At 58.2% G+C, this 57,671-nt stretch carries 49 protein-coding genes (2 of these 49 cut by a window edge); 17 read left to right on the forward strand and 32 right to left on the reverse strand.

The features are described from left to right. Together acs and rocF are read right to left on the reverse strand one after the other, a co-directional pair. Positions 1 to 591, reverse strand: partial view of an acetate--CoA ligase gene (acs, locus tag GOX45_RS04850; RefSeq protein ID WP_171098563.1) — the start only. 1,374 nt of this gene lie to the left of the window's left edge; 591 of the gene's 1,965 nt are visible here — the first part of the coding sequence; the start codon lies at positions 589 to 591; the stop codon falls past the left edge of the window. A 498-nt stretch (positions 592 to 1,089) separates the two neighbouring features. Then, a complete protein-coding gene (rocF, locus tag GOX45_RS04855; protein ID WP_171098565.1) occupies positions 1,090 to 2,010 on the reverse strand; it encodes an arginase in 921 nt (306 codons plus the stop codon). A gap of 86 nt (positions 2,011 to 2,096) precedes the next feature. Between rocF and GOX45_RS04860 the strand changes: the two genes are divergently transcribed. Continuing rightward, positions 2,097 to 2,525 carry an Lrp/AsnC family transcriptional regulator gene (locus GOX45_RS04860; RefSeq protein WP_171098567.1) on the forward strand — a complete coding sequence of 143 codons (429 nt, stop codon included), beginning with the start codon at positions 2,097 to 2,099 and terminating at the stop codon, positions 2,523 to 2,525. A gap of 123 nt (positions 2,526 to 2,648) precedes the next feature. Beyond that, on the forward strand, positions 2,649 to 5,255 hold the full coding sequence (gene mprF, locus GOX45_RS04865) for a bifunctional lysylphosphatidylglycerol flippase/synthetase MprF (RefSeq protein ID WP_171098569.1): 2,607 nt from the start codon (positions 2,649 to 2,651) through the stop codon (positions 5,253 to 5,255). A 3-nt stretch (positions 5,256 to 5,258) separates the two neighbouring features. Here the strand turns inward: mprF and GOX45_RS04870 are convergent, their stop codons facing one another. The 6 genes from GOX45_RS04870 to metG all read right to left on the reverse strand — a co-directional run bounded on the left by GOX45_RS04870 (position 5,259) and on the right by metG (position 14,757). Next, complete coding sequence (locus GOX45_RS04870) at positions 5,259 to 6,809, reverse strand: efflux transporter outer membrane subunit (RefSeq protein WP_171098570.1); 1,551 nt, start codon at positions 6,807 to 6,809, stop codon at positions 5,259 to 5,261. An 11-nt stretch (positions 6,810 to 6,820) separates the two neighbouring features. Next, a complete protein-coding gene (locus GOX45_RS04875) occupies positions 6,821 to 7,966 on the reverse strand; it encodes an HlyD family secretion protein (protein ID WP_171098572.1) in 1,146 nt (381 codons plus the stop codon). Positions 7,967 to 7,987: 21 nt separating this feature from the next. Continuing rightward, positions 7,988 to 8,365 (reverse strand): DUF3302 domain-containing protein, encoded by a 378-nt coding sequence (locus tag GOX45_RS04880; RefSeq protein ID WP_171098573.1) that lies wholly within the window; start codon positions 8,363 to 8,365, stop codon positions 7,988 to 7,990. A 127-nt stretch (positions 8,366 to 8,492) separates the two neighbouring features. After that, positions 8,493 to 11,630 carry an efflux RND transporter permease subunit gene (locus tag GOX45_RS04885; RefSeq protein ID WP_171098575.1) on the reverse strand — a complete coding sequence of 1,046 codons (3,138 nt, stop codon included), beginning with the start codon at positions 11,628 to 11,630 and terminating at the stop codon, positions 8,493 to 8,495. Positions 11,631 to 11,633: 3 nt separating this feature from the next. Beyond that, positions 11,634 to 12,791: an efflux RND transporter periplasmic adaptor subunit gene (locus GOX45_RS04890; RefSeq protein ID WP_254445934.1), complete on the reverse strand. Its 1,158-nt coding sequence runs from the start codon at positions 12,789 to 12,791 to the stop codon at positions 11,634 to 11,636. A 247-nt stretch (positions 12,792 to 13,038) separates the two neighbouring features. Continuing rightward, positions 13,039 to 14,757 carry a methionine--tRNA ligase gene (metG, locus tag GOX45_RS04895; protein WP_171098579.1) on the reverse strand — a complete coding sequence of 573 codons (1,719 nt, stop codon included), beginning with the start codon at positions 14,755 to 14,757 and terminating at the stop codon, positions 13,039 to 13,041. Between the two features lie 256 nt (positions 14,758 to 15,013). Between metG and GOX45_RS04900 the strand changes: the two genes are divergently transcribed. Together GOX45_RS04900 and GOX45_RS04905 are read left to right on the forward strand one after the other, a co-directional pair. Next, on the forward strand, positions 15,014 to 15,730 hold the full coding sequence (locus GOX45_RS04900; protein ID WP_171098581.1) for an OB-fold-containig protein: 717 nt from the start codon (positions 15,014 to 15,016) through the stop codon (positions 15,728 to 15,730). Between the two features lie 30 nt (positions 15,731 to 15,760). After that, complete coding sequence (locus GOX45_RS04905; protein WP_171098582.1) at positions 15,761 to 17,431, forward strand: flotillin family protein; 1,671 nt, start codon at positions 15,761 to 15,763, stop codon at positions 17,429 to 17,431. A 31-nt stretch (positions 17,432 to 17,462) separates the two neighbouring features. On the opposite strand, the gene GOX45_RS04910 is transcribed toward GOX45_RS04905, so the two are convergent. The 7 genes from GOX45_RS04910 to GOX45_RS04940 form a co-directional block, all read right to left on the reverse strand. After that, positions 17,463 to 18,683 carry an MFS transporter gene (locus GOX45_RS04910; protein ID WP_171098584.1) on the reverse strand — a complete coding sequence of 407 codons (1,221 nt, stop codon included), beginning with the start codon at positions 18,681 to 18,683 and terminating at the stop codon, positions 17,463 to 17,465. Between the two features lie 79 nt (positions 18,684 to 18,762). After that, positions 18,763 to 19,365: a YceI family protein gene (locus tag GOX45_RS04915; protein WP_254445935.1), complete on the reverse strand. Its 603-nt coding sequence runs from the start codon at positions 19,363 to 19,365 to the stop codon at positions 18,763 to 18,765. Positions 19,366 to 19,584: 219 nt separating this feature from the next. Next, entirely contained in the window at positions 19,585 to 20,205 is a 621-nt protein-coding gene (locus GOX45_RS04920; RefSeq protein ID WP_171098586.1) for an ImuA family protein, read from the reverse strand. A gap of 58 nt (positions 20,206 to 20,263) precedes the next feature. Further along, positions 20,264 to 20,845: a TIGR02281 family clan AA aspartic protease gene (locus tag GOX45_RS04925; protein ID WP_171098588.1), complete on the reverse strand. Its 582-nt coding sequence runs from the start codon at positions 20,843 to 20,845 to the stop codon at positions 20,264 to 20,266. 41 nt (positions 20,846 to 20,886) lie between these two features. Beyond that, a complete protein-coding gene (locus tag GOX45_RS04930; protein WP_171098590.1) occupies positions 20,887 to 21,507 on the reverse strand; it encodes a MarC family protein in 621 nt (206 codons plus the stop codon). After that, positions 21,504 to 21,896, reverse strand: a complete 393-nt coding sequence (locus GOX45_RS04935; protein WP_171098591.1) for an ACT domain-containing protein — start codon at positions 21,894 to 21,896, stop codon at positions 21,504 to 21,506. Before GOX45_RS04935 ends, GOX45_RS04930 begins: the two co-directional genes overlap by 4 nt. After that, on the reverse strand, positions 21,893 to 23,743 hold the full coding sequence (locus GOX45_RS04940) for an ABC-F family ATP-binding cassette domain-containing protein (RefSeq protein WP_171098593.1): 1,851 nt from the start codon (positions 23,741 to 23,743) through the stop codon (positions 21,893 to 21,895). Before GOX45_RS04940 ends, GOX45_RS04935 begins: the two co-directional genes overlap by 4 nt. Before the next feature lie 107 nt (positions 23,744 to 23,850). On the opposite strand from GOX45_RS04940, the gene GOX45_RS04945 reads away from it, so the two are divergent. Further along, positions 23,851 to 25,053 carry a multidrug effflux MFS transporter gene (locus tag GOX45_RS04945; protein WP_171098595.1) on the forward strand — a complete coding sequence of 401 codons (1,203 nt, stop codon included), beginning with the start codon at positions 23,851 to 23,853 and terminating at the stop codon, positions 25,051 to 25,053. A 103-nt stretch (positions 25,054 to 25,156) separates the two neighbouring features. Continuing rightward, positions 25,157 to 25,579 carry a nucleoside-diphosphate kinase gene (gene ndk / locus GOX45_RS04950; RefSeq protein ID WP_171098598.1) on the forward strand — a complete coding sequence of 141 codons (423 nt, stop codon included), beginning with the start codon at positions 25,157 to 25,159 and terminating at the stop codon, positions 25,577 to 25,579. Between the two features lie 58 nt (positions 25,580 to 25,637). Here ndk and GOX45_RS04955 read toward each other — a convergent pair whose 3' ends face one another. Beyond that, entirely contained in the window at positions 25,638 to 25,985 is a 348-nt protein-coding gene (locus GOX45_RS04955; RefSeq protein ID WP_171098600.1) for a TfoX/Sxy family protein, read from the reverse strand. A 307-nt stretch (positions 25,986 to 26,292) separates the two neighbouring features. Here GOX45_RS04955 and GOX45_RS04960 point away from each other — a divergent pair, with 307 nt between their 5' ends. Together GOX45_RS04960 and GOX45_RS04965 are read left to right on the forward strand one after the other, a co-directional pair. Then, positions 26,293 to 27,789 (forward strand): CHAD domain-containing protein, encoded by a 1,497-nt coding sequence (locus GOX45_RS04960; protein WP_171098602.1) that lies wholly within the window; start codon positions 26,293 to 26,295, stop codon positions 27,787 to 27,789. Between the two features lie 125 nt (positions 27,790 to 27,914). Then, positions 27,915 to 28,382 carry a CYTH domain-containing protein gene (locus GOX45_RS04965; protein WP_171098604.1) on the forward strand — a complete coding sequence of 156 codons (468 nt, stop codon included), beginning with the start codon at positions 27,915 to 27,917 and terminating at the stop codon, positions 28,380 to 28,382. Here GOX45_RS04965 and GOX45_RS04970 read toward each other — a convergent pair. The 9 genes from GOX45_RS04970 to GOX45_RS05010 all read right to left on the reverse strand — a co-directional run bounded on the left by GOX45_RS04970 (position 28,379) and on the right by GOX45_RS05010 (position 39,971). Further along, entirely contained in the window at positions 28,379 to 29,749 is a 1,371-nt protein-coding gene (locus GOX45_RS04970; protein ID WP_171098606.1) for an ATP-binding protein, read from the reverse strand. The two genes, GOX45_RS04965 and GOX45_RS04970, sit on opposite strands and share 4 nt — an antisense overlap. Then, a complete protein-coding gene (locus GOX45_RS04975; protein WP_171098608.1) occupies positions 29,742 to 30,422 on the reverse strand; it encodes a response regulator transcription factor in 681 nt (226 codons plus the stop codon). The genes GOX45_RS04970 and GOX45_RS04975 overlap by 8 nt, the downstream gene beginning before the upstream one ends. Positions 30,423 to 30,585: 163 nt before the next feature. Then, positions 30,586 to 32,022 carry a DegQ family serine endoprotease gene (locus tag GOX45_RS04980; protein ID WP_171098610.1) on the reverse strand — a complete coding sequence of 479 codons (1,437 nt, stop codon included), beginning with the start codon at positions 32,020 to 32,022 and terminating at the stop codon, positions 30,586 to 30,588. Positions 32,023 to 32,779: 757 nt separating this feature from the next. Then, complete coding sequence (locus GOX45_RS04985) at positions 32,780 to 33,373, reverse strand: NTP transferase domain-containing protein (RefSeq protein WP_171098612.1); 594 nt, start codon at positions 33,371 to 33,373, stop codon at positions 32,780 to 32,782. 31 nt (positions 33,374 to 33,404) lie between these two features. Then, a complete protein-coding gene (locus GOX45_RS04990; protein WP_171098613.1) occupies positions 33,405 to 35,822 on the reverse strand; it encodes an FAD-dependent oxidoreductase in 2,418 nt (805 codons plus the stop codon). A 162-nt stretch (positions 35,823 to 35,984) separates the two neighbouring features. Next, positions 35,985 to 37,292 carry an HlyC/CorC family transporter gene (locus GOX45_RS04995; RefSeq protein WP_171098616.1) on the reverse strand — a complete coding sequence of 436 codons (1,308 nt, stop codon included), beginning with the start codon at positions 37,290 to 37,292 and terminating at the stop codon, positions 35,985 to 35,987. A 63-nt stretch (positions 37,293 to 37,355) separates the two neighbouring features. After that, positions 37,356 to 38,309: a tyrosine recombinase gene (locus GOX45_RS05000; RefSeq protein WP_171098617.1), complete on the reverse strand. Its 954-nt coding sequence runs from the start codon at positions 38,307 to 38,309 to the stop codon at positions 37,356 to 37,358. 2 nt (positions 38,310 to 38,311) lie between these two features. Then, positions 38,312 to 39,832 carry a hypothetical protein gene (locus tag GOX45_RS05005; RefSeq protein ID WP_171098619.1) on the reverse strand — a complete coding sequence of 507 codons (1,521 nt, stop codon included), beginning with the start codon at positions 39,830 to 39,832 and terminating at the stop codon, positions 38,312 to 38,314. Then, entirely contained in the window at positions 39,822 to 39,971 is a 150-nt protein-coding gene (locus GOX45_RS05010; protein WP_171098621.1) for a hypothetical protein, read from the reverse strand. The genes GOX45_RS05005 and GOX45_RS05010 overlap by 11 nt, the downstream gene beginning before the upstream one ends. 79 nt (positions 39,972 to 40,050) lie before the next feature. Here GOX45_RS05010 and GOX45_RS05015 point away from each other — a divergent pair, with 79 nt between their 5' ends. Next, the gene (locus GOX45_RS05015) at positions 40,051 to 40,638 is read left to right on the forward strand and encodes a shikimate kinase (RefSeq protein ID WP_171098623.1); all 588 of its coding nucleotides are present in this window, start codon (positions 40,051 to 40,053) and stop codon (positions 40,636 to 40,638) included. Then, positions 40,639 to 41,751, forward strand: coding sequence for a 3-dehydroquinate synthase (aroB, locus tag GOX45_RS05020; protein WP_171098625.1), 1,113 nt, complete (start codon positions 40,639 to 40,641; stop codon positions 41,749 to 41,751). It begins immediately after the preceding gene. Between the two features lie 9 nt (positions 41,752 to 41,760). Here the strand turns inward: aroB and GOX45_RS05025 are convergent, their stop codons facing one another. Together GOX45_RS05025 and ssb are read right to left on the reverse strand one after the other, a co-directional pair. Then, complete coding sequence (locus GOX45_RS05025; RefSeq protein ID WP_171098627.1) at positions 41,761 to 42,831, reverse strand: site-2 protease family protein; 1,071 nt, start codon at positions 42,829 to 42,831, stop codon at positions 41,761 to 41,763. Positions 42,832 to 42,849: 18 nt separating this feature from the next. Continuing rightward, positions 42,850 to 43,341 (reverse strand): single-stranded DNA-binding protein, encoded by a 492-nt coding sequence (ssb, locus tag GOX45_RS05030; RefSeq protein ID WP_171098629.1) that lies wholly within the window; start codon positions 43,339 to 43,341, stop codon positions 42,850 to 42,852. A gap of 206 nt (positions 43,342 to 43,547) precedes the next feature. On the opposite strand from ssb, the gene GOX45_RS05035 reads away from it, so the two are divergent. Then, positions 43,548 to 44,126, forward strand: a complete 579-nt coding sequence (locus GOX45_RS05035; protein WP_171098630.1) for a lytic transglycosylase domain-containing protein — start codon at positions 43,548 to 43,550, stop codon at positions 44,124 to 44,126. An 81-nt stretch (positions 44,127 to 44,207) separates the two neighbouring features. Here GOX45_RS05035 and GOX45_RS05040 read toward each other — a convergent pair whose 3' ends face one another. From GOX45_RS05040 to miaA, 5 genes are all read right to left on the reverse strand, one after another. Then, the gene (locus tag GOX45_RS05040) at positions 44,208 to 46,295 is read right to left on the reverse strand and encodes an ABC transporter ATP-binding protein (RefSeq protein ID WP_171098633.1); all 2,088 of its coding nucleotides are present in this window, start codon (positions 46,293 to 46,295) and stop codon (positions 44,208 to 44,210) included. Positions 46,296 to 46,385: 90 nt separating this feature from the next. Beyond that, the gene (locus GOX45_RS05045; protein WP_171098635.1) at positions 46,386 to 47,849 is read right to left on the reverse strand and encodes an ABC transporter permease; all 1,464 of its coding nucleotides are present in this window, start codon (positions 47,847 to 47,849) and stop codon (positions 46,386 to 46,388) included. A gap of 13 nt (positions 47,850 to 47,862) precedes the next feature. Beyond that, complete coding sequence (locus GOX45_RS05050; RefSeq protein ID WP_171098637.1) at positions 47,863 to 48,909, reverse strand: ABC transporter permease; 1,047 nt, start codon at positions 48,907 to 48,909, stop codon at positions 47,863 to 47,865. A gap of 125 nt (positions 48,910 to 49,034) precedes the next feature. Continuing rightward, complete coding sequence (locus tag GOX45_RS05055; RefSeq protein WP_171098639.1) at positions 49,035 to 50,705, reverse strand: ABC transporter substrate-binding protein; 1,671 nt, start codon at positions 50,703 to 50,705, stop codon at positions 49,035 to 49,037. Between the two features lie 330 nt (positions 50,706 to 51,035). Next, entirely contained in the window at positions 51,036 to 51,929 is an 894-nt protein-coding gene (miaA, locus tag GOX45_RS05060; RefSeq protein WP_171099249.1) for a tRNA (adenosine(37)-N6)-dimethylallyltransferase MiaA, read from the reverse strand. 97 nt (positions 51,930 to 52,026) lie between these two features. Between miaA and pyrH the strand changes: the two genes are divergently transcribed. The 6 genes from pyrH to GOX45_RS05090 all read left to right on the forward strand — a co-directional run. Further along, the gene (pyrH, locus tag GOX45_RS05065; protein WP_171098640.1) at positions 52,027 to 52,776 is read left to right on the forward strand and encodes a UMP kinase; all 750 of its coding nucleotides are present in this window, start codon (positions 52,027 to 52,029) and stop codon (positions 52,774 to 52,776) included. 194 nt (positions 52,777 to 52,970) lie between these two features. Beyond that, positions 52,971 to 54,197 (forward strand): aminotransferase class V-fold PLP-dependent enzyme, encoded by a 1,227-nt coding sequence (locus GOX45_RS05070; protein WP_171098641.1) that lies wholly within the window; start codon positions 52,971 to 52,973, stop codon positions 54,195 to 54,197. Positions 54,198 to 54,248: 51 nt separating this feature from the next. Further along, complete coding sequence (locus GOX45_RS05075; RefSeq protein WP_371808953.1) at positions 54,249 to 55,670, forward strand: deoxyribodipyrimidine photo-lyase; 1,422 nt, start codon at positions 54,249 to 54,251, stop codon at positions 55,668 to 55,670. A gap of 69 nt (positions 55,671 to 55,739) precedes the next feature. Next, positions 55,740 to 56,948 carry a cyclopropane-fatty-acyl-phospholipid synthase family protein gene (locus GOX45_RS05080; protein ID WP_171098642.1) on the forward strand — a complete coding sequence of 403 codons (1,209 nt, stop codon included), beginning with the start codon at positions 55,740 to 55,742 and terminating at the stop codon, positions 56,946 to 56,948. Positions 56,949 to 56,965: 17 nt separating this feature from the next. Then, entirely contained in the window at positions 56,966 to 57,406 is a 441-nt protein-coding gene (locus GOX45_RS05085; protein ID WP_171098644.1) for a TrgA family protein, read from the forward strand. Between the two features lie 30 nt (positions 57,407 to 57,436). Next, positions 57,437 to 57,671, forward strand: partial view of an NUDIX domain-containing protein gene (locus tag GOX45_RS05090; RefSeq protein WP_171098646.1) — the 5' portion only. It continues 884 nt past the right edge of the window; only the first 235 of its 1,119 coding nucleotides appear in the window; its start codon is at positions 57,437 to 57,439; the stop codon falls past the right edge of the window.

Raw genomic sequence — 57,671 nt, forward strand, 5'->3', positions numbered from 1 at the left:
GCGCGGTGCCTCATCCGCCGTAATGACAACCTTGGCATCACAGCCATTGACCCGCGCTGCCAGAGCGTCTGGCGAGAAACCGGCGAAGACAATGGAATGGATTGCACCGATCCGTGCACAGGCCAGCATTGCATAGGCGGCCTCGGGGATCATTGGCAGGTAAATGACAACACGATCGCTTTTGCGCACACCCATGGATTCCAGAATGTTGGCCATGCGGCAGGTGCGGCGGTGAAGCTCGGCATAGGTAATGTGCTGTGCGGCATCCGCTGGATCATCCGGCTCCCAGATGATCGCTGTCTGATCGCCGCGCGTCTCAAGATGGCGGTCCAGGCAATTGGCCGAGACGTTCAGCGTGCCGTCCGCATACCAGTTGATCTTGACCGAGCCGAAATCATAGTTGACGTCCTTGACCTGGCTGAACGGCTTGATCCAGTCGATCCGCTTGGCCTGCTCGGCCCAGAATGTATCAGGATCACTGATCGACGCCGCATACATATCGGCATATTTGTCCGCATCCACATGCGCACGCGCGACGGTTTCTGCAGATGGCGGATAGGTCTTGGCATCTGCCGGGGCAGCGGTAGTCATTGTTGAGGCTCCTCCCTCTCGGATTGGACTATGTCGGACCGATAATGCCTGCCGATCTGGCAATGTCGATCCCGTTCCTCCCACTTTGCATCATAGCCGGGATGGAAAATTATGGAATAAATTGCTGTAAAGCTTGGATTTGTTTGTAAAGAAGTTTTTAGATTTCACTGGATTTTGTAAACAAAGCTCAGCGCGACATAAAAATATCGTTATCAAACAATTAATAAACTGTAATTCGTCCGGGATCGAAAGCCAGCGCGCCAAAAAACTGTGATCGCTAACGTGTTTGGCCGGGTTTCATTCCCTGACGCGATCTGCGTGCCCGACCACATGAGAGGATTGGCGGGAAAGCGGATTCCGCTCTTCTTCGGTACAAAATAACCTTGGGGGAGTCGCGGCTTGCTTCGGCTGCGGCTGGGGCTTCTCTAAATTAACGGTTTTTCTTCGCTGGTCCCTAGCAGGGAGCACATACCAGCACAGTATTCGGTGCAAGTTGGTTTAGAAGCTTCGCGTCGGCCGGTCAAAGATCCGCCGCCCCATAAGAGACGCTGCCAAGTCGACCATCAGTTTCGCGGTGCGCCCGCGTTCATCCAGGAACGGGTTCAACTCGACCAGATCCAAAGAGCAGACGAGTCTGCTTTCGTGCAGCAATTCCATCACCAGATGTGCCTCGCGCTCGGTGGCGCCTCCGGGCACCGTTGTACCGACCGCGGGCGCGATGGAAGGATCCAGAAAATCCACATCCAAGGACACGTGCAAAACCCCATTTGCAGCGCGAACCTTTTCGAGGAATGCCAGCAAAGGTGCCTTGATGCCATGTTCGTCAATGCTGCGCATATCGGCCAGCATCGCGTGATCTTTCTCAAGTGCTGCGCGTTCTTCGGGGTCGACAGAGCGCAAGCCGATCATTCCGACGCGGCTTGTTGGAACCGGGCTTGCTAGGGACGGGAAAGCATCAAACCCGTCTTGGCCGGTCACGTAGGCCACAGGTGTCCCGTGCAAATTGCCGCTGCCAGAACTGGAGGGCGTGTGGAAATCGCTATGCGCGTCGAGCCACAATACAAACAGGGGGCGCCCAATCCTGTCGGCGTGCTGCGCCATGCCGGACACCGTTCCCATAGAAAGGGCATGATCGCCCCCCAGAAATATGGGTACGCTCTGTTGCGCCGCGTCACAGGCCGTGCGGCAGAGCGCCTGGGTCCAGCCAACGCATTCCGGCAAAGCGAACAGATGATCGCTTTCTTCGATATCCACTTGGTCTGGCTGCGTGTCCCCCAGATCCGTGACGTTGTGCCCAAGATCAGCGAGGGCCTCAGCCAGGCCTGCCACGCGATACGCGTCGGGCCCCATGCGGCACCCCTGACGGCGTTTCCCGGCATCCATCGGTGCGCCGACCAGAATGATGTTCTGCTTGTCCATACGTCCTTTTAGCCGCACAGGCCGGATTGCCAAAAGGGGGCAAAGTGAACAATAAGAAACTCAGCTTATCATTTTGGGAATACAGAGTGGACGAATTGGACAACAGGCTGCTGGCGGCTTTGCAACGGGATGCTCGGGCGTCGCTGTCAGAACTGGCCCAGTCATTGGGGGTGACGCGCACCACCATACGCAGCCGGTTGCAGCGCTTGAAACAGTCGGGTGAGATTGTGGGCTTTACGGTCCTGACCCGTCAAGGCGTTACAGAGAGCCCCGTGCGCGGACTGATGATGCTGGGGATCGAAGGGCGCGGCACGGAAAGGATCATGTCTCGCATCGCTGCGATGCAAGAAGTACGGGCCGTGCATTCAACCAACGGCAGTTGGGATCTGATCGCCGAGATCGGCACCGAGACTTTGGCCGAGTTGGACAAGATTCTGTTTCAAATTCGTCGCATGGAAGGCGTGACGCGATCGGAAACCAACCTGTTGCTGTCAACGCGGACCGGACGGTCATGATCGACTGGGCACAGGCCTTTGATCTGCATAGGAACTGTGCCAATCTGCCCCAGAGGAACCGGCAAAACAGCGGTTTGTCAGTGTTGGATTGGCAAGATCGTTTGACAATAAAGGGCAGGGGCAATGGCTGAGGAAAGCGGCAAGCAGAACGCGACAGTCGCGCTCTGGATCGAACGGGTGACAGGGCTTTTGGAAAAACCCTGGGTCCGTATCGTCATACCGGTTCTTGTCACTGGCATAGCCCTGGCGGTGTTGCACGACCTTTCGGCGCATGTGAAATGGTCGGATGTGACGGCAGATATTCGGGCCAAGCCTTGGACGGTCATGGCCTTTGCCGTGTTCTGGACGGCGTTCAGCTTTTTCTCGCTCTCGTTTTACGATGTCTTCGCTGTCAGAAGTGTGGCCAAGGGAACGGTGCCTGCACCTGTCGCCGGTTTGGCGGGGGCAAGTGGTTATGCCGTGTCCAACTGCCTAGGGTTTTCCTACATCACTGGAACAGCCATCCGGTATCGGATCTATGCGTCGCTGGGTCTTGATCTGGGGCGGGTCGCGGGTGTGATCGCCACCTCGTGGGTGGCGTTCTGGATGGGGCTGACCCTGATCATGGGCATATTGCTGACCTTGCATCCAGACGGGATTTCCAAGGTTTTACCGATCAGTGAAACGGCTGAGACTGTGATCGGGCTGGCTCTGCTTGCTGCGCTTCTGTGCCTTTTCGTCTGGCTATCCAAAGGCGGGCGAAGGTTGGGTGTTGCTGGATTCGGCTTCAACCTTCCCGGCGGCAAGCTGGCCGGGATGTTGACAATCGCGGCAGTGGGCGACGTCTTTGGCGCCTCGATGGTGCTTTATGTGTTGATGCCGGACGATCTTGGCGTTGGTTTCCCGTATTTCTTCGCCATCTACGTGGCCGCAATTGCCGTGGGTATCGTCAGCCATGCGCCCGGTGGCATTGGCGTTTTCGAAGCGACACTTATTGCAGGTCTTGGTGCGTCTGGACGATCAGACGTGGTTGCAGCGCTGTTGCTCTACCGGCTGGTCTATACGTTCTTACCGTTTGCCGTGGCAACTCTGGGCATCGCACTGGCATCAGCTTTGACCCATAGGCAAAGGATCGGTGGCGCAGCAACATGGGTCTATCGCGCGATCCGGCCCATCGTACCGATGGTGGCCGCAGGCGTGGCAGCGGTGGCTGGGGTGATCCTGTTGGTTTCAGGTGCGTTGCCCGCAGATTCCCAAAAACTTGGCGTGTTGCGCGACGTCCTGCCCTTGTCATTCGTCGAGGCGTCGCATCTGGCCGGAAGCGCGATTGGCGTGTTGCTGCTGCTGGTCTCTCGCGGCTTGTTCCGAAAGCTCTATCGCGCCTGGGTGGTGGCGATGCTGTTGATGGTTGCAGGGTTCTGCGCTTCGCTTACCAAGGGGTTGGACACGCACGAAGCCATATCAATGCTGGTTACAATCGGCTTGCTGGCGATGTTTCGTGACGCCTTTTACCGTGTCAGCGGAGCGTCGATCTTTCGGCTCAACATCCCCTGGTTGGTCAGTGTCGTGGCTTTGCTGGCGGTGATCTTCTGGATTGGGCTCTTTGCCTATTCTCATGTCCAGTATCAGAATGCCTTGTGGTGGGATTTCGCCTGGAACGCGGATGCCTCGCGGTTCTTGCGATCGAGCCTTGTGGTGGCGGTGATCCTTGGCGTCGTGGCGGTGAACTCTCTGTTCGGTCGTGAAATCCCAGCGCCCAAGCGCACTGAGATCCCACCCGTTGTTGAACGGCTGGTGATGGAGAGCGAAGATACCGAAGCCCAGATCTCGTTGACCGGCGACAAGCAGTTCCTGATCTCGGATGATGACAGCGCGTTTCTGGCCTATGCGGATACCGGCAATGCGCTGATCACCAAGGGAGAACCGGTTGGCGATGAGAAAGCAGGCCAGCAACTGATCTGGCAACTGCGCGAAATGGCGGATCGGGAAGGCAAGCTTTGTGCTTTCTACAGCGTGTCGACCAAATACCTGCCAACTTTCCTGGATCTTGGACTGTCGATCCTCAAGATTGGAGAGGTTGCCCGGGTGCCGCTGACCGATTTCTCATTGGATGGCAAGTCGCGTAAACGCTTCCGCCAAGCCAAGAACCGGGCCGAGCGAGAAGGGTACACGTTCGAGATCATCCCGAAAGAGGAGCTGGCACCGGTCTTGCCGGAACTACGCGCCATTTCCGATCATTGGCTGGCGAAGAAAGCCGGGGAAGAGAAAGGCTTTGCCCTCGGCGGGTTTGATGACGCTTATCTGTCTTACTTCGACCACGCGGTGTTGCGGGACGAGACAGGTAAGATCATGGCCTTTGCCAACCTGTTTCAAGGTGGCAACAAATCGGAATTGTCACTGGATCTGATGCGGTACGAGCCCGACAGCCCCAGCTTTGTCATGGACGCTCTGTTTGCCGAAATGATGACATGGGGGGCCGAGCAAGGGTTCCACTGGTTCTCATTGGGGGCTGCGCCGTTTTCGGGGATCGAGAACCGGCAACTGGCCTCACTGTGGAACCGGATCGGCGGGTTTGTGTATGAGCATGGCGAGCAGTTCTATCACTTCGAAGGCCTGCGCAGTTTCAAGCAGAAGTTCGACCCGGAATGGAGCCCGAACTATCTGGCCAGCCCCGGTGGTCTGGCGGCGCCGCGCATCCTTTATGAGGTGAACATCCTCATTTCAGGAGGGTTGCGGGGCCTGACGAAATAGCGATCAGTTCAGACTGGCGCGGGTCGGATCCTGCTCCAACAGATCCCCCCAATCGGTGCGATAGGCCATTTCGGCCAGAACAGTCTCGGGCAGGAATTCCTGGCTTTGACGAATTTGCCACCCACCGCCCAGACCTTTGTAAATAGCCACCAGGTTGGACGACACCTGCTGTCGCGCCTCGATCAAGTTGGACTCAGATTGCAGCAGGGCGGTTTGGGTATTCAGAACACGAGAATAGCTGGCAATCCCGTCGCGATACTGGTCGACTGCGATCTGCGAGGCGCGGCGCGAGGCTTCGACGCTGCGCTGATAGAACGTGACCTGCTTGCGCGCCTCAGAATAGGCGACCATCGCGCTTTCCACCTCGGAATAAGCCGACAGGACCGTGTTCTGATAATTGGCGATCAGTGCCTGATAGGCCGCGTCCTGCACGCGGACATTGTTCTTGATGCGCCCATAGTTCAGCACGTTCCAGACCACGCCGGCACCGGCCAGCCCGGTGGAGCTGTTCGAGCTGAACAGGTTCTGACCACCCGAGGCTTGCAGCCCGACCGCGCCCGACAGAATGAACTGCGGGTAAAGATCCGCCAACGCGATGCCCACTTGCGCCGATTGGGTTGCTGCGGCCAGTTCCGCCGCGCGTACATCCGGTCTGCGGCGCAACAGCTCAGCTGGAACGCCGACTGCTACATTGGCTCTGGCGCTGGGGATGCGGCCCGAATTGCCCAACAGGCTGGTCATCCTCGACGGGGTTGTCCCCAGCAGCACCGCTAGCGCATTTTTGGCCTGCTGCAATTCGGTTTCCAGCTGCGGCACGATGGCTTTGGTATTGTTCAAAAGGGCTGTGGATTCCTGCACGTCCAACTCGGTCGTCACCCCGTTGTTGAATCGCAGTTGGGTCAAATCCGCCGATTGCTGCTGCAGCACGATATTCTCTCGGGCGACGCCCAGACCTTCTTGCAGGGACCTTATGTTGATATAAAGCGCTGCTACGTCGCCCGTCAGCGTCACCAAGGCGTCATCGTAATTGGCAACCTGCAGCGCCAGGTTCGACCGCGCCGCCTGCACGCCGCGCCGCTGAGCCCCCCAGACGTCCAGCTCCCATTGCGCGTCAAACCCCACTTGCGAAGTCGAGAATTCCGTATCCAGAGGGACGATCTGTCGGATATCAGAAATTGGCCCCAGATTGTCACTGATCTGACGCCGTTCTGCCGAAGCCCCCAACACTTGTGACTGCGGGTACAGCTCGCCAAAGGCGATACCCAGCTGCGCCCGGGCTTGCAAAACGCGCGCTCCGGCCACTTGCAGGCTCAGGTTCTGGGCATAAGCCTCGTTGATCAGCTTGTTGAGCGTCGGATCATTGAACGTTTGCCACCACCGCACCACCGGCGCGCTGCGCGATGTGAGGCCATTGGCGCTGGCGTCCGGGCTGTTCACTTCGATCCACTGTTTCACCACCGGAGAATTCGGGCGCACGAAATCAGGCCCGACCGGGGTGCAGGCGACAAGGGTCGCGGCGCAAAGTGCGGTGCCCAGCAGCTGGCGGAGTGTCATGGCGCGTCCCATCAGATATCCAGCGGTCGGATGAAGTTGGCGAAGGAATAGAGACGGATGTTGATGCGCCTCAGGAACTCGAAACTCTTGCCCTGTCCGGTATAGATCGCAACCGCCGCATGACCACCGGCCGGGAAGATACGGTCTTCGGGCACATCCACGGTGATCTGCACCGCAATCCGACCCGGAAGTTCGGGCAGCTCAAAGCCGGGCAGGCGGCCCGAGGGCAGGTACTGCCCCTGACGGGTGGCCCACCAGATCGCCTCGACCTTGCCGGTCAGGATCTCACCGGGATAGAGGTCCAGCGCCACTTCAACCGGCTGACCAACCTCGACGAATTTCAGGTTCTGTTGTCGGAAAGTGGCCAGGATATAGGGATTATCCTCGGTCACAAAACTGGCGATTGCACCAAGGCGGATGTCACCGACAACCAGCCCGGGCCGCGCCTGTTGCGAGACGATCATGCCGTTTTCAGGCGCATAGATGGTGGTGTTGTCGAGAAAATACTGGGCCTGATCCAGCTCGGCCTGTGCCTGAATGATGCCGGTATTCACCCCGTCGATCTGGGAATCCAGCGCCAGATTGGCTTTTTCCAGATTGGCCACCGCCTCTTTGATCAGCGCCTTATCTTCGGTGACCTGCTCGTTCCAGCGATCCAGCTCGTCCTGCCGCGCACCGCCTGCGGGCACAAGGTTTTCATACCGCGCTTTCTGGGTCTGGGCATAAGCCAGTTGCGCCTGCGCCCGTTCCACCGCCTCGGCGGCTGCGATCACGTCTTGTTCCAGGATCTTGGCGTTTTGCTGAGCCCCCACCAGCTGCGCCTGGGCCTTCTTGACAGCCAGCTCATAGACGGTGTCGTCAAAGCGATAGAGCGGCTCGCCTTTGGTGACGATGGTGTTGGGTTCCACCAAAACCTCGGTCAAAAGCGTCGGCTGGGTCAGCTTGGGCAGGATCTGGATGGTCGAACGCACCACATGGCTGTCGGCCGAGAAGGGCTGAAAGAAGCGCAACGCGACCAGAAAGATCAACAGAAGATGCGCACCGACCCAGAACGAAACGATGCCCCAGGCCACGTTGAACTTCAGCCATTGCGCCTTGAAGAAAACAAACCAGACGAAAATGATGTAAAATAATGTGATGCCGAGGGCGACAAACATGGTTTCAGAATTCCTTCGGCCTTAGCTTTTCTGTGTGCCGTCTGCGGTCGGCATATCCGAGTCGGTTTGCTCTTGGTATTCCGGCTTGATGTCGCCACCCAGTCGCGTGATCTCATCCCGGATGGCTTTTTTCTCTTCGTCCGGACCACGGCGCATATCGACGGTGACGCCATCATGGAAGGCCCAAATAAAGGCGTGGACCCAGGGGATAATGGCCAGAAATCCCATCCATCCCATGATTTTGACGGCTTCGGCATGGGGGTGATTACGCTTGATGGCGATGCGACCGGGCAAACCCATAATGAACAGGAACACCCCCATCACCGCCGCAAGCAACAGGATCAATGCCACAAATGTCAGGTAGTCATAATAGCCCAGGGGCTGCCCCAAAAGTCCCATGCCCGCCTCTCAGATTTGTAAGGTTGCTCTATCCTCAAACGGGCACAACCTGTCAGTCAATTACTTTATGGTGAATCTTTGCAAAGTAAGACGCCCCGCATGTTGGGTGGGGCGTCTGTCTGTTGTGTTACGAGGTTTCAGCGGTTGCGTCAGGTTTGCTTTTGCTGCCTTTCAGCCACTCGCGCAGGCTTTGCATCAAGGCATAGAGCACCGGCACCACGATCACGCCCACCAGTGTTGCAGCGAGCATCCCGCCGAAGACAGCAACACCGATGGCCTTTTGGCTGGCCGCACCCGCACCGCTGGCGGCCAGCAGCGGAACCACGCCCAGCAGGAAGGACAGGGCGGTCATCATCACCGCGCGGAAACGTTGATATGCGGCCTCGGCTGCTGCCTCTTTGATCGACAGGCCTTTGGCGCGTTGTTCCATCGCAAACTCGACGATCAGAATGCCGTTCTTTGAGGCCAGCCCCACCAGCATGATCATCCCAATCTGCGTATAGAGGTTGATGTCACTGCCCACGATTGCCACAGCCGCGACCGCACCGAACAGGGCCACGACGACGGACAAAAGGATCGACACGGGCATTGACCAGCTTTCGTATTGCCCCACCAGGAACAAATAGCCGAACAGGATCGCGAGCCCCAGGATCACGATCACGAGCCCACCCGAGGCCAGCTGTTGCTGCGCGGTGCCTGTCCATTCAAAGGCATAGCCGGGGGGCAGTGCGGTGGCGGATTCCTCGGTCATCACAGTGATCGCATCGCCCGAGGACAGGCCCGGTGCCGGGACTGCCGTGACAGTGGCCGACCGGAACAGGTTGTGTCGTTTCAGCAGAACCGGTCCCAACACGTTTTCGACATCGATTAGCGTTCCCAGCGGGACCATCTCACCCTGTTGCGACCGGACATAAAGGTTTGCGATATCGTCAACAGTGTCGCGATAACTGCCATCGGCCTGGATCATCACGCGATAGACGCGGCCAAAAAGGTTGAAGTCATTGACGTAATAGGAGCCCAGCTGCGCCTGCATGGTCTGGAAAATCTCTGCCACCGAAACATCCAGTGTCTTAGCCTTTTCCCGATCCAGATCGACAAACAACTGCGGGACGTTGGCGCGGAAAGTCGTATAGGCCTGACCGATCTCGGGCCTCTGGTTCGCCGCATAAACAAACGATCCCACAGCCGAGGCCAGATCCTGCGGCGTGCCGCCTCCGGTCTGCTGCACCTCCATCTCGACTCCGGCAGACATGCCCAGGCCCTGAATGGGTGGCGGGTTGAAGGCCACGATGGACGCCGCAGATTCGCCATTGGCAATGGCCAGAACCTTGCCAAGGATCGCATTGGCGCTCAGGTCGTCCTCCTGCCTGTCGGCCCAGTTTTCCAGATTGACAAAGATCGCAGCGCCATTGGTGGTGGTGCCGTTCAACAGGGAAAACCCGTTGACCAGAACCGTGCTGGACACGCCCGGAATTTGGCGGATCTTTTCATCGACACGCGCGGTGACAGTTTCGGTCCTCTCCAACGTCGCGGCGTCGGGCAGTTGGATGTCGACAAACAGGTAACCGTTATCTTCGAGCGGTATGAACCCGGCTGAGGTGTTGGACATGATCGTCCCGGTGCCCAGACCCAAGCCTGCCACGATGGCCAGGGCTATGGCCGGGAAGACCAACAGCTTGCGGACAATCGCGACATAGCCATTGCGGACAGTGCCGATAAAGCTTTCGAACATGGCCAGCAGCCCCTTTGGGGGGCCAGACCGGGCGCGCAGGACCAAGCCGCACAAAGCGGGCGAAAGCGTCAGCGCGTTGATCGACGAGATCACAACAGCGGTCGAAATGGTCACGGCAAATTGCGAATAGAGCCTACCTGAGATGCCCGGCATAAAGGTTACCGGCACAAACACGGCCAGCAGAACAAGCGTGGTTGCGATGACCGGGCCTGTGATTTGCCCCATGGCTTTGCGGGTGGCCTCAGCCGGTGGCAAGCCCTCATCCGCAATGATCCGTTCGACGTTTTCAACAACAACAATCGCGTCGTCCACCACGATCCCAATGGCCAGCACAAGGGCAAACAATGAGATCGTGTTCAGCGACATTCCAAAGGCCAGCAGAAAGGCAAACGTGCCGATCAGCGAGACCGGAATGGCCACCGCCGGAATGATCGTTGCCCGCCAACTGCCCAGGAATACAAACACCACCGAGATCACGAGGACAAAAGTCAGGATCAAGGTCGAGACCACATCGTTCAGGGACGCTTCGACAAAGTCGGTGGTGTTGAAGGGAACTTCATATTCCACATCGCTTGGAAAGGCGCGGGACAGGCGTTCAAGCTCTGCCTGCACGCGATCAGATACGGCCAAGGCGTTCGCACCTGGTGCCTGATAAATGCCGATCACGGTTGCCGGAACCGCCTGGAAATAGCCCGAGGCAGAATAGAAGGCGGCCCCCAGCTCGACCCGCGCGATGTCGCGCACGCGGACTATCGCGCCTGCATCGCCTGTGCGGATGACGATATCGCCAAACTCTTCGGCGGATGTAAGTCGACCCTTGGACTTGATCGTATACTGAAAGGTCTGGCCCTCGGGCACTGGAGGTGAACCAATCGCGCCTGCAGAAACCTCGATATTCTGTTCCCGGATCGCATTGATCACATCACCCGGAGTGATCGACAAAGCAGCCATCTTGTCCGGATCCATCCAGATCCGCATGGCATATTCCAGATTGGTCAGAACATCCGCCTTGCCCACGCCTTGTACGCGCGCCAGCGCGTCGCGCAGGTTGATCGAGGCATAGTTTGACAGGAACACGCTGTCATAGGTGCCATTGGGCGAGGTCAAAGTGACCAGCATCAGCATGTTGGTCGAAGATTTCTGTGTCACCACACCGGACGAGGTGACCTCGGTGGGCAGCGACGACATCGCCTGCGCAACGCGGTTCTGCACATTGACCGAGGCGATATCCGGGTCTGTGCCGACCTCGAACGTGACGTTCAGGGAATAGGACCCGTTGTCTGACGATGTGGACGTCATATAGATCATATCGTCCACACCATTGACCTGCGCCTCAATCGGAGCGGCCACGGTGTTTTCGACCGTCTCGGCATTGGCGCCGGTATAGGTGGTGGTCACGCTGACCACGGGCGGCGTAATATCAGGGAACTGCGCCACCGGCAGCACCATATAACCGATACCGCCCATGATGGTCAGCACCAGCGAGATGACAAGCGCCAGCTTGGGCCGGCTGATGAACAGGGCAGAGAACATCAATTATTCTCCCGGCTGTTCAGAGGCGACAACCGCGTCCACGGCCACACCCGGGCGAACGCGCTGCAGGCCCTCGACAATCACGCTTTCCCCTTCGCGCAACCCGTCCAGCACGATGATCGCTGTCCCGACCGTGTCACCGGTGGTGATATAGCGCTGTTCGACCATCTGCTTGTCATTGACCACCAGAACAAACTCACCGCGTTGGTCCCGTTGCAGGGCTGCCTGTGGAACAAGGACTTGCAGAGTGGGTTCCAGAGCTTCGATCTGAACATTGACAAACGCGCCGTCCAGGATCAGGCGGTCGGTGTTTTCGAACTGTGCGCGCAGAGTGATGGCACCGGTCAAAGGATCGATGCGGTTGTCGATAAAGACAATCGTGCCGATTTCATCCAACTCCTCTCCGTTTGGCAGTACCACGTGCACATTGGGGCTTTGCGGACTGTCCGCGAGCGAGGCCGCGTTTTCACCAAAGGATTGCAACACCGAGGTGAACATTTTTTCGTTGATCGAAAAGTTCACATAGATCGGTGTTTCCGACACTATGTTGACCAAAGGCGGATTGCTGGGTCCTACGACATCTCCGACACTGGTGGTGACTGACCCGATCCGCCCGTCAAACGGGGCATGGATTTGGGTGTAGCTGAGGTCCAGCTCGGCCTGTTGGATGGCTGCGTTGGCGGCTTTGACCTCTGCCTCGGCAACCAACTCATTCGCGCGCGCAATGTCACGTTCCGACTCCGGGGTCGCATCGCGCTTATACAGCTCTTCCTTACGGGCGAGGTCGACCTTGGCCAGTTCCAAATTGGCTTCGGCCCGGTCCAGATCCGCCTTGCGTGCCTGCAAAGTTGCTTCGTAGAGGTCGGGCTCAATGGTGAACAACAAGTCACCGTCCTTCACCGTGGCACCGTCTTCCACCTCGCGACTGTTCAGAAAGCCGTTCACGCGGGCGACGATATCGACATTGTTGATCGCTTCGGCCCGTCCGATAAACGTGGCCTCATCCGTGATTTCTTCGGTATAGGCGGCTGCGATCGACACTTTCGGCGCGGCGGCTTGATCTTGCGCAGCGACCGGATGCGCCAGCCCCAAAGGCACCAGCATCAAGGCTGAGACCAAAGACCTGTAAGTGCAAAAGGACAGGGGGGAGGAAGGGGACATGGCAAACGCCTCGATCGATTTGGAACAAATGTCGCCCGGCCCGCGCATTCTGTCGGGCCGAGTCGGTAAAGCTTGGTCTCAGGATGACTGCTTTGGGACTAATTCTCAAGCGCGATGAGTCATCGACTTTTGGCGGTCAGCACAAAAAGTTTCAGCAGATAGGCCGGTTTAGATGACGGTCACGCTCGCGCCAAATCGAAAACAGGGGACCAGTGGCGCCCTGTTTGAACGTGCAATTTTTGTTTGTTCAGCTACGGGTTCCGGCGAATTTTTCCTGCCAGTCCTCGCGCTGCTCATCGGTAATTTTGGCAAATAGAACCTCGGGCACAGTGAACTCATGCCCCGCAGGCAACGCCCCAAGCGCGGCTTCGACGTCATCGGGCCAGCTTGTATCCAGCGTGTTCATCGCACTCAGCATCCGGGCTGAGGTGTCGGGAATGAACGGCGCGCTGAGAATGGCATAGAGACGGATCAGGTTCAGCCCCAAGCGGACCTGAGCTGCTGCCTGTTCTGGATCTTCCTTGAAGGTCGACCAGGGGGCCGCCGATTGCAGGTATTCGTTGCCGGCAACCCAAATCGCCCGCAATTCCTGCGCCGATTTGCGAACCTCCATGGCCTCCATGAACCCTTCATAGGCACGCACGCGTTTGGTCAACTCAGCAATCAGCGCCTGTTCACGCTCACCAAATGCACCACCTTCGGGCACGGCCTCACCGAATTTCGAGCGGCAGAACTTGGTGATCCGGCTGACAAAATTGCCCAGCACATCGGCCAAATCCTTGTTGACCGATTGCTGGAAGTTTTCCCAGGTAAACTCGCTGTCGCTGCTTTCAGGCGCATGGCTCAACAGCCACCAGCGCCAATAGTCTGACGGCAGGATCTCAAGCGCTTGGTCCATGAACACGCCGCGTCCCTGGCTGGTCGAGAACTGGCCGCCGTCGTAGTTGAGGTAGTTGAAGGATTTCAGGTGGTCGACCATCTTCCACGGCTCACCTGACCCGAGAATTGTGGCCGGGAAAGAAAGCGTGTGGAAAGGCACGTTATCCTTGCCCATGAATTGCACATAGCGCACGTCATCGGCACCCTTGTCGGTACGCCACCACCGTTCCCACTCGGCATCCGGTTTGCCGCAGGCATCGGCCCATTCCTTGGCGCAGGCGATATATTCGATCGGCGCATCGAACCAGACGTAAAAGACCTTGTCCTCCATGCCCGGCCAATCCTGATCACCTTTCTTGACCGGCACGCCCCAATCCAGATCGCGGGTAATGCCGCGGTCTTGCAGACCATCACCGTCATGCAGCCACTTTTTGGCAATCGACGTGGTTAGAATCGGCCAATCGGTCTTGCTGTCGATCCAGGCATCCAACTGATCCTTCATCGCCGATTGGCGGAGGTACAAGTGCTTGGTCTCGCGCACCTCGAGATCGGTCGAGCCAGAAATGGCTGAGCGCGGATCAATCAGGTCGGTTGGGTCCAATTGTTTGGTGCAGTTTTCACACTGATCGCCACGGGCACGGTCATAGCCACAGTTGGGGCAGGTGCCCTCGATATAGCGGTCTGGCAGAAATCGGCCATCCGCGTTGGAATAAACCTGTTTCTCGCTGACTTCACGGATCAGTCCAGCCGCATCCAATTTGCCCGCAAAATGCTGGGTCAGTGCTTTGTTCTGATCGCTGGACGAGCGGCCAAAGTGATCAAAGCTCAGGCCAAAGCGCTTGGCGATGTCGGCCTGAACCCCATGCATTTCCGCACAATATTCGGCCACGGGTTTACCCGCTTTGGCCGCTGCCAGTTCCGCCGGGGTGCCGTGTTCATCGGTGGCGCATAGGAACATGACCTCATTCCCTCGGCCACGCTGATAGCGCGCGTAAAGATCGGCGGGCAATTGCGAACCGATCAGATTGCCGAGATGTTTGATCCCGTTGATGTAGGGGATCGCCGAGGTGATGAGAATCCGAGCCATTTTGCGTGTCCACGTTTCTGTCTGCGCGCCCGTCTACCTTATGTCACCGGTTAGCAAAAGGGTGGGTTTCGCGCGGCTGTGCAGAAAACCGAACATCGGGCTGAAAAACCACCTTTCAAGAGATTGCAATTCCTGTCCGAATAGGGCGTCACAGTACCCATAGGTTGAAACCTGGAATCACAACCTCTTGTAATTTCGTTATAACTACCCATTTAGAGTGTATACCAAAGTATACAAAAACGAGGGCATATTGCTGATGTTTGACTTTCTTCTCGACGGCGCATTTGCGCCTTTCACCATGGCGCTGGCGCTGCTGTTTGGCCTGTTGGGCCTTGAGCTGATCGCCTTGTTGCTGGGTGGAAGCTTGCTGGCGGGCGAGGGGGAAGTTGATCTGGACGTGGTAGATGCCCCTGATCTGGATGTCGCGGATTTCGATCTGGACATCGATGCAGATATCGATCTGGGCGATTTCGAACTAGCCGAGATCGAGGCAGAGGCACCGGAGATGTCGACCGCTGGCCCGATTGCCTGGCTGGGGCTGGGCAAGGTGCCGTTCATGATCTGGCTGGTGGTCTTGCTGGCCGGGTTTGGCCTTTCGGGCATGGGCTTGCAACTGGCGCTGCGCGATCTGCTGGGCTTTGACCTGCCCAGTTGGATGGCCGCGATCCCGGCTGGTGCGTTTGGCCTGTGGTTTGCACGTGGCTTTGGTGCTGTCTTCTCGCGGCTCTTGCCCAAAACCGAGACCGAGGCGATGTCCGAACGAATGCTGGCCCGCCGCCGCGGGGTGATTACGCAAGGCACTGCGTCCCGTGGCCGCCCGGCTGAAGTGCGCGTGATGGATCGGTTTGGCAATACGCACCACCTGCGCGCCGAGCCTTTGCAGGACAAAGACGTGCTCGAACGCGGCACCGAAGTGCTGGTGCTGCGCGACCGACGGCGTGACCGGTTCGTTCTGGTCGGTTTGTCAGACTAACCAATTTAACCCCAACTTGGAGGATTTTGCATGGAAGGTACTTTCCTGATCATTTCGGTCGTCACGATTCTGGCCGTTCTACTGTTCATTGGCCTTGTACTGGGCCGTCTCTACAAACGCGCAACCCGCGAGATCAGCTTGGTGAAAACTGGCGCGGGGGGCAAAAAGGTCATCATGGATGGTGGCGTTGTCATCGTGCCGTTGCTGCACGAGGTCAGCCCGGTCAACATGAAAACCCTGCGACTCGAGGTACAGCGCAGCGGTGAGGCCGCCCTGATCACCAAAGACCGGATGCGCGTAGATGTGGGCGTCGAGTTCTATGTCTCGGTCATGGCCACAGAAGAAGGCATCGCCCGCGCGGCCCAGACTTTGGGCGACCGTACCTTTGACGTCGAACAACTGCGTGAGATGATCGAAGGTAAACTGATCGATGGCTTGCGCGCGGTGGCCGCGCAGATGACCATGGATGGGCTGCACGAAAACCGTGCTGACTTTGTGCAAGAGGTGCAGAACGCCGTGTCCGAGGACCTGTTGAAGAACGGTCTGTCGCTGGAATCCGTCTCACTGACCGCGCTTGACCAGACCCCGTTTGAGGCGCTGGATGAGAACAACGCCTTTAACGCCGTTGGTATGCGCAAGCTGGCCGAGGTGATTGCGGTGTCGAAAAAGGAACGCGCGCAGATTGATGCCGAGGCCGAGGTTGAGGTGCGCCGTGCTGCGATGGAAGCGGAACGTCAGAAGCTGCTGATCGAGCAGGACGAGGCGCAGGCGCGGATCGAGCAGACCCAGAAGGTCGAGACCCTGCGCGTGGCGCAAGAGGCCGAGATTGCCGCCCGGACCGAGGATTCGGTGCGGGAAACCGAGCGCGCTCGGATCGCACGCGAAGAAGCCATCCGCGCCGCCGAGATCGAACGCGAGCGCAAGATCCGCGACGCCGAGATCGCCAAAGAGCGTGAGATCGAAGTGGCCGAACAAGAGCGTCAGATCATTATTGCGCAGAAATCCGAAGAAGAAAGCCGCGCGCGTGCGTCAGCTGATCTGGCCCGCGCTGAGGCAACCAAGGCATCCGAGGCCGTGGCAACCGCCCGTGAGGTGGCCGAGGCCGAGCGTCAGAAGCAGATCGTACTGATCGAAGCCACCCGTGAGGCCGAACGTCAGGCCACCGCGATCCGCCTGTCTGCACAGGCCGAGAAAGAGGCTGCAGCTGACCGCGCCGAAGCCCGTCGCGAAGAAGCGCAGGCCGAAGCGGATGCGTTGAACATTCGCGCCGAGGCCAAAAAGAACGACATGCTGGCCGAGGCGGAAGGTAAGCGTGCGATTGTCGAGGCCGACAACGCGCTGTCCGCGGCCCAGATCCGCATGAAGGTCGATATGGCGCGGATCGAGACGATGCCGTCGATCATCTCGGAAATGGTCAAACCGGCTGAAAAGATCGACTCGATCAAGATCCACCAGGTGGGCGGTATCGGCGGTGCGACTGGCGGAGGCACGGCCGGTGGAGACAAGCCGGTGGTCAATCAGGCGCTCGACTCGATCATGGGCATGGCGGTGCAGATGCCCGCGCTCAAGAAGCTGGGTGATGAGCTGGGCCTGTCGATGGAAAACGGGGTCGCCGGTGTTGTGAACGGCGCGTTGGAGGCAACGCCCGATCCGGCTGATGCGGAGGTTATCGAGGACGACGCCGCTCCGACACAGCAGTAACACAGAATGGGCCGGGATTTTCCCGGCCTTATTATTTCTCTCTCGCGCGCTTCAGCAGACGCCCGATGGTGAAGGATGTGCGCGGGGCATAGACGTAATTCGTACGCGCCTCGGGTGTTGGGCGGGACCGCATCCGGGCCAGGCCAAACACGATCAGCCCCAGATGGCCCAAAGCCACAAAGGCAAACAGCGCGCCCGGGCCGAACTGCTGGATCAACGTCGATGAAATATAGGGCGAAGCGATAGCGCCCAGCGCGAACCAGAACATCAGTGCAGCTGACAGTTCGACCCGTTCCTCGGTGGTGGCAAAGTCGTTGGCGTGGGCGGAAGAGACCGAAAAGATCGGAAATGTTGTCAGGCCAAAGAATCCAGCCGCCAGCATGACCCCAAGAGTTCCGGATCCGCTCGCCCCCATAGTGATCGCACAGCTGAGTACCGCAGCCGCCGAAAGCCAAATCAGAACCCAGCGTCGATCGTATTTGTCGGCCAGCCACCCGACCGGGTATTGCGCCAGCGCGCCACCCAGAACAAATGCCGCCAGGAAAAAGGCGATTTGATCGACGCCCAATCCGACCTCTTGCCCGTAAACCGGGCCGACCATGCGGAACGAGGCCGAGCTAAGCGCGGCGACAATCACACCTGCCACGGCAAGCGGCGAACTGCGCCAGGCCAGTTTGGGACGCAGGCGCGGGGCATCAGGGGTTTGGGGTTGGCTCGCTTTTGTCAGGGTCAGCGGCAACAAAGAGGCGCAGCACAGGATCGCCAGCAGGTTATAGGACACATAAGAGGCGGGTGGCAGCACGGCGATGATCAACTGCGCGCAAAGGGACGCGCCAAGATCGGCGATGCGATAACTGCCCATCACACGTCCGCGCGACGCGTTTGTGACCTTTGCATTCAGCCATGCCTCGATCACTGTATAGCATCCCGCCACGCAGGTGCCGGAGGCGATCCGAAGGAAGGCCCAGATGGTCGGGTTCTCGGTCAGCGTATGGCCCAGCAGGCCCATGGCACCAAGTGCTGTGCAAACAGCAAAGGCACGGGAATGGCCGACGCTGCCCATCAGGCGGGGGGCCCACCAGCAACCGATGAAAAAGCCGATGAAATGCGCTGACCCCAACAGCCCGATCTGCTCGGTGGTGAAATCCAGCGTCAGCCCCGAGATCGCATCCAGCGGACCAACGCCGCCGGTCGAAAGCTGCAAGAGAATGACGGAAAGAAAGAGGGCGGCAAGGGAAATGATTAGGCGCATAACGGGCCCAGATTGGTCCGATCGTCAGGTTATGCGCGCGACTATTCGACGCCTGAGCGTCGTTTTTTGTCTTTCTGTATCATTTGTCGCGAATGATCTGTGCGCGAATGTCGAGGCCAACAATGTCGTCCACCAGATCTGGATAGCCCGACGCGCCATAGCTATGACGATCCAGTGCTCCTCTCAGGCGAATAGAGAGATTGTCCAGATCATCCGGTGCGCTTCCGGGGCGACGATAGAGCGCCGCATCCAGGGTCACAGGCATGGTAACACCACGCACGGTCAGGTCGCCGGTGATCTTTGCTCCTTCCGAGATCCGTCCGTTGGGCCCCAGCTGAATTTTGGTTGATCTAAAGCGGATGGTGGGATGATTGCCCGCGTTCAAGACGCTTTCACCAAGCATCGGGGCGCGCGCAAAGGGCAGTTTGGTGCGGGCATCTGCGACGTTCAGAACAACATCCACCACGCTGTTTTGAAGGCGCTTGGTGTCCAGATGGATAAGAACCGATTGTATAGGCATGGTGCCGGATTGCGCCACGCCAGACAGATCAAAGGTGAAGCCCACCGATGTTCCTTTGGGCGACAGCACATAGGGAATCAACGCGGTTTGCGCCAGGCCAACCGCGGGCCAGGCGGCGAATGCTGCAATCAGACTGCGTCGGGTGAATGCCGTCATATCCATTCCTTCTGCCAAGGCTGTCCCTTTGGGCGCGTGGTCAAGGCCGTGTTTTGCCCTGATCCGCACGGCCTTTGTAAGCGCTAAGGGCGTAATGTTCGGTTAACACGCGATGGCATGTTTCTATTCACCGATCATTCCGACCAGGTGGCAATTGTGCGATCAGGAAAGGGTAAGGCGCTGTGTGATTTCAGACCAATCACAAGTGATGTGATGCGGATTTTATCACTCGGTTGTGTCTTTGGTGTTGACTTTTTGCAAGGTCAACCCGGCGCGCGCCTCGGTATGGGTGGCCTGCCAACTGACCGGCGGCAGGGCGCGGGCGCGGCGTCGGCTCAGGATCCAGCTTGGGGCTTTATCCTGATAGGTCGGGGCCATATGCCAGCGTGTCTCAACCCCTTGCGCGCCGCCCTCTTCGGGGGTCAGCACAAGCCCCAAAGGGGGGCGTGTCATCGTGCCCGCCTGTTCCGCGGCCAGATGCAGCCGCCGGATCGGGGTGAGGCCCGGCGCACCGGGTAGATCGGCGATGACCACGGGGGCGGCCCCACTGCGCAAGGCCTCTTCCATACACCACAGTAGATCCTCGGAGCGGGTGGGGCGGACCAGTAGAAACCGTGCAGGATCGGCAAAAGGCATCATCCCGATAGGGTTCAGGCGGCTGACCTCCCAGGCTGGGGATATCCACAGCACCGGCCCCTGCGCCTGACCAGCCAGCCATAGGGCAAAACTGCGCCGGGCCGGGCCGCAGGCTTCGTGTACGCGGCCCAGTTGCAGGGTGATTTGCGGATGAAGGTTGAGCCCCGGCGCAGCACGCGCGGGTTTGCGGCCCAAAAGCTGTGTCGACATGCAGTGACATTAGCATGTTCTTTATTTGTTCTCAATTGTGCTGATGCACAAATGCGCCCTAGCGCGACAAGGTCAGGCGCCCGTCCGAGAACTGGATGTTCGAGAACCGTTGCAGGTACTCCATCCCCAGCAGGGATTGATCCATCTGCCCTTCGTTGATCCAGGCCGAAACATTGGTATCGGTGATTGGGCCCAGCACCACGCTGTCCAGCCGCACGGGTGCAGTGCGGACCACTCCGTTTGCGGTCGACGCCCGGCCAAAATAGTTCTGCTGATCGGGGTCGATGCCAACGCGGACTGCGTCTTCGGCGCTCAGTACGATCTGGCTGGCACCGGTGTCTACCATGAAGGTAATCGGCTCACCATTGACCACGATGGGTAGATAGTAATGCCCGTCTCGCGCGCGCGGAACCTCGATCGAATTGTCTGTGACGGCCATCTGAGGCGCAGGGCCGACGGTGTTCTGGATGTCCTCCCACAGCCCATAGACGGCGACAACGCCAATAAAGATAAACACCCAGGCCATCGCCTGTTGCAGGGTCTTGTTCAACGACTGACGGTTTTGCGAGATGAACCAGGCCACGATTGCAGCACCCAGCAATCCCAAATAGGCCAAACGTGCAATATTGTCGCCATCCATGTCGTCACCTGAACCTTGTCTACCAAACCCAATATGGGGATTTACGATGCAAATCCAAAGGCCTTGAGGCCATCCAGGATGAATTGCACCGAAAGCGCGGCCAGCAACATGCCCAGAAGCCGGGTCAGCACATTCAGACCGGTTTTGCCCAGCAGTCGACCGATCAGCCCTCCCATAAGAAAGAACAGCAAGACCACTGTCATCACCGCCAGCATTACGGCGCAGGCAGCGGCTATGCCCTGTATCCCGGGGTTTTGCCCAGCCAGCAGAATGATCGTCGCAATCGAGCCGGGGCCTGCAATCAGTGGGATGGCCAGCGGGAAAACAGACGGATCAGGGTGGTCCTCTTCCTCGGCCCGGTTTTCGCGTCGCTTGGTGCGGCGTTCAAACAGCATGTCGAGCGCGGTCAGGAACAGCAATGCACCCCCCGCCACGCGGAAAGCAGGCATCGAGATGCCGACAAAACCCAGCACTGCCTCACCAAAGGCCGCAAAGGCGATCAGGATGCAGGCGGCGGTCAGACAGCTGCGGATCGCGATTTTGCGCCGGGTCGCCGCGTCCAGATCCTGGGTCAGCGCAACAAAGATCGGCGTGGTTCCAAACGGGTCGATCACCACGAACATTGTGGTAAAGGCGGTTATGAAAAAGGCGGCATCAATCATGGCGCGGCACTGCGTTGCAACTGGACAAGGACGCGTAGAGCGTCCTCTGCCTGATCCGCGGGGACGTATACGTGATCATGGTGAAACCCGGCGACCATGTTTGCAGGGATATTCGCCTGTGCCAGAGCGTTCGAAACGGCTGCGGTCAGCCCGACACCTTCCAGTGAGGAATGCACCTGCAAGGTGATGCACCGCATGGCAACAGCGCCCTCGGGCGCGGCGCTTAGCGGTACAATCAGCGACAGGCCTTCTTCTTCGACACAGCTGGCCCGGGTGCCGTCCGGCCAGGCCACACCGTCGGTCCATAGGACAAAGGCAAAGCTGCCGGGCTGCAGGGCGGGGCGCATGCCAGCGATCATGGCGCTTGTGTCTTTGACCGGCTGGCTCATGCGGTTTCGGCCGCCTCCAGGCGCTCGGCTGCGGCGACCCACAGCGCTTCGGCTTTTTGCATGGCTTCGACAACCTCGGCGAATTTGCGGTTCCAGGTCTCCAGATCATTGATCCGGTCGTCTTCATACAAGGCCGGGTCTGCCAGTTTGGCCGACAGCTTGTCATGCATATCGGTCAGCTTTTCGATCCGGTCCTCGCATTTGCGCAAATCAGCGCGCAGGGCCAGAACCGCATCACGCGACGGGCGCTTGGGTTTGGTTGCCTGCGGTTTAGTTTTAACGGGTTTGTCCCGCGCCAATAACAGAGCGCGATAGGCTTCCAGATCCTGTTCAAACGGCTTCACCGTTCCATCCGAGACCAGCCACAGCCGGTCTGCCACAAGCGACAGCAGATGCATGTCGTGGCTGACCAGAACCACCGCACCGGAATAGGCCGTCAGCGCTTCGACCAGCGCCTCGCGGCTTTCGATGTCGAGGTGGTTCGTCGGTTCGTCCAAGATCAGCATATGCGGCGCTTCAATGGTGGCCAGCAGCAGTGACAGACGTGCTTTCTGCCCACCAGACAGCCGCCCGACCTCGGTCTCGGCCTGATCCGCGTTCAGCCCGAAACCGGCCAGACGCGACCGCCATTTTCCCGGAGCCTCGTCCGGTCGTAACCGGCGCAGGTGGTCCAGGGGCGTTTCGTCCACGTAAAGCTCATCCACCTGATGCTGCGCGAAATAACCGATGCGCAGCTTGTTCGACCGGTTCATCTTGCCCGCCATCAAGGGCAGGCGGTCCGACAGCAGCTTGGACAAGGTCGATTTGCCCTGACCGTTTTTACCCAAAAGCGCGATCCGGTCATCCTGATCAATTCGCAGGTTCAGGCGGCGCAGCACCTCGGTCTCGCCATAGCCTGTTACGCCACCTTCGATCTGGATGATGGGCGGCGACAGTTCCTCGGGCTCGGGGAAGGAAAACGCGCGCAAGGCGGCCTCTTGTGGGGTTGAAACCAGTTGGATGCGTTGGATCATCTTCAGACGTGACTGGGCTTGCACGGCCTTTGACGCCTTGTATCGGAACCGATCTACAAAGCTTTGCAGATGCGCAATGCGGGCCTTGGCCTTGGCGTTTTCCGATTCCGCTTGTGCCAGACGCTCGGCCCGGAGTTCGGCGAATTTGTCATAGGGCACCGCGTAATAGCTCAGTTTTCGGTCTTCCAGATGCAGGATCGAGCCAACAGCCCGGTTTAACAGCCCGCGGTCGTGGCTGATGATGATGACCGTGTGGGGATATTTGGCCAGATAACTCTCCAGCCACAGCGCGCCTTCGAGATCCAGATAGTTGGTCGGTTCGTCCAGCAGTAGCAGATCGGGCTGAGAAAACAGCACCGCCGCCAGCGCAACCCGCATCCGCCACCCGCCCGAGAAATCGGAACAGGGGCGTAGTTGATCGGCATCGTCAAAGCCCAGCCCTTTGAGGATCGAGGCCGCGCGCGCCTCCGCCGACCAAGCGTCGATATCGGCCAGACGGGTCTGGATCTCGGCAATGCGGGCGGGGTCCTGGGCTGTCTCGGCCTCGGCCATCAACGCGCTGCGCTCGGTATCGGCGGCCAGAACGGTATTGATCAGCGAGACCTCAGACGAGGGCACCTCTTGCGCGACGCCACCAATCCGCGCGCGTCTGGGGATCGAGATCGAGCCCGATTCCAGCGCCAGCTCACCCCGGATCAGCCGGAACAGGGTGGTTTTCCCGGTGCCGTTGCGGCCCACTAGACCCACCTTGTGCCCATCTGGGATGGTTGCACTGGCAGCTTCAAAAAGCGGGCGGCCTTCAACCGCATAGGTGATGTTTTCGATCCGTAACATGAGGCGCTCATAGCAGAGCCGTGATGCCGCCGCCAGCGGCTTGGCATGGCCCTTGCCCGGGCAATGTGTTAGCGCGGTGTCGTTTGCATTTCAAAGACGGTAAAGACATGCGCGCGGCCAAGACGCCCCCACATTTGATCACGCTTATCTTTGCCACAGGGCTTTCCGTTCTGACGCTGAACATGTTCCTGCCGTCACTTGCGCATATGAGCCAAGATTTCGCGGTGGACTATGGTTTGGTGAATCTGGCCGTTGCCGGGTATCTGGCGGTCTCGGCTGTATTGCAATTGATATTGGGGCCTCTGTCGGACCGGTTCGGTCGCAGGCCTGTCTTGCTGATTTGCATGATGATCTTTGTGAGCGCATCCGTTGGCTGTGTGCTGGCCGAGTCGATCTGGCTGTTTCTCGGGTTCCGTTTGGTGCAGGCGGTTGTCGTGGCCGGGTCGGTTCTGTCCAGCGCGTCGATCCGGGACCGGTTTCCGCCAAACGAAGCCGCTAGCAAGCTGGGCTATATCGCGATGGCCATGGCGCTGGCCCCGATGTTGGGGCCAATGTTGGGCGGCGCACTGGACATGCTGTTCGGATGGCGCGCGGGGTTCGTTCTCTATGCGCTGCTGGGGGCAGGGGTGCTGACCCTGCTTTGGCTCGACATGGGTGAGACAAATATCAACCGTGCATCGACCTTTTCCGCGCAGATGCGAGAATACCCACACTTGTTTCGCGCCAGACGGTTTTGGGGCTATGCCCTGTGCGCTGCGTTTTCGATTGGCGGGTTCTTCAGCTTTATCACCGGCGCGCCTTTGGTTGCGGCGGCCTGGTTCGACCTGAGCCCCGCAATGCTGGGTCTTGGCATCGGCATCATCACCGGTGGGTTCATGGTGGGCAACTTTGTCACCGGCAAAATTGCCGCGCGCACGCGCCTGACCACGATGATCCTGATCGGGCGGATTGTCGCCTCGATCGGGCCGCTTTGCGGCTTGCTTCTGTTCCTGGCTGGGATGGGCTCGGTCTGGGTGTTCTTTGGATCCGCCATATGCGTCGGTTTCGGCAACGGGCTGACCAATGCCAATGCCTCGGCCGGGGTGATGTCGGTACGCCCAAAACTCGCAGGGAGCGCCGCCGGTCTTTCGGGTGCCATGGTTGTGGCATTGGGGGCGATCCTGACCTCGGTGACGGGGGCTTTTGTCAGCCCTGAAAACGGCCCATACTTGGTGCTTGGCATGATGTGCGGCTGCAGTTTTGCTGGCCTTCTGGCGGTGCTTTATGTGCGTCATGTCGACCGTGTGGACCCGTTGCCTGACGCGATCTGAGTGCAAAGGCATCATTCTACTTTTCTTGACGCACAGACCATGTTAGGCGGCGCGCGATGGATTTCGGCGCGGGTGGCGCGCCACATTGTAAGGAGAGGCCGACATGGCACTGGAACGCACATTCTCGATCATCAAACCCGATGCAACCCGCCGCAACCTGACCGGCAAGATCAACGCCAAGTTCGAAGAGGCCGGCCTGCGCATTGTCGCGCAAAAGCGCATCCACATGACCAAAGCGCAAGCGGGCAAGTTCTACGAAGTACATGCCGAGCGTCCGTTCTATGACGAGCTGTGCGAATTCATGTGCTCGGCCCCGGTTGTGGTTCAGGTTCTGGAAGGCGAAGGCGCCATTACCAAGAACCGCGAAGTCATGGGCGCAACCAACCCTGCAGACGCGGCCCCCGGCACCATCCGCGCCGAGTTTGCGGAATCGGTTGGCGAAAACTCGGTCCACGGTTCGGACGCACCTGAAACCGCTGCGGTTGAGATCGCCTATTTCTTCTCGGGCATCGAACTGGTCGGCTAAGCCACCGTTCAACTAAATTCAAAGCCGCGTCTCATCTCAGGCGCGGCTTTTTTGTGGGTCAAACCGATTTCAGGTCACCTGCTGTAACGCGCACGCCGACAGCATCCAGATCCGCGATCATCTGGCTTTCCGGTGCGCGGCTGGTATTGGCCTTGATTGCATCAAACCTTTGCCGCAGTGCTTTTTTCTCTTCGCCTTTGCAGTCGTTCCACGGACGTCCCTGGAGCCCCATGACAAGCACGTAGTAGCCGATGAAATGCGGCTTGGTTCCGGCCTGCAGCAGACGCGCATAAGCCGCGTCCGGGCCGATCTCGCGCAATTGCTCGGCCGAGTGAATGCCCGCACGCGCACAGGCCTGTTCGAAGGCCGGGCCTAGATTGCGGATCGAAGAGACTGGCTCGCTCATGCCTTTGTCTTAGCGATGCAGTCACCCCCTGTCACCCGGCAAAGTTGGTTCAGCGTGCGCTTGATCGGCAGCAGGTTTCGCTTGTGTCGAGACCTCAAGAGTGTTCCGATGACCTCAAGCTGTCAGTACTGGGGTGTGTGGGTGACAAAATGGTTGTGGAAAGAAAGACAGCAAAAACTGCCTCACGTACGAAGGGCAACGCGCTGAAAATTATGATAATTCGAGCTTTCGGAGATGGTAACTGCGTTCAGAGGAACGTCGAATTCTACGCGCATGATGAGCACGAAACATCGAAAAAAGGCTGGTCATGAAGAAGGGCGCGCCGTCGTTCTTTGTTCTGCCCGGCGGAGCGGTCGAACAGGCGCTTTCTGGAACCCTGACTGGGTTGGAGCTTATTGACCAGACGCTCGAGCGCAGATTTGTTCTTCTGGATTGCCACGATCAGTCCTTGCGTCGCTCAGGTCGGTTGTTGATCGAAACCGAAGGTCGCCTGCTTTTCTTTGACAACACCGGCCGGTCCTGCGCGCAAAATGCAAAAGGCCAGGGGCGGTTCGTTCAAGACTTGCCTGATGGTGAAGTGGCCCAAGCCTTGGTTGGGTTTCCACAGTTACGTGCGCTCATACCGATTACAGAAGGCCAAATGCGCCAGAGCGATTTCGTGTTGCGGGATGACCTGCAAAAAACCAGGCTGCGCGGCAAGGTTCTGACGCTGTCGACCGGTGAGCTTCAGGTTACGGCGCTCTATCTGCAAAGGCTCAAAGGAAATCACCGCGCGTTTGCAGAAACCCGAAACGCCCTGTTCGCGGATGCAGGTGCGGCCACAGGTGTCGAAGCATTATTTGATGCCCTTATGCCCGGACAGCTGCCATATATGGCGAAACCCGTGGTGGAATTGACTTGCAATGAACCAGCCGCGCAGGCCGCCACAGAGATCATCCGCACCTTTCTGAAGGTCGCCCGCGCCAACGAAACTGGTGTGATCGCTGATCTCGACACTGAATTTCTGCACGATTATCGCGTCGCGTTAAGGCGCATTCGTTCTGTGATCAGCCTGTTCAAAGGTGCTTACTCCGAAGCTCAGACCACTGAGCTAAAGACGTGTTTTTCTGATCTTATGGCCCCGACCGGTCGGTTGCGGGATTTGGATGTCTACCTGTTGGAAAAGGATTTGTTTTACAATCTTCTACCGATTTCTCTTCATGCAGGACTTGATGAGATGTTTTCCCGGTTTCAGGCCGAACGCAAGGCAGAGCTTACACGGCTTAGACGCAGGCTCCGTGGTGCCTCATACGCGAACCATATGGCGCATCTGGAACATTTATTCGAAGATGCAACACACCTTGAGCCTGGTCCAAATGCGGGTCTTGGGGCTTATGACTATGCTTGCGCGCTGATCTGGAAACGCTATCGAAAGCTGTGCAAACTGGCGCGCTCGATCACGCCCGAAACCCCGGATGCGCAGATCCACGAGCTGCGCATTCGTTGCAAGAAACTGCGTTACCTGATGGAGTTCTTCGCTCCGCTTTTCCACAAAAGTGCGTTCAAGACGATCATCAAGCCTTTGAAAAAACTTCAAGATAACCTGGGAAATTTCAATGACTGCTCGGTACAGCAAGTCAGCTTGCTGGCCTTTGCTGCGCAGCAGGATGACGTCCAGCTTAGCTTGGCCGCAGGTGGGTTGATCACTGTCTTGAACCAAAAGCAGCAGGCCGAACGCAACCGCATCATGGCGAACTTTCAACACTTTGACAGTGCTGAGATCCGCGATCTTTTCCGGTCCCTCTTTCATCACAAAAAGGGTTGAGGGCGAATTATGGCTGCTGGGTATAGCTTTTGGGTCGACGCGGACGGGGCCAAGTGGCCGCATCGCGGTCTGGCGCTCTGGTGGCAGATTCTCAAGGTGCTGGAAGCTGGGGAAAGTGTTGGTAAATGAGTACCGAGATCGAACGAAAGTTTCTTGTGCGTCCGCTGCCAGACCTGACCAAGGCAAGCAAAGCCGTTGTGCGTCAGGGTTATCTCACGGCACCCGAGGACTCTGCTGAACTGCGTTTGCGGCAAAAGAACGATCGCTTTTATCTGACCCTGAAAGGGCACGGCGGTCTGGTGCGCGTGGAGCGTGAGGCGGAAATCACTGCGGAACAGTTCGAGGTATTCTGGCCAGAAACCGAAGGTCGGCGTGTTGAAAAGCACCGGTTCACCGGCAGGTTGCCGAGCGGGCATATTTTTGAGTTGGACATTTTTCAGGGCGCCCTGTCTCCGCTGCGTCTCGTCGAGGTTGAATTTCCGTCAGAAGTTGCGGCGCGCGCCTTTAACCCGCCTGATTGGTTTGACACCGATGTGACGGAAGATCCGCGCTATCGCAACAAGACCTTGGCCAGCAAGGGCCTTCCGCGTTAGGGCGACTTGGCAAGCTGCAGCGTGGTTTCCAGGCCGGGGTCACAGTTGCGGGCGACGAATTTGCCGCCGTGCATACGGGCGATGGCCGAGACAAGGGCCAGGCCAAGCCCCGCGTTCCGCTCGGTCCGGGCCGGGTCCAGCGTGACAAAAGGCATATGCAGCCGGGGCAGGTCCTGTTCGGGTACGCCCGGCCCCTGATCGCGTACGCTGAGGCGGGCAAAGGCGCCATCCTCGGCGATCTCGATTGTGATCTGCGACCCGGCGGGTGAATAACGCATGGCGTTTTCCAGAAGGTTCGACAGCGCCTGCGACAGCAGCGGGCGGTGCCCCTGAATGGGCGCGGCTGTACCGGTGACCGCCAGCCGGATGCCCTGATCGGCGGCCACAGGTTCATAGAGCTCGACCGCATCCGCAACCAGTTGCAGCAGATTGACCGCTTCAAACTGCTCGCGGCCCAGCCCGGCCTCTGCCCGAGAGATTTCGGTCAACTGGCTAAGGACTCGCAAAAGATGGTCGATCTCGACCGAGGCACGGGCGGTGTCAACCTCGCGCTCTTCATCCGTTTTGCCCGGCTCACCCAGCGACGCAATCCGTTGCCGCAAGCGCGACAGTGGTGAACGTAAATCATGGGCGATTGAATTGGAGGTTGTACGTAGGTTGCTGATCAATTCTTCGATCCGGTCCAGCATGGTGTTCAGCGTTCCGGCGACCTGATCGAACTCGTCCCCGGTTCCACGCAGGTGCATCCTTTGGCTGAGATCACCCGAAACAATGGTCTCGGCTGTGTCGGCGATGTCCTTGAGACGCGAAAAGACCAAGCGGGTCAGCAACCACCCGGTCAGCAGGCTCAGCGCCAAGGCCGCCCCCAAGGCAAGAACCACCGAGCGCAGTAGCACCCGGTCAAACTGTTGCCGCGCCAAGGCGTCACGGCCCACCAGCAGCCGTTCGCCTCCGGTCAACCGGACCGAGGCGGCGGATATCGGCACCAGCTGATCGGTATCCAGTTTACGCAGTTGCAGCTCAACCCAGCCGCTGCCGGCCGATATGGTGTCGGGCCAGCGAAACAGGTTTCCAGCCAGCCGGTTGCCGTTTCTGTCGGCCAGAAGATACACCGCGTCGCGTTCAGAAGCGCTTGGCAGGCGGCGTTCGATCGCAGCCATCAACCCAAGAAGGCCACGGCGTTCATATTCATCGGCCAGACCGGTCAATTCTGCTGTCACGACCGAGCGGGTTTCGCCGGTAATGGTGCGGTTCGCGGTCACATAGGCCACCGCCAGAACAGTCGCTGTCAGCAAGGTGCTTAGCACCATGCTGGCCAGTACCAGCCTTGTGCGGGAATTCCTCAGCGACCTGCGCAGATCAGTCATCCGAAACCATATACCCCGCGCCGCGGACGGTTTCGATGATCGGGTCTTCGCCACCTTCATCCAATTGGCGGCGCAGTTTCGAGATATGGACGTCTACCACATTGGTATTGGGGTCAAAGTGATAATCCCAAACGCCTTCCAGCAGCATCGTGCGCGACACCACACGGTTCTTGCGACGCAGGAAATATTCCAGGATCTGGAATTCGCGCGGCGTCAAAGTGATCTCACGCTGCCCGCGCGTGACTTTCCGGGTCAGCAGATCCATTTCTAGATCGCGGCAGGTGAGAACCGCCGTTTCCTCGGATTCCTGTGGCCTGCGCAAAAGAGCCTCGATCCGGGCGTGCAATTCCTGGAATGAGAATGGCTTTACCAGATAATCATCCGCGCCCGAATGCAGACCCTTGACCCGTTCTTCAACCGCGCTCATCGCGGTCAGCATCAGAACGGGCGTTTTCAGACCCGCCGCGCGTAAGGATTTGATCAAGGATAACCCGTCCAAACCGGGCAGCATACGATCCAATACAATCGCGTCAAAGCCACCATCGGTCGCGTGATACAGCCCCTCGCGGCCGTCTACGGCGGTTTCGACCGCATAGCCTTCTTCGCTGAACCCCTTGGCAATGAAGTCGCGCGATTCAGCATCATCTTCGACAATCAACAGGCGTCTGCTCATGGGTGGGGTTCCTTTCACTCGTGATATAAACATAGTTATCCTTTGAAAAAAACAGCCGGGTGCCGCTGCGGCACCCGGCTGCCCCGGGGGACACGTGGACAATCCGTGCACCCGGGGTAGGCGCGCCAGATCTCCCCATCACGTGGCGCGCTCTGGGCGTGGGTCAGGCAATCTCGACGGCGACGAAAATCTGATTGCCGCCCCGATTGATCAGCATCAAGGCCGGGTCGGTCTTTTCGCTGTCCAAAGCCGTCTGCAGTGCGTCCGGCGTCAAAGTGTCCTGATTGCCGATCCGTACGATGACATCACCGCGTTGCAGGCCAGCTTTTGCAGCAGGGCTGTCAGGCTTCAGATTGGTTACCACCACTCCATCTACCGTTTCAGCCACACCCATCTCGGCACGCGCGGCTTCGGTCAACGGCGCCACCGTCACACCCAGAGCGCTATCAGCCAGTTTGTCCTCGGCCACGGCATTTGGGGCTGCCTCGGCCGATTGGTGTTTGCCGATGGTCAGGTTCAACCTTTCCTCCTGACCATTGCGCAACACTGTGATCGTGCTGTCGGTACCGACCTTGGTGGTCCCCACCAGGATTGGCAGATCACTGCTGGTGCCCACGGCTTCATCGTTGAACGAGACGATCACGTCACCTTGCTGCAGAATACCATCGGCGGGGCTGCCGGGAACCACATCCGAGACCAAAGCGCCCGAGGCCGTGTCGATCCCCATTGCGGCCGCCAGTTGCGGGCTGACATTTTGGATCGAAACGCCCAGCCATCCGCGGCTGACCTCGCCATCATCGCGCAGATCGGCTGCGATATAGTCGACGATGTTCGATGTCACCGCAAAGCCAAGTCCCACGGATCCTCCGCTGGGCGAATAGATGGCCGAGTTCACGCCAATCACTTCACCGTCCATGTTGAACAGCGGACCGCCCGAATTGCCTTTGTTAATGGCCGCGTCGGTCTGAATGAATTCGGCATAGGGCCCTTCGGAAATGTTGCGGCCCTTGGCCGAAACGATGCCAGTGGTCACGGTCGAACTCAGGCCAAACGGGTTGCCAATGGCCACCACGTCTTCACCGACGCGGATCTCATCGCTGTCGCCCAGCTTGACTGCAGGCAGAGTTTCACCCGCATCAATTTTCAAGATGGCGATGTCGGTCAGCGGGTCTGTACCCACGATCTCAGCCTCGAACTCGCGGTCGTCGTTCAGGCGCACGGTGACCGTGCTGGCATTGTCGACAACGTGGTGATTGGTGACGATATAGCCGTCCTGATCCAGCACGAAGCCAGATCCCAGGCCTTGACCCGGACCGCGGTCGGGCATGTTGAACCCTTCGGGTCCACCAAACCGCTTGAAGAACTCTCCAAACGGGTGGCCTTCGAAATTGAATTCCTGTCCTTGCGCCGGGGTGGGCGCGGTCTTTTGCTCGGCCAGAATGGTCACGACCGAAGGCTGTACGGTCTCGACCAGATCTGCCAGCGCCTCGTCAGCCAGGGCGGGGATCGCCGTGCTGGCCAGCAAGCTGGCACCGAGCGCACTGGCGCCTACCCATCCGGTTGTGCGCGGGAAAAGCAAAGAGGATTTGCGGATGCTCATAATGACTCCTGTTTCGTGTTTGGCGGTTGGGTCCGCACTTGCAGCAGGAGATGGCATCGCTTTGTTGGGGATTTCTGGAAAAATTGTTAAGAAATCTTAATTTCGCCAAATTTGTCAGGTCGCGCAGATGCTTTGAGCACGCTTCAGACCAGAATCACGATGAAAAGCGATGCTCGAATCGCCTAATTGTTGATCATTTGAGTGTCTATGCGGCAAAAACTTCCTTTTGGTGCGGGACTAGCAACAAAGAGACAACGATTCAGCGCGTCTCGAAAAAAATCAATTCAAGGTTGTGTTCGTTTTGGTGTTTCTCGGTGTCAAATTCAAATTACACAATTCAACCAAAGAAATAAGGAGCTGATCTTGATGCCTGATCAAGGGCAGGTGGCGTTTGATTTGGGTCCGCACAACTTTAACGGTAATAATCGAATATCCGTTGTTGCTCAAAAACCATCCGGAAGTCCTTAAAAAAATCGATTTAGAGCATTTTTGCATTGTCTGCGATGGTCGGATCAGTGACGATAGGGATGCCCAATCGAGGGGGGCCTTAGACACTAGGGGGTGTCGACGGCATTGTTAGTTACCCAGGGCGCTGAGCTGCTTGTTAACGAGGGGGTCTTGTTTAGGTTCGGCAGTGTTCGTTCGGAGAGCTGTGGCTGCTTTCTGACGGCGCTTTTGGAATAGGTGAAAGTGGTAGTCTTGCTTTGGGCGACGGCCCGGTCAGTTTTGACCGGGTCGTTTTAGTTTTGAACTAAGCCTAGCGATCCTCGCGCCAAGCGACCCAGTCTTCGGGTGTGTCCAGATCCAACGTGGCATGCCGTCCGGGCAGGGGTTCAAGGTGCAAGCGGTCTTTGTGGTGTTCCAGAACACTGCGCGCGCCTGTGTCACCCGTCAGGGTCAAAAGCTCGGGCAAAAGGTCTTGGTGGAAAACCACCGGATGACCCGGCGCACCGTGCTGGTCTGCGCCGCGCCAGATCAGCTTGTCGGGGTGGGTCTTTACGCAGTCGCAAATTCTTTGGATATCGGTGGCGGTCAGATCGGGCAGATCTGCCAGCAGGATCATCACAGCGGACGCGTCAGGACCTACATGCTCTAACGCGCCGCGCAGGCTGGCATTCATGCCCTCAGCCGCGTTGGGGATTTCGGCGGTCTGCACATCCAGCCCGTTCAGCGCGGCGTAACGTGGGTTCGGTTGCGGGGGCAGGGCGGCGATCACCGGCCCAACGGTCAAAGCTCGCTGTGCGGTTCGACGCAACAGAGGTATGCCATCGACCTGTTGCATCAGCTTGTCCTCACCACGCATGCGGCTGGAGCGCCCTGCCGCCAGAAGGATGATGGGAATTGAGGTCATACCCGGACCATGCCGCCAAGAGCGCGGGATGTCATCCCCGCATACGCGCGCCATCCGCATCAAACAACGGATCTGAGATCAACTTGGCCGGGCGCATCTGCCCCAATATCTCGATCTCGACCTTGGTGCCATCTACGGCGCGTTCGGTCGGAACAAAACCCATTGCGACCGACTTGCCGGTATAGTGAGAGTATCCACCCGAAGTGCAGAATCCAACGACTGCTCCGTCCAGCCAGATGGGTTCATATGCGTTCACATCTGCATCTACGGCGTCGACCTCAAAGGCGACCAGTTTGCGGGCTACTCCGTTGTCCCGCTCTGCTTCGGCCACTGCGCGCCCAATGAAGGGGGCATCTTTGCCGAAGGCGATAAAGCGATCCAACCCGGTTTCAGCGGATGTGTAATCGGGCGAAAACTCGCGCATCCAGGACCCAAAGAACTTGTCCAGGCGCAAGCTCATCATTGCGCGCATACCGAACGGGGTGAGGCCGAAGGGCTGGCCTGCTTGCCACAAGGTCCACCAGAGCTGACGTTGCGCCATCGGGTCGCAATAGATCTCATACCCCAGATCGCCAGTGTAGCTGACGCGCTGCACGATACAGTCGGTCATGCCCACCGTCATCCGGCGCACGTCCAGAAACTTGAAGTCACTCAGGTCACCCCGCGTGCAGGCTGCCAGAACGTCAGTTGCCTTGGGCCCAGCAATCTGAAACCCGTTCAGTCGGTCACTGATGTTTTCAACCTCGACCCCGTCCCGCAAGTTTTGCAGGAACCAGCGCATGTGAAACGCCTGACTGCCGTAGGAGGCGGTCAGCCGAAACTCGGTCTCTGACAGGCAAGAAACGGTGAAATCTCCGATAAGCTTGCCCTTATGCGACAGCATTGGTGTCAGCGACAGGCGACCGGGTTTGGGAATGCGTCCGGCCATGATGTGATCAAGCCACGCACGGGCCGCAGGGCCAGAGACCCGGTATTTTCCGAAATTATGGACCTCGTTGATGCCAACGCCGTCGCGCACAGCGCGCACCTCGCGCCCGGTGGCGTCAAAGGCATCCGAGCGGCGGAATGAGGGTGTTTCATATCCCGGCTCATCCCCTTGGGCGAAGTAGTTTGGCACCTCCAGCCCGTATTGCTGGCCCCAGACCGCGCCCATGTCGCCGAAAATGTCATACATCGGCGTGGTGCGGTTGGGCCGTGCGGCGGGAAGTTCTTCGTTCGGATAGGCGACGCTGAAGCGCTTTTGATAGTTTTCGATCACTTTAGGGCGCGTATAGCCGGGGCTGATCCAATCGCCAAACCGCGCCACATCCATGGCAAAGACATCGCGTTCCGGTTCGCCTTCGATCATCCACTGCGCCAGCGTCAAACCGACGCCGCCACCTTGGCTGAACCCGGCCATCACGCCGCAGGCGGACCAATAGTTGCGCACGCCTGGAACCGGACCAACCAGTGGGTTCCCGTCCGGCGCAAAGGTGAACGGCCCGTGGATCACCGATTTCACCCCGGCCTCGGCCAGTACAGGAAAGCGGCGATAGGCAAACTCGATACTGTCGGTGATTTTGTCATAGTCATCGGGCAGCAGTTCGTGTCCAAACTCCCAAGGAGTTCCATCAACCGCCCAGGGTTTGCAGGGCTGTTCGTAAAAGCCGATACACAGCCCGCGTCCTTCCTGCCGCAAATAGCTTTCACCGGCCGGGTCCATCACATGCGGATGCTCGCCGCCCGCGTCGATGATGGCCTCAATCTCGGGGATCGAGTCGGTGACCAGATATTGATGTTCCATCGGGTGCAGAGGGAAATAGATACCCGCCATAGCGCCCACTTCACGCGCCCAAAGACCACCGGCATTAACTACATGCTCGGCATGGATCGTGCCCTTGTTGGTAACCACATCCCATGTCCCATCGGGGCGCTGATTGGTTTCGTGGACCATGCAGTGGGTCTCGATTGAGGCACCACCCATCCGCGCGGCCTTGGCATAGGCATGCGTGGTGCCCGACGGATCCAGATGCCCGTCCAGCGGATCATAGAGCGCGCCCAGGATGCCATCGGTGTTGGTGATCGGGGCGATTTTCTTGATCTCATCGGGGCCAACGATCTCGGTTTCCAACCCCATGAACCGGTGCTTGGCCCGTTCGGCCAGCAGCATGTCGAACCGGTCCTGATTGTCGGCCAGCGTCACGCCCCCCACATGGTGCAGGCCGCAGGACATGCCGGTGATCTCTTCCAGTTCTTTGTAGAGACGAATGGTATAGCCTTGCAGCGCGGCCATGTTGGTGTCGCCATTGAGCGTATGAAACCCGCCCGCCGCGTGCCAGGTCGAGCCGCTGGTCAACTCGGACCGTTCCAGCAACATAACATCCGACCAACCCAGCTTGGTCAGGTGATAGAGGACCGAACAACCAACGACTCCACCGCCGATGACCGCCACGCGGGTTTGAAGTTTCATGCAACTCTCCGATATTGTTGGCGTCAGTCTGCGCGGCGGCGGTCAGAGCGCAAGACGAAAAACGACAAAACATGTCGTAGATCGCTGTGGGCGAATGGGGGCCACGAGCGGCACGGCAGGTAACTCCGGGCCGCGCATGGCTTGCCGCAGTTCAACTTGGCTTTACAAAGGACGGATTTTCAGCCCGGTGATCCGGTTGCCCTCGCGCGCGGTGACCTCGAACCGGAAGCCGTGGAACGAGAAAACCTGACCAATGATCGGGATCATCTGAGCTTCGTGAATGACCAGCCCCGCTAAAGTATTTGCTTCGTCGTCGGGCAAAGACCAGTCCATCGCGCGGTTGATATCCCGAATGGTCATGGCGCCCTCGGCCAAGAACTGTCCGTCTTCGGTGCGGGTGATGGGCAGGTCTTCGTCGATATCGAATTCGTCGGCGATCTCACCCACGATCTCTTCCAGAATATCCTCAAGCGTGATCAGGCCCCGTAGCGAGCCATATTCGTCGACCACCAGCGCGAAATGGCTGTGCATTCGCAGGAATTCACGCATCTGATCGTCAAGCGTGGTCGTTTCCGGTACGAAATAGGGATCGTTGGCGACCTTGGCGATGTCAAAGCCGGTGAGACGATCGGTATTGCCGTCACTGCCACCAACCTGCGCATACATGGCGCGGAACAAGTCCTTGGCGTGAACGACACCCACGATGTTTTCCGGCTCGTCCCGAAACACGGGCAGGCGTGTATGTGGGCTTTCCAGACACTGTTTCAGGATTGCCTCGGGCGCGGCGTCGGCATCGATCATCTCGATATTCGAGCGGTGCAGCATGATTTCTTCGACCGCACGATCGCCAAGATCCAAAGCACCCAGGATACGGTCGCGGTCTTCCTTTTCGACAACGCCTTCGGAATGGCCCAGTTGCAGAGCACCCGCAATTTCTTCGCGCACGGCCAGAATGTTGCTATCGGGGTCGATCTGAACGCCAAACAGGCGAAGCACGCCGCGAACCAACAGCCGCACAGCGGCAACGATGGGTGAAAAGACAGTGACCACCACGCTGATAATCGGGGCCACCGCTGCGGCGGCTTTTTCCGAATTGGTGATGGCATAGGTCTTGGGCAGAACCTCGGCAAAGATCAACACCAGCAGGGTCATCACCAGCGTCGCAAGCGCCACGCCGCTTTCACCGAACAACCGGGTGAATAAGGCCGTGGCCAGCGAGGCCGCCAGAATGTTCACGAGGTTATTGCCCAGAAGGACCGAGCCGATCAGACGTTCATTATCGTCGGTGATTTCCAGCGCTTTCTTTGCCCCGCGCGAACCTTTGTCGGCCTGGGCGCGCAATTTCCCGCGAGATGAAGCTGTCAGCGCGGTTTCCGATCCCGAGAAAAAGCCGGACAGAAAAAGCAAAAGCAAGATAGCGCCTGAGGTAAACCAGAATGCGCCGTCGATCAGAGAGGATGTGGGTTCCATCGGTCCTTGGTTGTTGGTGTTTCTGCATCCGTTATGGGGATGCGTCCCCCTTGGATCAAGGGGTTAGCCCTTGTCGTCTGGGTCTTTCGCCAGCGGGTGATGTTCCAAAACCAGTTCCGCCAGCCGTTCGTCCAGAACATGCGTGTAAATCTCGGTCGTGGCGACATCTGCATGTCCCAACAGGGTCTGGATCGAACGCAAATCCGCACCATTGGCCAGAAGATGCGTAGCAAAGGCGTGGCGCAGGGTATGTGGGGTGACCTTTTCTGCTGGTACACCACCGCTGATGGCCAGTTCCTTGACCAGCAGAAAAAACCTGTGCCGGGTCAGATGCCCTGACTTGCCACGGGAGGGAAATAGAAACCGAGACCGCTGCTTGCCTTTCGCAACGGCTTCGTCTTCAGCCTCATCCCGGGCGCGCAGCCACTCAGCCAGTGCATCCCGCGCGGGTGGCGACAGAGGCACCATCCGCTCCTTGCCGCCTTTGCCCAAGACAAGCAACATGTGCGGATCACCCCGCGCAGACGAGACCGGCAGCGAAACCAGTTCGGTCACGCGCATTCCGGTGGCATAGAGCAGTTCCATCAAGCAGGTGTTGCGGACTCGATCAGCGGGGCTGCGTCCGGTTTGGCGAGCGGCGTCCAGCAATTTGTCGACCTCGGCCACATCCAGCGTTTTGGGCAAGCGTTTCTGGCGACCAGGCCCTTTGATCTGGATCGCGGGGTTGGTGTCGCGCCAGCCTTCCTCAAAGGCAAAGCGATAGATCTGTTTGATCGCCGACAAACGCCGCGCCCGCGTTGATTGCGACAAACCCTGAGTGTCGCAATCGATCAGATAACCTTCAATCTGGTCGCGGTCGGCTTTGGCAAAGCCGGAGCCATGTTTATCCAACCAGTCGGCAAAGTCTTTCAGGTCTCGACCATAAGCCAGAAGCGTGTTGGTCGCGGCCCCAAGCTCGGCGGCCTGGGCCTCAAGAAAGGTCGAAATCCATTGATGCTGTGCGGCCGGTGCTGCCATGGTCAGGCCCCGCCCAGGATCAGAACCTGAAGAGAGGCGCGGCGCGCGATGTCTTCGAGCCCAACGCGGTGGAAGGTGGCAATTGCAGCGGTGAGGTCAACCAGATTGCCCCGCGCTCCATGGCCAAACAGCATCATGGCTTCCAAAATGGCTTCGCCAAGTTGGTCATTGCTCAGCATGGCGTCGATGTCGGACGGTATTGGCGCAGACCAGGCAAAGCCTTCGGCGATGGCGTCCGCCATGGGCGAGGGGGAAGGCGCACGGCCCGGCGCGCCCTGCGCCAATGCCGCCAGGAACGGGTTCGATGTGGGGCCAGAGGGTGCGACCTTAGCGGCGTCCTCGTAAAGCTCTGACAGCAAAAGAACGCGCCACCTCAAGTTTTCCACATCGCGGTCGTCCAATCGGTATGCGCTCAGACGCTGGGCGAATAGCTCGGCAAAGGGTACCTGTAGACCAACCCGGCTGAGTTGTTCCCAAACCTCGGGCAAGGCCTGCTCGATGGCTTGCGTATCACCCGATTGCAGCGCTTTCTCGAACCGTTGGACGGCAGCAACGCGATCCCAAACCGCGCCCGAGGCCGCGGGGGACCGGTCGGTATAAAGCCCCAGCAGGCGATTGGGTGTCAGCGCGCCGATCCGGGTCAGTCGCTCGGCGGCTTCGATCTGTGCTTTCCATCCTGCGACATCCCTCAAATCCGCGTTTGCAAAGGCGCGCGGCAACGGGGCCGAGGGCAGACGTTCTCCAATCGCCTCAAACAGGCGGAAAGTCAGCGGATCCGGATCTTCAGGTTGTGGCAGATAACCGGCCTCTTCGAACAATTCAGGGCTGAGAAACCGATCCAGCAAGTCCAGTTCCTCTGCTGGCAGAAGCTCAAGCGCATGCGCGGCCTCAAGTGTCAGCGCTGCCGATGGCCAATCGCCACGCCTGGCTTTGCAAAAGATCTGCGCGGCATAGTCCCGCGACAGCCCGGGTTGCGCGATCAGGGCCGAGCAGCTGCGATCTTCGTCCCCGGTCAGAAGCGTGGCATCGAACCAGCGTTGAAACCTGTCCAAACTATCGGTCGGTCCAGCCAGTTGAACCAGCGATTGCGCCGGATCGGCCGCACCCAATTGCATCAAGCGATCCAGCCGCGCCAACAGCAGCTTATCTGGGCTGTCGCTGTTCGATGGAGGGCGTGCCTCGGTCAATAACAGCGTGAACAGCAACCGTTGCATAGCCGGATGCTCGCGTACGCGGACGCGCTGCAACAGCTCGGCCAGCCGTTCCGCGTCACTATTCTGCCAAAGATTTATGGGCAGCCCGGTGACCGAAGATGATACCAGCCCCACGGGGGGTGAAAGCGTTTCCAGTGGCACGACCTCGATCGAAGGCTGCCCACCTTCTAGCGCGACAGGCGGTTCTAACAACACTGTGCCGGGCAGGTTCTCGGGCTGGGCGGTCAGCCAGTCAATCGCCGAAAGCGGTTGCTGTGCCTGCGCCGGTCCGGCCAAAACAATCGCCAGCAAGGCAGGTTTAATCTGCATCCAGGGTGACCGGCTCTCGTATTTCAGTTTGCGGCGCTGAAAAGTCGACACCGAAAAAGGGGCCGACATAGGCATAGCCCACCAGCCCGATGAACCCCAGACATATGACGTAGAGCAGAAATTTTAACAAACGGCCCATTGTTCGACGCTGCCTCTATTTTTGGTTTTGACCAAGTTATAACTGGCATTTTCCTCAAGATCACGTCATTCACGATGAAATGAGCGAATTTAAGCATAATACGTCCAGTGTCGAGTTGGCGCCGTCTTATAGCCTACACAAAACCGTTGTTTTGGTGGGCATGATGGGGGCCGGTAAGACCGCTGTGGGGCGCGCTTTGGCGGCTCGGTTGGGCGTTCCGTTTCTTGACAGCGATGCCGAGATCGAATCGGCGGCGAATATGACCATACCCGAGATCTTTGCGCGGGACGGAGAGGCCTTTTTTCGTGCCAAGGAAAGCCAGGTGATTGGCCGTTTGCTGAGCGAAAAGAAGGGCATTCTGTCCACCGGTGGCGGCGCTTTCCTGACGGAAAAGAACCGAAATATGATCACCGAGCGTGGCGTGTCCGTCTGGTTGCGCGCGGATCTGGAGGTATTGTGGAACAGGGTGCGCCACAAGGATACGCGCCCATTGCTGCGTACTGAAAACCCCTATGCCACCCTGCGTGCGCTGTACGAGGCCCGCGTGCCGATTTATGAGCAGGCCGATCTGATCGCCGAATCTGACGGAGATACGGCCATCGAAGACATGGTTGACCGGGTCCTGAGATCTCTGCTTACGCGCCCGGACGTATTGGAACGAACCTAAATGCATCAAACCGTACATGTAGACCTGGGCGCGCGCTCTTATGACGTTAAGATCGGCCCGGACCTTCTGGCTCAGGCCGGTACCCGGATCGCGCCCTTGCTGCCGCGCCCGCGAGTTGCTGTGTTGACGGATGAAACTGTCGCAAGCCTGCATCTGGAGGCGCTGCGCGACGGCTTGGCCTCAGCCGGTATCGAGATGAACTCTTTGGCTTTGCCAGCGGGGGAAAATACCAAAAGCTGGCCACATTTCGAACGCGCGGTCGAATGGTTGCTGGCCGAAAAGATCGAGCGCCGCGACGTGGTTGTCGCTTTTGGCGGCGGTGTCATCGGCGATCTGGCGGGTTTTGCCGCGGCAGTGTTGCGGCGCGGTGTGCGTTTTGTACAGATCCCGACCTCTCTGCTGGCGCAGGTCGACAGTTCGGTCGGTGGCAAGACAGGGATCAATGCGCCGCAAGGTAAGAACCTGATCGGCGCATTCCATCAACCGTCGCTGGTGTTGGCGGACACTTCGGTTCTGGGCACACTTACAGCCCGCGATTTTCTGGCGGGCTATGGCGAAGTGGTGAAATACGGGCTGCTGGGCGATTCCGATTTCTTTGAGTGGCTCGAACGAAACGGCCCCGCGCTCTCGGCCGGAGATATGGCCACACGTGTTCAGGCAGTCACACGCTCTGTCCAGATGAAGGCCGACATCGTTGCTCGGGATGAGACCGAACAGGGCGACCGCGCGCTTTTGAACCTGGGGCACACATTCTGTCATGCGCTTGAGGCCGCGACCGGGTATTCTGACCGGCTGCTGCATGGTGAAGGCGTGGCGGTGGGCTGTGCGCTGGCCTTTGAGCTTTCGGCGCAGCTTGGCCTGTGTTCGCAGGAAGACCCAAGCCGCGTCCGGGCGCATCTGAAGACCATGGGTATGAAGACCGACCTGGCCGATATCCCCGGCGATCTTCCGGGTGCCGAGGCGCTTGTTGACCTGATGGCGCAGGACAAAAAGGTGATCGATGGGCAGTTGCGCTTTATCCTGGCACGCGGGATTGGGCAGGCATTTGTGACAGCGGATGTACCCCGCGAGACGGTTCTGAAAGTTCTCGAAGACGCCTTGGCTGTGCGCTGAGGATCCTCTCTAACGCCCTTGGATCACCATGAACTCGCCGATGTTTTCGAGGGTGATATAGCCGACCATATGCCCGGCTTTGGTGCACACAGCGATGGCCGCAGCACCCCTGTGCAGCTTGTCCAATACTGTGTCGAGTTCTATTGTTAATGCGACCCTCGGGATGTCGGTCTCCATGATCGACGTCGCCGGGGCCGACCGTGGGCTTTCCTCCGCCAGCGCGGCAAACAGGCGGTTGCGGGTGACGAACCCCAACAGGTCTCCGTTGTGATCCAGAACCGGAAATTCGTGCTGTGTGGTGTGGATGACTGCCTGGGCAGCTGTTGTCAAAGTGTCTTCGGGGGTCAGCGCATGATAGCTGCTGATCATCGCGTCACGGGCCATGACACGGCGGGCGATGGTCCGCATGGCGACATCCTGGCTTTCGGAACCTGCTGCGATAAAGACAAAAACGGCGATCAGGACCAAAACCGGATTAGCCGTTGTCAGACCCAGAAAACCCAAGCCGACGGCCACCATCTGACCACCAAAAGCGGCGATGCGCGTGGCTTTCACACGGTCCATCTTCAGGCATAACAGCGCGCGAAACACCCGCCCGCCATCCATCGGAAAGGCCGGGATCAGGTTGAACAGCGCGAGGACCAGATTGACATAGGCCAGCCGGTTCAACAAAGCGACATGGGGCTGGTCGATCTGGGACAGGGTATCGGGCTGCATGCGCGCGCCCAGCACAATCAATACAAGCCAGATGGCAACGTTCACGGCAGGGCCGGCCAGCGCCACCAGAACCTCTTGTACGGGCTTTTCCGGCAATCGTTCCAAACGGGCCAGGCCGCCAATAGGCAGAAGCGTGATGTCAGGGGTGCGGATACCGTATCTGCGCGCCATCAGCGCATGGCCAAATTCATGCGCTACAACGCAAGCGAACAAGGCCAGTACAAAAATCAGATTATTGATTGTCGCCGATATCCCACCGCTGGAATAAGCAGCGAAACCAACCCAGGCCAGCAGCAGAAAGAAAGTGACATGGACCCTCAGCTCTGAGCCGAGCACGCGGCCGAGTGAGAAGGACCATGCCATTGATCGTCTCCGTTTGGGTTAGAACGGGATCTCGTCGTCATCAATCCCGCCCGACGCGGGTGCAGGGGCGCTGGACGGCGCGCCGTAAGGGTCGCCATAGCCACCACCGGCCTGTCCGCCGCCGCCATAGCCGCCCGACGCGCCGCCACCTTCGCCACCTCGACTGTCAAGCAAAGTCAGCTCACCACGATAAGGGCGCAGAACTACTTCGGTCGAATAGCGATCCTGGCCGGACTGGTCTTGCCATTTGCGGGTTTCCAACTGGCCTTCGATATAAACCTTGCTGCCCTTGCGCAGATATTGCTCGGCGATGCGGGCCAGCGGTTCCGAGAAGATCGCAACCGAATGCCATTCCGTGCGTTCGCGCCGTTCGCCGGTGTTGCGGTCTTTCCAGTTCTCGGATGTGGCAATGCGCAGGTTGCATACTTTGCCGCCATTCTGGAAAGACCGAACCTCTGGGTCTCGGCCGAGATTTCCAACCAAAATGACCTTGTTGACTGAGCCCGCCATAACTTCCCTCGTTCTGTTTTGTCTCATCGCGCCCGAATCTGGCGCGTTTTTCCGCTCTGACCCTATACGGCCTGAAGCGCTGTTGAAACACTGGTTCATCAGGCAACTGTGAACCGCAAAATCTTAGCGATCGCTTAACCATGCTTTCATTTTCAGCAGCGATACCTATAATCCACGAAGTTTTTGAGCGAGCAGGAATAGCTTTGATGCGGTATCTGGTTGGCGGGTTCTCTGTCCTGGCCCTGTGCATGACAACGGTCATTGCGCACGCGCAAACCTTGTCCAGCAAAAGCCGCAAGGACATATTTCTGAAACAGTCCAAAGTGCTCGATGGCAGGGCCGCAAGCCAATATCGCGACTCCGAACGGCTGAAGCCGAAAACGCAACGCAGCGCCTTGGTTCAAAGATACAACGGCAACTACAAAGGCCAATATCTTGAACACGCGCGCAAATTCGCCCGCCAGCACAATGTTCCTGAAGAGCTGTTTTTGCGTTTGGTTCAGCAGGAAAGCGGCTGGAACCCGCAAGCCGTATCGCACAAGGGTGCGCTAGGGTTGGCGCAACTGATGCCGCAAACCGCTCGGCTTTTGGGTGTGAACCCTCATGATCCGCTTGAGAACCTTGAAGGCGGGGCGCGGTATCTGTCCTGGCAATATCGCAAGTTCAAATCCTGGCCACTGGCATTGGCCGCCTATAACGCAGGCCCGAAAGCGGTTGAGAAATATGGTGGCATTCCCCCATACAAAGAAACCCAGAACTATGTGCGGGTGATCTGGGGCAGCTAACCGCGCCAGACCAATGCGATTTCAACGCAGTGTTGGATTTTTGTGGGAAAAGGCCGGTCTGAAAACCGGCCTTATTTGCCCTTACTCTGCCGCGACTTTGATCACCGGCTCCATGCGCGCCAGGATGTCCTCAGAGAGGTGACATTTGACCTGATGGCCATCCGCTAGGGTCTGTACCGGAGGGACATGAGATTCGCAGCGCCCGTCCGGCACTTCGGATTTCCAGCGACAGCGTGTCTGGAACGGGCAACCCGGCGGCGGGTTCATGGCTGACGGGATATCGCCCTCAAGCACGATATGCTGTTTCTCGACAGAGGTATCGGCAATTGGAACCGCGCTCAGCAACGCTTCGGTATAGGGGTGATAGGGCGGGGCAAAGACCTGATCGGTTGTGCCCAACTCGACCACATGGCCCAGATACATGACCATCACCCGGTCGCTGAGATAGCGTACAATGGACAGGTCGTGGCTGATGAAGAGCAGCGTGGTTTTCTGCTCGCGCTGGATTTCCATCAACAGATCTGTCACAGCGGCCTGCACCGATACGTCGAGGGCCGAGACCGGCTCGTCAGCCACCACAATGCGCGCATCCCCGGCAAAGGCTCGGGCGATGCCCACACGTTGTTTTTGCCCACCCGACAACTGACGTGGCATGCGATCAGCGAAGGCGCGGGGCAGCTTGACCAGATCCAACAGTTCAAGCATCCGTTTCTTTCGGTCCGCCTCGGACTCTCCGACGCCAAAGATTTCCAACGCCCGGATGATCTGACGGCCCACCGTCATCGACGGGTTCAGCGTGTCAAAGGGGTTCTGAAACACCATTTGCACTTCGCCCACGGTTTTGGCGTCGCGCTCCTCAATCGGCACCGCTTCGATATTGCGATTGTCCAGCAGGATCTGGCCATCGGTGGCCGTCTCCAACCCCATCAACACCTTGGCGAAAGTCGACTTGCCACAACCGGATTCACCCACAATGGCCAGTGTCTCGGATTCATGCGCCTCAAAGCTGAGGGTCTCGTTGGCCTTTACCACCTTGGTCGCACCCCCACCGAACAGGGCGTTCGCAGCTACCTCATAATATTTCTTGAGGTTGTCCATCTTCAGAACTGTCCGGCCGATCTCGGCCTTTTCTTTCTGCTCGCCCACGGTGATCGGCGCGTTCCAATCAATCTCCTGGAACTTCAGACAGCGCGTGTGGTGGCGATCATTGCCCGGCACGGCCTCCATCAGAATGTCCTTGGCGTCGCAGCGCCCTTCTTCGAAATAGTCGCAGCGCGGACCAAAATTGCATCCCGGTGGGCGCTCGTGGGGCAGGGGGAAGTTGCCCGGAATTGCCACCAGAGGACGCGCGTTCTTGTCTGCCCCAGGCAACGGGATCGACCGGAACAGCGCCTGAGTATAGGGGTGCTGCATATCGTCAAACACATCCTTGATCGAGCCGCGCTCGACCGCTTCACCCGAATACATCACGCACAGCCGGTCACAGGTTTCCAGAACCAGACCCAGGTTGTGCGAGATAAACAGCATCGAGGTGCCGTATTTCTTGCCCAGATCCTTGACCAGTTCGACCACGGCGGCCTCGACCGTCACGTCCAGCGCGGTTGTCGGCTCATCCAGGATCAAAAGCGCAGGCTTTGACATCAGCGCCATCGCGATTACGATCCGCTGCTGCTGACCACCAGATAATTGATGCGGGAACGAGTTCAGCATCCGCTCGGGGTCGGGCAGGCGCACATCGGTGACAACCTCCAACGCGCGGGCATAGGCTTCTTCCGCGCCGACACCCTCGTGAATCATCGGCACTTCCATCAACTGCTTGCCGATCTTCATCGCCGGGTTCAGCGAGGCCATCGGTTCCTGATAGATCATGGCGATCTCATTGCCGCGAATGTCGCGCAGCTCTTCGGTGGTCATCTCGCCCAGATCGCGGCCTTTGAACTTGATTGATCCACCAACAATGCGACCGTTCTTGCCCAGATCCTGCATGACGCCCAGAGCCACGGTGGATTTGCCGCACCCCGATTCCCCGACCAGCCCGACAGCCTCACCGGGCTGCACGCTTACCGAGAAATCCATAACAGCGGGAATTTCTCTCAGCCGGGTGAAAAACGAAATCGAAAGCTTATCGATCTCCAAGATCGGGCCATCATAATCCGCCATTTTGTTCATCTTGCCGTCTCCTCACCAGATGCGGGGATCCCATTCATCTGGCTAAAAATATCCCGGGGTCTGGGGGCAGAACCCCCAGTACAGATCACATCAATCCTTCAGACTTTCCTCGCGCAGGCCATCGGCCAGCAGGTTCAAACCCAGAACCAGCGACAACAAGGCAAGAGCAGGTGGAAGGGCAGGGTGCAGATAGATCGACAAGAGCTTGCGCCCTTCGTTGATCGTTGACCCCCAATCAGGGCTCTCGGGTGGCAGGCCAAGCCCAAAGAACCCCAATGTGCCCAGAAGGATCGTGGTATAGCCAATGCGCAGGCAGAAATCGACGATCAGCGGGCCACGCGCGTTGGGCAAAATCTCCCACAGCATGATGTACCAGGGCCCTTCACCCCGGGTCTGTGCCGCGGCTACATAGTCGCGGGTTTTGATGTCCAGCGCCAGGCCGCGCACGATGCGGAACACGGTGGGTGAGTTCACAAAGACCACCGATACAAAGACCACCAGGATACCTCCGGGAATATCGAACAGATCCAGAGGCGTCGGCAAACCCCAAATGCGGTAGTCATCCGTGTCGATTACATAGCCCCCCGTCGAGATCAGCGACAAATAAAGCCATCCCGCAACGCCCAGAACTCCGATCAGCAAAGGCGTTCGGAATTTCGGGCGTGTGTAATAGCGTGAATTCAGCAGAACGCCCAGGAAGATGATCGGGAACACGAACAAAATGGCCGCCATATAGTTCGGCACGCCTGTTGCCACGATTTCGGGCGTGACCAGCAGATAGAACAGCAAGATCACCGGAAAGGCCAGGATCAGGTTGGCCAGGAAGGACAGAAGCGTATCCAGACGCCCTCCGTAATACCCTGCGGGCAAACCCAGCGTAATCCCGACCATGAAGGCAAACATGGTCGCCAGCGGTGCGATTTGCACCACAATCCAGGCGCCTTTTACCATCCGGCTGAATACATCGCGGGCCAGGTTGTCGCCGCCCAGAAGGTACCACGCATAAGCCCCTTCCTCGGATGCGGGCAGCGGTGTGCCAGGCACCTTGTTCTTCATACCCGAGACCTGCGACAGCGGGTCATGGGTGACGATCAGATCCATCGCCCCGAAGATGCCGGTGAAGACCCAGAACATCACAAGGCCAAACCCGATCATGCCGATGGGGCTGTCAAAGAGCTTGCCGTAAAGGCCCAGCCTGCGCTTATAGGCGATCGACATGGCGTAGAGGATGATCAGTGACACCCAAACGGGTAGGAATTGCTGTGACATCGCACCGATGATGCCCGCGCCGGTGCCCAACAAAACACCCAGCACGATATAGGCAACTCCCAATCCGACGCTGGCCAGGAAGCTGAGCCGCATCATCGATTGGATAAAGTTCCGCACCCCCGAGCCCGAGGTAAGCGTGCCATCCGGATTCACCGTCATCTGTGGCTCTGGCAGCACGATGCTGGCCAGGATCCAAACCAGAATGGACAGAACCATGATGGCAAGAGCGATCCCCAGCAGGGGGTTCAGAAAGGCGATTGAGCCGGTCCAGGTCAATGGGTCCATAATCTCACCCTCCTTATGAAATGCGGATACGTGGGTTCAGGTAGACATAGCCGATATCCGAGATCAGCTGTGTCACCAGAACCACAAAGACCGACACGACCGAAATCGCCAGCAGAAGCTGAATGTCGTTGTTGCCCGCCGCTTGCACCAGAGCCCATCCAAACCCCTTGTAGTTAAACAGGGTCTCGACGATCACCACACCATTCAGCAGCCATGGGAACTGCAGCATGATGACGGTGAAAGGGGCGATCAGCGCGTTGCGCAGCGCGTGTTTCATGACGATATTGGGGAAAGACACGCCCTTCAGCCGCGCAGTGCGGATATATTGCGCGGTCATCACCTCGGTCATCGAAGCGCGGGTCATTCGGGCGATGTAGCCCATCCCGTAAAGCGCAATGGTGAGCACGGGTAAGAAGAAATTCTCGAAAGTCGGATTTTCCATCGCCTGCGTGGCGGTCCCCTTGAACCATTTCAAACCCACCGCCGATGATGTGAAGATCGCGATAAAGATCACGCCCGAGACATATTCCGGCGTCGCCGTCGTTGTGATGGCAAAGGTCGACAGCGTCCGGTCGGTGGCCGAGCCTTCTTTCATACCCGCCAGAATGCCCAGGATCAGCGCAGACGGAACCATCAGTAGCATGACCCAGAACATCAGCCGCCCGGTCAGGGCCAGGCGGTTGCCAACAACGGTCGAGACCTCTTCTTTGAAGACAGTGGAGTAGCCCCAGTATCCTTGCAGGATGCCACAGAAATTCGGAGATTCTTCCGCCGTTTGGCCAGGCAGAATACAACGTCCCTGAACCGTTCCATCCTCGTTCGTGTGCCGATACGAGGGCAGAACGCCCAGCCATTCGCCGTATTTCACAGGTGTCGATTGCAGATAGCCGCCTTTTTCAAGAAAGCTTTCAACCTGTTCGTCCGACATGCGGAAGTTGCCTTGCGTCTTCGCAAGCTTTTCTAGGTTGGGATATAGATTGGTCAGGTAAAATACCAGGAATGTCAGGCACAATGCTGTTAGCAGCATGATCCCGACCCGCCTTAATATAAAAAGTCCCATGTTAGCCCCTGTTGGTAGGCTGGCGCAGGTTTGATGTTACCTGTCGCGTCGCTGTCTGTTTTTGGTCGCTGTCGTCAGGACAAAAAAACCGCGCCCGGGTTTGGGCGCGGCTAAGAAGTTTCGGCTTAGGACGTCAGGCCGAACTTATAAAGTTGCGGCAGATCCGCGATGTGCTTTTCGACACCCACCATGTTGTCACGGTGGTGGCGGATCGCGGTGCGCCAATACGGCTGTATGGTTACACCTTCGTCGATCATGATCGCCTGTAGCTTGGCCATGACCTCGCGACGCATATCCACGTCAGCCAGAGAGTTGGCCTCGGCCAGCAGCGTGTCGAACTCTTCGTTGGCAAAGCCGGACTCGTTCCAGGCAACACCCGACTTATAGGCCAGCGCCAGAACCTGCGTGCCCAGCGGGCGGTGGTTCCAGTTGGTCGACGAGAACGCGTATTTCGTCCAATCGTTCCAGAAGGTCGAGCCGGGCAGGACCGTGTGCTTGGCCTTGATCCCTGCGTCGTTCAGCTGAGCAACAACGGCGGCGGTTGTATTACGGCGCCAGTCATCGTCGATCGACTGAACTTCATGCTCGAAATCGCCCATGCCCGCTTCGTCCATCAGCGCTTTGGCGCCTGCCGGGTCATAGGGTATGCGCGTTACAGCCGAGTCAAACTCGGGGTGCATCGGGCCCACATGGCAGTTCTCGGCCGGGATGCCATAGCCGGACATGCCCAGTTCCAGACAGACTTCGTTGTCCACCGCCATGGCCAAAGCCTGACGCACGCGTTTATCGCCATAGATCTTGTTGCCATCTGCATCTTCAGCCAACTGGTTTGGACGAATGACGATGGTGAAGCCAGACGGGATTTCCGAGCGTACAAGGCCGATACCGTCGAAGATGTCGACAAATTCGCCAACCGATTCCCAGTTCATGTCGATCTCTTCGGCCTCATAGGCCGCCAGAAACGCTGCGGGATCAGTGCCGTAATCGATGAACTCGATCCGGTCGATATAGCCGCCTTTGCCGGCCTCATAGCCCCACCAGTCGAAATCTTCGTTGCGAACGAGAACACCTTTCACGCCAACTTCGTGGCTTTCGGGCTTCATAAAGCCGGTGCCGATCGGGTTGCCCAGCATGTCATTTGCATCAAAGCTGCTGTGCACAATCGCCGCCGGATAGTCGGCCATGCCCGGAATGATGGTGATGTCCGGCGCGTTGCACTTCAGCTTGACAGTGTGCGAGTCGACGACGGTGATCGCCCCGTCCGCAGCTTGCTGTGTGCTTTCGTCCATCAACGATGCCATGCGCGAAGCCATCGAGTTGCCTTCGAGCGCACCGTCGCACCAGCCGGTGATGTTGCGAGCCACGTCTTCGGCGGTAAAATCATCACCGTTGTTCCACTTTACGCCTTTGCGAACGTTCAAAGTGTACTCGGTGGCGTCCTCATTGGCTTCCCAGCTTTCCAGCAGCATTGGCTTAAAGCTACCGTCGTTGTTGTATTCAACAAGATACTCCAGCCAGCCCGCCGTGTAGGTCGCGATCTGCGTCCAGTCGTAGGTACGCGGATCTTTCAGCGCGCGTACTTCCATCTGATAGCGGATGGTGCCTCCACGCTGCGGCTCTTGCGCGGCAGCGGGTGTCTGCAGGCCGATCAGGCCATAGGCGGTTGGTACCGCAACGCCCAGAGCAGTAACACGCGCCATGAATTCGCGGCGGCTCAGGTTGCCGTCCCGATATTCCTTGGCATGCATTTCTGCGGCCCAATGGACCGGGCTATCAACTTGTGTCTGATTAGTCATCGATGTCTCCCTGTGACACGGTAGTTCTTGGTGGAATCCGGCGCTATGCACACCCTTGGGTGAGCAACAGCAGCGCCAACAGTTCTGTTTTTCGGATTCCACGCGTCCCCATGGCCGTATTCCGCACCAGAAAATCCGTGAGGTCAATGTGAGAAATCGACATCAATGATACAAAAACGACATCCTCAATTTTTGTTAGCGCCATAGCGCGACATCTATGTCGGTGTCTGCTTTCTGAGGGGCGTGTCAACAAGATGTGCTGCCCGGATCTTCAGGTGTTGGTCAGACGGGCTGGTAACAGTTTGATTTATTAGCTGGTTTTGGTGACCCTCAACCCAATGGGTTTATCCGGTGCCAGTGCTTCATCCGTGCGCGAAACCATGTGCGCTGCCGTTTGGCGAATTGTCGTGTGGCAATGGTCGCTCTTTCCCTTGCGTCATCCAGCGACATGGTACCTTCAAGGTAAGCCATAAGCTCGGGAACGCCGATCGCCTTGCAAGCCGGGCGCGACGGGTCATACCGGCTACGCATGGCGGCGACTTCGTCTAACGCACCCATATTAAGCATTTTGTCGAAACGCTGTCGGATCCGATGCTCAAGCCAGTCTTTTTCGACGTCAAAAACGATTGGCACTGTGTGGGTTAGCGCCAGTCTCGGCGGTGGGGTATCGGCCTGCCAGTCCGACAAAGAACGTCCGGTGGCAGCCTGAACTTCCCAGGCACGTTGAACCCGCGCACGGTTGTTGCTGTCCAGGCCTTGCAGCGTCTTGAGGTCCACTCCGACAATCAGCGCCGACAAAGAAAGCTGATCGGCTTTGGCCCGGATTTCTGGCGGAATTGGTGGAATGTCGGCCATGCCTTCGGTCAGAGCGGTGAAATACAAGCCAGTACCGCCAACGATAATGGGGCGCGGTCCACCGTGCAGCAAGGGCGTGACCTCGCGCAGCCAATGACCGGTTGAATAGCTTTGATCATGCGCAACATGACCATAGAGCTTATGTGGCGCGCGGGCTTCATCCTCGACTGAAGGGCGGGCTGAAATGACGCGCCAGCAGTCATAGACCTGACTGGCATCCGCATTCACAATGACGCCGCCAATCAGTTCGGCAATCTCAAGCGCCAGATCCGATTTTCCCGAAGCGGTCGGGCCCGCGATCAGCACCGGTTTGTCCTTTGGGATCGTTGGCAATTGCTCCCACAGCCGGGTCATGCTGCTATCGGCCATTGGTGGTCGCCTTACTTCGGTTGCAACCGCATTGAACCTGCGGGTGTTTTGCTTCATTTTGCGCGCAAAATAACCCCGTGCCAGCCCGGAGCGCAATATGAGCCTTTCCCCCACAGAACCCACAGAGACGCCAAAAACAACTTATAAACGCGTGATGCTGAAAATATCCGGCGAAGCGCTGATGGGAGATCAGGGATTCGGCCTGCATCCGCCAACCGTGCAACGTATCGCGCAAGAGGTGAAGTCGGTGCACGATATGGGCGTCGAGATCTGCATGGTGATCGGGGGCGGCAACATCTTTCGCGGACTGAGCGGCTCGGCACAGGGGATGGAGCGGACGACGGCCGATTACATGGGCATGCTGGCCACCGTGATGAATGCGCTGGGGATGCAGTCGGCACTGGAAGAGGTCGGCGTTTTCACCCGGGTGATCTCGGCCATCCGCATGGATGAGGTCTGCGAGCCCTATATTCGTCGCCGCGCCGTGCGCCACCTGGAAAAACAACGTGTGTGCATCTTCGCCGCCGGAACGGGCAATCCCTATTTCACCACTGACACCGCCGCGACGCTGCGTGCCAACGAAATGGCCTGTGAGGCGATCTTTATGGGTAAGAACGGAGTGGATGGTGTCTATGACAAGGACCCCAAGGTTCATGCGGATGCTGTACGCTATGACACGGTGACCTATGACGATGTTCTGGCCAAACGTCTGCGGGTCATGGACGCCTCGGCCATCGCTTTGGCGCGCGACAACAATCTGCCATTGATCGTCTTTGGTCTGGATGAGCCTGGCGGTTTCCGTGGCATCCTGGCGGGTGAGGGGACATATACCAAGGTTCAGGGCTAAGCCTGCCTGACCTCACGGGTTGACGGATTGACCGTCGCTGGGCTTATCTGTGTCGTCTGCGCTTTGGATTGAGGTGCGGGCTGCCGTGCATCTGGCGCGGCTGGCTGGAAGACCTGCCTTGTTTTCGGTGCAGCCCCGAAGAACAGGCGGGCTGCCCTTCGATAGACATGAAGATGACGAAGGAGCGATGTGTGATGAGCACCTTGGATATTGAATTCGTTCGGGCACAGTTTCCGGCCTTTTCCGAACCCAGACTGCAAGGTCAGGCGTTTTTTGAAAACGCGGGCGGGTCTTATACCTGCAAGCCCGTGATCGACCGGCTGCAGCGGTTCTATACGCAACGCAAAGTCCAACCCTATTCGCCGTTCGAGGCCAGCACGCTGGGCGGTGCTGAAATGGACGAAGCACGTGACCGCCTGGCGGCGATGCTGGGTGTCGACACCGATGAGCTAAGCTTTGGACCGTCGACAACTCAGAACACCTATGTTCTGGCCAATGCTTTCCGTCAGTGGATGAAACCCGGCGAGGCGATTATCGTCACCAATCAGGACCACGAGGCGAATTCGGGTCCGTGGCGTCGTCTGGCCGAGGACGGGATCGAGATCCGCGAATGGAAGATTGACCCCAATACCGGGTCTTTGAACCCCAATGATCTGGAAACCTTGCTGGATGACTCGGTTCGTCTGGTCTGTTTTCCCCATTGTTCAAACGTGGTGGCCGAGATCAACCCGGTCACTCAGATCACTTCGATTGCGCACGCGGCCGGGGCTTTCGTTTGCGTGGATGGCGTGTCTTATGCGCCGCATGGTCTGCCCAATGTTGGTGATCTTGGTCCCGATATCTATCTGTTCTCGGCCTATAAAACCTATGGACCGCATCAGGGCTGCATGGTCATCCGGCGCAATCTGGGGCATTTGCTGCCCAATCAGGCGCATTTCTTCAATGGTGATGTGCTCTACAAACGCTTCACCCCAGCAGGGCCAGATCATGCGCAAGTCGCTGCCAGTGCGGGCATGGCGGACTACTTCGATCAACTGTGTGATCACCACGGTGGACCCGCAGAAGGTGCGGCCAAGCGCGGCGCGTTTGTGCATGACCTGATGCGCGCGCATGAGGTCGAGCTGTTGCAACCAGTTCTGGACGCGGTCAAATCGCGCAATGCTGTTCGCTTGATCGGCCCGTCCGACGCCACGTGTCGCGCACCGACGGTTGCATTGGCCCTGAATACCGATGCGGAACCCGTGGCGGCTCAACTGGCTGAGCATGGTATCATGGCCGGAGGCAGCGACTTCTATGCGGTTCGGCCTCTGCAGGCGATGGGGGTTGATCTGGAAAAGGGTGTGCTGCGGCTGAGTTTCACACATTATACCTCTAAACAAGAAATAGATCAGCTTTTAGAGGCGCTTGATCGCGTTTTGTGATCCGATATCCGGCCTGTTTCGTAACACTGGAAAAACGGCGGGGCGGATAAGGTGACAGGACAGAAACCCATCATCATGTGGTTCAGGCGCGATCTGCGCCTGACCGATCATCAGGCCCTGCACGCTGCGATGCAAAGCGGGCGACCCATTGTTCCTCTGTTTATCTGCGACGATCTTGTCGAGGCTCTGGGCGCCGCGCCCAAATGGCGTCTGGGACTGGGTCTCGAGATCTTTGATACAGCCTTGCGTAAGCGCGGCAGTCGGTTGATCTTGCGCAACGGCAAGGCCCGGGATGTGCTGCAAGACGTGGTACGCGAGACAGGAGCGACCGACATCTATTGGTCGCGTGCTTATGATCCCGGTTCGATCACGCGGGACAAAGACGTCAAAGCATTTTTCTCTGAGGCTGGGCTGAACGCGCGGTCTTTTCCGGGCCACTTGTTGTTCGAGCCCTGGGATGTCGCCACAAAGGCGGGCCTGCCCTTCCGTGTCTTCACGCCGATGTGGCGCGCGGTTCAGGGGCGTGAAGTGTCTTCCACGGTTGCGGCGCCACCCCAACTGCCAGCGCCGGAAAGCTGGCCGAGGTCAGACGATCTGGGCGCATGGGCGTTGGGCGCAGCCATGCGGCGGGGCGCATCTGTTGTGCGGCCTCACGTGCGACCAGGAGAAGAAAGCGCGCTGGATCAGTTGGAGCGTTTTCTAACGCATGTCAGTGACTACTCCGATCAGCGCGATCAGCTGGCCGTCAACGGGGCCTCTGATATGGCGGAGTATCTGTCACTGGGCGAAATCAGCCCGCGCGTGATCTGGCACCGGGTCAAACAGGCAGGTCTTTTGGGCGCAAGCCGCACGGATGCATATCTGCGGCAGTTGGTCTGGCGCGAGTTTGCCTATCACCTGATGTTTCACACGCCCCACATGCTGACCGAGAACTGGAAACCTGAATGGGACAGTTTTGACTGGCAAACAGACCCGGACGCGCCCGTGGTTGTGGCGTGGAAACAGGCCCGCACCGGCGTACCACTGGTCGATGCGGGGCTTAGGCAGATGTATGTTACCGGGCGGATGCACAACCGCGCCCGCATGATTGTGGCGAGCTACCTGACCAAGCATCTCATCACGCATTGGCGCATCGGGATGGATTGGTTTGCGGACTGCCTGACCGACTGGGACCCTGCATCAAATGCCATGGGCTGGCAATGGGTTGCGGGGTCGGGCCCGGATGCGGCGCCGTTCTTTCGCATTTTCAACCCTGAAACACAGCGCGAACGGTTTGATCCGACCAAGGCCTATCTGCACCGCTGGATTGCTGAAGGCCAACCGGATCCGGGAGCCGAGGCTCTGTCCTATTTCGAAGCGGTTCCGCGCGCGTGGGGGCTGAAGCCGGACGCGCCGTATCCCAACCCTGTGGTTGATCTGCAAGACGGCAGGCGGCGCGCATTGATGCGTTATGAGAACACAAAATCCCAGTAAGGAACTGAAAACTTGCCAGAAACGGAATCCCACCATAGCCTGACGCAACGACCGCAAAGGGGAGAGCGGATGATACTGACCACCACGGAAGGGCAAAAAGACCTGCCCAGGTATTTCACGCAAGTCTTCAAAATGATCAGCCTGCTTGAAGCTGGCCGATTGGATATAGCATTGCCGGATGGGCGCGTTTTCCGGGTCGAAGGACCCAAACCGGGGCCTGTTGCCGAGGCCCACATTCACGACCCCGAAGTGTTTTCGCGATTGGTGCGGGAAGGTGAATTGGGGTTTTCGGACGGATATCTGGAAGGCCAGTGGAGCACGCCGGACCTGCGCGCTTTCATGGATCTGGTGCATCTGGGGTCAGATGCGTTCTACGACGATTTCAACGGTCAGTTTCTTGTGCGCGCCTATGAACGCCTGCGGTTCTGGCTACAGCGCAACCATCGTGCGCAAGCCAAGAAAAACATCTCGTACCACTATGATCTGGGCAATGACTTCTACGCCTTGTGGCTGGACGAGACTATGACCTATTCCAGCGCCATATTCGAGACGGGTCAGGAGAGCCTGGAAAAGGCGCAAACGGCCAAATATTCCAGTATGGTCGACGAGATGGGTGCAAAACCTGGCGATCATATCCTTGAGATCGGATGTGGATGGGGTGGTTTCGCCGAATATGCCGCCAAAGAGCGCGGCTTGAAGGTCACAGGTTTGACCATCAGCGAAGAACAGTTGAAGTTCGCTCGACAGCGCATTGAAAAAGCGGGTCTTTCTGACAAAGTGAACTTCAAGCTTCAAGATTACCGCGACGAACAGGGCCAATATGACGGCATCGCCTCGATCGAGATGTTCGAAGCGGTGGGTGAGAGATACTGGCCCTCCTATTTTGATACGGTCCGGGAACGGTTGAAACCGGGGGCTCAGGCAACTCTGCAGATCATCACAGTGGCAGATCATCGCTGGGACATCTATCGCAACAGCGTTGATTTCATTCAGAAATATATCTTTCCAGGCGGTATGCTTCCGGCCCCGTCAGTCCTGCGAGAGCAGGTTCAGCAAGCAGGCCTGGACGTTGTGAAATCGAAAGAGTTCGGCAAAAGTTATGACCTGACCCTGCGGCGTTGGTACGACACGTTCAACGACAAATGGGATCAGATCGCCGATATGGGCTTTGATGAGCGTTTTCGCCGCATGTGGAATTATTATTTGACCGCTTGCGGCGCGGCCTTTGACACGGGCAATTGCGATGTGACACAGATCACAATAGCCAAGCCGAACTAACAGATGGACACAGCAAAATGCCCACTGCCCATAGACTTGTCGCCGGTATTTGCCTTCTGGTGATCGCATTCATCGTTTCGACAATGATCATTGCGAATGGGGAAGAAGGCAAAGACTATGGCTATTTCACATATGTGAATATGGGCCTTGGTTTGGCCTGTGGTTGGAAGGTCATGGGCAAACGTGCAGGTCGCGGTTGGGTCGCGGCAGTAAACAACGGTTTGACAGGGGTAGCGGCTCTGGTGTTTTGGGGGCTGTTTGTTCAGGGCGTCTATGAGATGTTCCGCCTGGCCATGCGCCATCGCTATGACGGACCATTCGACGCGGTGTTGGCGATATTCACTCTTGGCGTTGAATATGGTCGACAGCTGATCACCCCGGAAATCCTGTTGACGCTCGCAATTGGTGCCGTCATCACAGGCTTGCTGACCGAAGTCGCGTATCGACGCTGGCGATAGTGGCTGTTCCAATTCACAGGATCTAATTCATTGTCCGATTTGTTTTTCTATGGCACGCTGCAACACGTGCCGTTGCTTGAACGCGTTTTGAACCGCGAACCCGGCGATCTTCAAACAGAAGCTGCTGTTTTGTCTGATCATGCGGTCTTTGCCGTGAAGGATCAGTCCTTTCCGATGATCATGGCCAAGCCGGGCGGCGCGGCGCAGGGGCTTTTGGTCCGCGGCTTGAGCCAGGAAGATCGCGACAGGTTGGACTTTTACGAAG

This window comes from Ruegeria sp. HKCCD7255 (assembly GCF_013031565.1).
In the GTDB taxonomy this organism is placed as follows: Bacteria; Pseudomonadota; Alphaproteobacteria; order Rhodobacterales; family Rhodobacteraceae; genus Ruegeria.

Bases quoted from the DNA above. Each gene is read 5' to 3' on its own strand.
- GOX45_RS04965 (WP_171098604.1), top strand. From the start codon at position 27,915: ATGAGTACCGAGATCGAACGAAAGTTTCTTGTGCGTCCGCTGCCAGAC.
- GOX45_RS04980 (WP_171098610.1), bottom strand. From the start codon at position 32,022: ATGAGCATCCGCAAATCCTCTTTGCTTTTCCCGCGCACAACCGGATGG.
- GOX45_RS04945 (WP_171098595.1), top strand. From the start codon at position 23,851: ATGCGCGCGGCCAAGACGCCCCCACATTTGATCACGCTTATCTTTGCC.
- GOX45_RS04995 (WP_171098616.1), bottom strand. From the start codon at position 37,292: ATGGAACCCACATCCTCTCTGATCGACGGCGCATTCTGGTTTACCTCA.
- GOX45_RS04905 (WP_171098582.1), top strand. From the start codon at position 15,761: ATGGAAGGTACTTTCCTGATCATTTCGGTCGTCACGATTCTGGCCGTT.
- ndk (WP_171098598.1), top strand. From the start codon at position 25,157: ATGGCACTGGAACGCACATTCTCGATCATCAAACCCGATGCAACCCGC.
- GOX45_RS05070 (WP_171098641.1), top strand. From the start codon at position 52,971: ATGAGCACCTTGGATATTGAATTCGTTCGGGCACAGTTTCCGGCCTTT.
- GOX45_RS05045 (WP_171098635.1), bottom strand. From the start codon at position 47,849: ATGGACCCATTGACCTGGACCGGCTCAATCGCCTTTCTGAACCCCCTG.
- GOX45_RS05000 (WP_171098617.1), bottom strand. From the start codon at position 38,309: ATGGCAGCACCGGCCGCACAGCATCAATGGATTTCGACCTTTCTTGAG.
- mprF (WP_171098569.1), top strand. From the start codon at position 2,649: ATGGCTGAGGAAAGCGGCAAGCAGAACGCGACAGTCGCGCTCTGGATC.
- ssb (WP_171098629.1), bottom strand. From the start codon at position 43,341: ATGGCGGGCTCAGTCAACAAGGTCATTTTGGTTGGAAATCTCGGCCGA.
- GOX45_RS04930 (WP_171098590.1), bottom strand. From the start codon at position 21,507: ATGATTGATGCCGCCTTTTTCATAACCGCCTTTACCACAATGTTCGTG.
- GOX45_RS05005 (WP_171098619.1), bottom strand. From the start codon at position 39,832: ATGCAGATTAAACCTGCCTTGCTGGCGATTGTTTTGGCCGGACCGGCG.
- GOX45_RS05025 (WP_171098627.1), bottom strand. From the start codon at position 42,831: ATGGCATGGTCCTTCTCACTCGGCCGCGTGCTCGGCTCAGAGCTGAGG.
- GOX45_RS04920 (WP_171098586.1), bottom strand. From the start codon at position 20,205: ATGTCGACACAGCTTTTGGGCCGCAAACCCGCGCGTGCTGCGCCGGGG.
- GOX45_RS04890 (WP_254445934.1), bottom strand. From the start codon at position 12,791: ATGTCCCCTTCCTCCCCCCTGTCCTTTTGCACTTACAGGTCTTTGGTC.
- miaA (WP_171099249.1), bottom strand. From the start codon at position 51,929: ATGGCCGATAGCAGCATGACCCGGCTGTGGGAGCAATTGCCAACGATC.
- GOX45_RS04940 (WP_171098593.1), bottom strand. From the start codon at position 23,743: ATGTTACGGATCGAAAACATCACCTATGCGGTTGAAGGCCGCCCGCTT.
- GOX45_RS04985 (WP_171098612.1), bottom strand. From the start codon at position 33,373: ATGACCTCAATTCCCATCATCCTTCTGGCGGCAGGGCGCTCCAGCCGC.
- GOX45_RS05010 (WP_171098621.1), bottom strand. From the start codon at position 39,971: ATGGGCCGTTTGTTAAAATTTCTGCTCTACGTCATATGTCTGGGGTTC.
- GOX45_RS04990 (WP_171098613.1), bottom strand. From the start codon at position 35,822: ATGAAACTTCAAACCCGCGTGGCGGTCATCGGCGGTGGAGTCGTTGGT.
- GOX45_RS04885 (WP_171098575.1), bottom strand. From the start codon at position 11,630: ATGTTCTCTGCCCTGTTCATCAGCCGGCCCAAGCTGGCGCTTGTCATC.
- GOX45_RS04875 (WP_171098572.1), bottom strand. From the start codon at position 7,966: ATGTTTGTCGCCCTCGGCATCACATTATTTTACATCATTTTCGTCTGG.
- GOX45_RS04880 (WP_171098573.1), bottom strand. From the start codon at position 8,365: ATGGGACTTTTGGGGCAGCCCCTGGGCTATTATGACTACCTGACATTT.
- GOX45_RS05085 (WP_171098644.1), top strand. From the start codon at position 56,966: ATGCCCACTGCCCATAGACTTGTCGCCGGTATTTGCCTTCTGGTGATC.
- GOX45_RS05035 (WP_171098630.1), top strand. From the start codon at position 43,548: ATGCGGTATCTGGTTGGCGGGTTCTCTGTCCTGGCCCTGTGCATGACA.
- GOX45_RS05015 (WP_171098623.1), top strand. From the start codon at position 40,051: ATGAGCGAATTTAAGCATAATACGTCCAGTGTCGAGTTGGCGCCGTCT.
- pyrH (WP_171098640.1), top strand. From the start codon at position 52,027: ATGAGCCTTTCCCCCACAGAACCCACAGAGACGCCAAAAACAACTTAT.
- GOX45_RS04960 (WP_171098602.1), top strand. From the start codon at position 26,293: ATGAAGAAGGGCGCGCCGTCGTTCTTTGTTCTGCCCGGCGGAGCGGTC.
- GOX45_RS04900 (WP_171098581.1), top strand. From the start codon at position 15,014: ATGTTTGACTTTCTTCTCGACGGCGCATTTGCGCCTTTCACCATGGCG.
- GOX45_RS04915 (WP_254445935.1), bottom strand. From the start codon at position 19,365: ATGGATATGACGGCATTCACCCGACGCAGTCTGATTGCAGCATTCGCC.
- GOX45_RS05040 (WP_171098633.1), bottom strand. From the start codon at position 46,295: ATGAACAAAATGGCGGATTATGATGGCCCGATCTTGGAGATCGATAAG.
- aroB (WP_171098625.1), top strand. From the start codon at position 40,639: ATGCATCAAACCGTACATGTAGACCTGGGCGCGCGCTCTTATGACGTT.
- GOX45_RS04955 (WP_171098600.1), bottom strand. From the start codon at position 25,985: ATGAGCGAGCCAGTCTCTTCGATCCGCAATCTAGGCCCGGCCTTCGAA.
- GOX45_RS04975 (WP_171098608.1), bottom strand. From the start codon at position 30,422: ATGAGCAGACGCCTGTTGATTGTCGAAGATGATGCTGAATCGCGCGAC.
- GOX45_RS04870 (WP_171098570.1), bottom strand. From the start codon at position 6,809: ATGACACTCCGCCAGCTGCTGGGCACCGCACTTTGCGCCGCGACCCTT.
- GOX45_RS05080 (WP_171098642.1), top strand. From the start codon at position 55,740: ATGATACTGACCACCACGGAAGGGCAAAAAGACCTGCCCAGGTATTTC.
- metG (WP_171098579.1), bottom strand. From the start codon at position 14,757: ATGGCTCGGATTCTCATCACCTCGGCGATCCCCTACATCAACGGGATC.
- GOX45_RS04925 (WP_171098588.1), bottom strand. From the start codon at position 20,845: ATGGATGGCGACAATATTGCACGTTTGGCCTATTTGGGATTGCTGGGT.
- GOX45_RS04935 (WP_171098591.1), bottom strand. From the start codon at position 21,896: ATGAGCCAGCCGGTCAAAGACACAAGCGCCATGATCGCTGGCATGCGC.
- rocF (WP_171098565.1), bottom strand. From the start codon at position 2,010: ATGGACAAGCAGAACATCATTCTGGTCGGCGCACCGATGGATGCCGGG.
- GOX45_RS05055 (WP_171098639.1), bottom strand. From the start codon at position 50,705: ATGACTAATCAGACACAAGTTGATAGCCCGGTCCATTGGGCCGCAGAA.
- GOX45_RS05050 (WP_171098637.1), bottom strand. From the start codon at position 48,909: ATGGGACTTTTTATATTAAGGCGGGTCGGGATCATGCTGCTAACAGCA.
- GOX45_RS04910 (WP_171098584.1), bottom strand. From the start codon at position 18,683: ATGCGCCTAATCATTTCCCTTGCCGCCCTCTTTCTTTCCGTCATTCTC.
- GOX45_RS04970 (WP_171098606.1), bottom strand. From the start codon at position 29,749: ATGACTGATCTGCGCAGGTCGCTGAGGAATTCCCGCACAAGGCTGGTA.